Source organism: Pseudomonas putida (assembly GCF_016406145.1).
Lineage (GTDB): Bacteria > Pseudomonadota > Gammaproteobacteria > Pseudomonadales > Pseudomonadaceae > Aquipseudomonas > Aquipseudomonas putida_E.
In genome coordinates this window covers 1,654,919-1,711,661 of the sequence record NZ_CP066306.1, presented here as the reverse complement: position 1 = coordinate 1,711,661, position 56,743 = coordinate 1,654,919, and the positions used below count along the sequence as shown (strand labels likewise).

The window sequence follows — 56,743 nt, the reverse complement described above, 5'->3', positions numbered from 1 at the left end:
CAGCTTCTTGCCACGCACACGGGCCATGTCGAAGCCGACGCGGGCGATACGGCGCACTTCGCTCTCGCTATACGGGAGGGTGTCGTAGGCCTGACGCTCGCCGCCTTCGAGTTCACGCTGGCCGCGCGGGGCACCGAAGTAGATACCGCCGGTCAGCTCACGGACGATGAGGATGTCCAGGCCCGAGACGATTTCCGGCTTGAGCGACGAGGCATCGGCCAGTTGCGGGTAGAGGATGGCCGGGCGCAGGTTGGCGAACAGGCCCAGCTGCGAGCGGATTTTCAGCAGGCCGCGCTCAGGGCGGATGTCACGCTCGATCTTGTCCCACTTCGGCCCGCCCACAGCGCCCAACAGGACGGCATCGGCCTGGCGCGCGCGTTCCAGGGTCTCGTCGGCCAGCGGCACGCCGTGCTTGTCGATGGCAGCACCGCCGATCACGTCGTGCTCGAGGCTGAAGCCGAGCTGGAACTTGTCGTTGGCCAGCTCCAGCACCTTGACCGCCTCGGCCATGATTTCCGGACCAATGCCATCACCTGGGAGAATCAGAATCTGCTTGCTCATGCTTTCCTCTATCCATTCAAGCGGTGCGGCCAGCCCGGCCGCACCGTAAAAAACTCAGCGCTCTGCCCACAACACGATCACGTCGGTGCTGAACGAGCCGTCTGCTTCAATCTGGTAATACTGCCGCACTTCCTCGCCCATCGCTTGCTGCAACTGGCGAATGGCCACGCGCAGCGGATCGGGCGTGCGCATGCGTTCGACCCACGAGTTCCATTCCAGGCGCAGGCGTTGGCGGGTGTGGCTGCGGGCATGCAGGCCAGCTTCGCTGACTTGGCGCTGCCACTCGGTGGCAGAATAATCGCGTACGTGGCTGGTGTCGCGCAGCACTTCAACCGTTTGCAAATAGGTATCGAGCAACGGACTGCCCGGCGACATCACGTCAATCAGGGCTGCCACCCCGCCCGGCTTCAACACCCGCCGTACTTCGCGCAACGCCACACCCAGGTCGCTCCAGTGGTGCGCCGAATAGCGGCTGAAGACGTAGTCGAACGAGGCATCGGCGAATGGCAGGCGTTCAGCGGCACCACGCTCGGTGGTGATATTGCCCAGGCCGCGCTCGGCGGCGGCGCTGGCAACCACGTCAAGCATCGACTGCGACAGGTCGTAGGCGACCACCTCTGCCACCAGAGGCGCTACGTGGAAGCTGACATGACCGGCACCACAGCCCAGGTCCAGCACGCGAGCCGCACCCTGCCCCGCCAGCTCGGCTTGCAGCAGGGCGAATTCACTGCCCTGGGCGTGCACGGCGCTGCTGAGGTAGGCACTGGCCTGTTCGCCGAACTGGCGTTGGACCACATCGGTGTGGGTGGTGCTGGTCATGGGCGCATTCCTTTTGATTTTGGGTTGTCTCTACGGCCGCTATCGCCGGCAAGCCGGCTCCCACACCGCCCCCACAGGCCCAGAAACCTGTGCAGTTGCTGTGGGTCCCGGCTTGCCGGCGATGAGGCCAGCAAACCCGATTACATCATTCAGGCATCACGGAACAGCCAGGGCTGTGCAGCGCGGTGCTTGCCTTCGAACGCCTTGATCGCTTCGCCGTCCTGCAAGGTCAGGCCGATATCGTCCAGGCCGTTGAGCAGGCAGTGCTTGCGGAACGCATCGATCTCAAAGTGCAGCACCTTGCCGTCCGGACGGGTCACAGCCTGCGCCTGCAGGTCGATGGTCAACTGGTAGCCAGGGTTGGCTTCGACCTGCTTGAACAGTTCTTCCACTTCCTCATCGCTCAGGATGATCGGCAGCAGGCCGTTCTTGAAGCTGTTGTTGAAGAAGATGTCAGCGAAGCTCGGCGCGATCACGCTGCGGAAGCCGTATTCGTCCAGCGCCCAAGGGGCGTGCTCACGGCTCGAACCGCAACCGAAGTTCTCCCGCGCCAGCAGCACGCTGGCACCCTGGTAGCGTTCGTGGTTGAGCACGAACTCCTGGTTCAGCGGGCGCTTGCTGTTGTCCTGGTAAGGCTGGCCCACGTCCAGGTAACGCCACTCGTCGAACAGGTTGGGGCCAAAGCCGGTACGCTTGATCGACTTGAGGAACTGCTTGGGAATGATCTGATCGGTGTCGACGTTGGCACGGTCCAACGGCGCGACGAGACCGGTGTGCTGGGTAAAGGCTTTCATGCTGCGCTCCCTTGGATCAACTCGCGAACATCGATGAAGTGGCCAGTCACCGCCGCAGCGGCAGCCATGGCCGGGCTGACCAGGTGGGTACGGCCCCCAGCGCCCTGACGCCCTTCGAAGTTACGGTTGGAGGTGGACGCGCAATGCTCGCCGCTTTCCAGGCGGTCCGGGTTCATCGCCAGGCACATAGAGCAGCCTGGCTCACGCCATTCGAAACCGGCCTCGAGGAAGATCTTGTCCAGGCCTTCACGCTCGGCCTGGGCCTTTACCAGGCCCGAACCCGGCACGACGATGGCCTGCTTGACGGTGGCAGCCACCTTGCGACCTTTGGCGATTTCAGCTGCGGCTCGCAGGTCTTCGATCCGCGAGTTGGTGCAGGAGCCTATGAACACACGGTCCAGATGGATATCGGTAATCGCCTGGTTGGCGCGCAGGCCCATGTACTTGAGGGCGCGCTCGATCGAGCCGCGCTTGACCAGATCGGCCTCGGCGGCTGGGTCCGGCACACGCTGGTCGACGGCCAGGACCATCTCGGGCGACGTGCCCCAGCTGACCTGCGGCTTGATCTGCGCTGCATCGAGCTCGACCACGGTGTCGAACACCGCATCGTCATCGGATACCAGGTCTTTCCACGCCTCGACTGCACGCTCCCACTGCTCGCCTTTGGGCGCATAAGGGCGGCCTTCGACGTAAGCAATGGTGGTGGCATCGGTGGCAACCAGACCGACCCGCGCACCGGCCTCGATCGACATGTTGCAGATGGTCATGCGGCCTTCCATGGACAGCTCGCGGATGGCGCTACCAGCAAATTCCATGGCGTGGCCGTTGCCACCGGCGGTACCGATCTTGCCGATCACGGCAAGCACGATGTCTTTGGCCGTCACGCCGGCGGGCAATGTCCCCTCGACGCGCACCAACATGTTTTTCATCTTTTTGGCGACCAGGCACTGGGTGGCGAGCACGTGCTCGACCTCGGAGGTGCCGATGCCATGGGCCAAGGCACCGAAGGCGCCGTGGGTGGAAGTGTGCGAGTCACCGCAGACCACGGTCATGCCGGGCAAGGTGGCGCCCTGCTCGGGGCTGATGACGTGAACGATGCCCTGACGCACGTCATTCATCTTGAATTCGACGATGCCGTATTCGTCACAGTTCTCATCAAGGGTCTGCACCTGCAGGCGTGACACCTGGTCGACGATGGCCTCGATCCCGCCCTTGCGTTCCGGGGTGGTCGGCACGTTGTGGTCCGGGGTAGCGATGTTGGCATCGATGCGCCACGGCTTGCGGTTGGCCAGGCGCAGGCCTTCAAAGGCCTGGGGCGAGGTCACTTCGTGAATGATATGGCGGTCGATGTAGATCAAGGACGAGCCGTCATCACGGCGCTTGACCTCATGGGCTTCCCAGAGTTTGTCGTAGAGCGTTTTGCCAGCCATCAGACTGTTCCTCATCAGCGTCTTTCTATGCCAAAGACCCCTTGGCTTGTACGGACGATGCTATGGCGATAGATTGAATAACTCAAATTCATAATTTTCATGCTTTGCATAACCATCAGGAATTCGAACAATGGACCTGGCCAACCTCAGCGCCTTCATTGCCATTGCCGAGACCGGCAGCTTCTCCGGGGCCGGCGAACGCCTGCACCTGACCCAACCGGCCATCAGCAAGCGCATTGCCGGGCTGGAGCAACAGCTGGACGTGCGCCTGTTCGATCGCCTGGGCCGCGAGGTGACCTTGACCGAAGCCGGCCGCGCCCTGCTGCCGCGCGCCTATCAGATCCTCAACGTCCTCGATGATACCCGACGTGCGCTGACCAACCTGACCGGGCAGGTGAGTGGTCGCCTGACCCTCGCCACCAGCCATCACATTGGCCTGCACCGCTTGCCCCCGCTGCTGCGGGCATTCACCCGCCAGCACCCGGCCGTTGCGCTGGATATCCAGTTCCTCGATTCAGAAGCGGCCTATGACGAGGTTCTGCACGGGCGCGCCGAGATAGCGGTCATCACCCTGGCGCCAGAGCCCCATCACCTGATCAAGGCCATCCCCGTCTGGGACGACGCACTGGATTTCGTCGCCGCCCCCGAGCACCCGCTGGCCAGCAATACCCAGGTCAGCCTGGCTGACGTTGCCCGCCATCCGGCGGTATTCCCCGGTGGCAATACCTTCACCCACCACATCGTCCAGCGCCTGTTCGAAAGCCAGGGCCTGGCCCCGAACATCGCCATGAGCACCAACTACCTGGAAACCATCAAGATGATGGTCTCGATCGGCCTGGCCTGGAGCGTGCTCCCGCGCACCATGCTCGACGATCAGGTTGCACCCATCGCTTTACCCGGCATACAGCTGTCACGCCAGCTAGGCTACATATTGCATACCGAGCGAACGCTATCGAACGCCGCAAGGGCCTTCATGGCCCTGCTCGACAGTCACGCAGGGGCCGCCTGACCGGTCGTCAGGCCTGCACTTCCAACCCAGGGACGCGTCAAACGCCAAAGGTCTGGTACCCATGCCCAAATCAGCAAAACGCTTTCCGCGCCTGCCGCGCATCCCTGCGGCCAATCCTCAGGAGTCGGAACAGGCCTGGCAGAACGCCCCGCAACTGCTGGCTGCGCTCAATGGTGCACGCCTGGGCGCCTGGCTATGGGACATCGACAGTGGCAGAGTCAGCTGGTCGCGCGGCACCCAGGCACTGTTCGGCTTCGATCCGCAGCGCCCCTTGCCCAACGATATCGATTACCTCGACCTGCTGCCGGAAGAAGATCGCGCGCGCACGCGCCAACTGTTCCAGGCAGTGGTCAATGGTGAGCCGGCCGAGAAAGCCATGCGCCATCGCATCCGCTGGCCGGACGGCAGCCTGCACTGGCTGGAAATCAACGGCAGCCTGACCCACGACCGCCAAGGCCGGCCACAGATGATCGGGATAATCCGCGAGATAACCCGCCAGCGCGAACGGGAAACCGCACTGATCAACTCGGAAAAACGCTTTGCCACCCTGTTTCACCTCAGCCCTAACGCGATTCTGCTCACCCGCCGCCAAGACGGCATGATTTTCGAAGTCAACCAGCATTTCGAAGACATGTTCGGCTGGCCTGGCGAACAGGTGATCGGCAAGACCAGCTTGGAACTTGGCCTCTGGGTAACCCCCGAACAGCGTCACCAGGTACTGGATTCGACTCGCTCCAGCAGCGGCCCGACCATCATGGAGGTGCAGTTGCGTGCCAGCAGCGGCAAAATCCACGACGGCATTCTGTGCACCCAGGGCATCGAACTGGAAGGCGTGACGTTCCTGCTCAGCACCTTCGTCGACACGTCCGAGCGCAAACGTGCCGAGCAAGCGCTCAAGGATAGCCAGGAACGCCTTGATCTGGCCCTGGACTCGGCGCAACTGGGCACCTGGGATTGGCACATCCCCAGCGGCATGCTCTATGGCTCGGCCCGTGCCGCGCAACTGCACGGACTGGACCCGATACCCTTTCACGAATCGTTCGACGCATTTTTCGAAGGCGTGCCCCAGGACGAACGCGATGGCATGCGCCAGGCCTACCGCAGCCTGCGCGAAGGCCCAGAAGGCAACTACCAGATCACCTACCGCGTGCAGCTGGAAAACGGCGCTTCGCGTTACATCGAAAGCCGAGCACGCCTGTACCGCGACGAGCAGGGTAACCCGCTGCGCATGGCCGGCACCCTTCTGGACATCACCGATCAGGTCGAGCGCGAGCTGCGCCTGAGCGCATCGGAAGAGAAGTTCGCCAGCCTGTTCCAGGTCAGCCCCGATCCGATCTGCGTGACCCGCCAGGACACCGGTCAGTTCATCGAGATCAACCCGGCCTTCACCCACACCTTTGGCTGGAGCGCCGAACAGGTGATCGGCCGCACCGCCGAAAAGATCGGCCTGTGGGCCGAGTCGATCGAACGCGCGCAACGCATCGAACGGGTTATCCGCGAACAGGCCCTGAGCAACGTTGCAGTGGTGGTCAACCACCGCAACGGCTCACCACTGACCTGTGTGATTTCAAGCCGGCTGATCAGCGTCGACAACCACCCCTGCAGCGTCACCACCCTGCGCGACATCACCCAGCAGCAACGGGCCGAAGCAGCGCTCAAGTCCAGCGAGGAGAAGTTCGCCAAGGCGTTTCATTCCAGCCCGGACGCGATCACCATCACTGAGCGCCACAGCGGCCGCTATGTGGAGGTCAACGATGGGTTCTGCAGGCTGACCGGCTACAGCACCGCCGAAGTGATCGGCCACAGTGTCTACGAGCTGGGTATCTGGGCCGACGACAAGCAGCGCAGCGCTTTGCTCGTCGAGCTGAAGGAGCGTGGCCGGGTACACCACCGGGAGATGCTCGGGCGCACCAAGCGTGGCGACATCCTCACCGTGGAGGTATCGGTCGAGCCGATCAGCCTCAACGAGACCGATTGCCTGCTACTCACCGCCCGCGATGTCAGCCAACTGAAGAATGCCCAGGCGCAGATCCGCCACCTGGCCTACCACGACCCACTGACCAACCTGCCCAACCGCGCCTTGCTGATGGACCGCCTGAGCCAACAGATCGCCCTGCTGCGCCGGCACAACCTGCGCGGCGCCCTGCTGTTCCTCGACCTCGACCATTTCAAGCACATCAACGACTCCCTCGGCCACCCGGTGGGCGACACGGTGCTGAAGATCATCACCGCTCGCCTGGAAGCCAGTGTGCGCCTGGAAGATACGGTGGCACGCCTGGGTGGCGACGAATTCGTGGTACTGCTCAGTGGCCTGGAGGGCAGCCGCGAGGCAGTGGAAAACAAGGTTCGCGAGCTGGCCGATACCCTGCGCGAACTGCTGGCCGAACCTATGTCGCTGGACGGCCAGCGTCTACAGGTAACCCCGAGCATCGGCGTGGCACTGATCCCCGACCACGGCACCACCCCCGCCGACCTGCTCAAACGCGCCGACATCGCCCTGTACCGCGCCAAGGACTCAGGGCGCAACACCACCCAGTTGTTCCATACCACCATGCAGAAGGCAGCCAGCGAGCGCCTGCGCATGGAAAGCGACCTGCGCCTGGCACTGGCACGGGGCGAACTGGCCTTGCACTTTCAGCCCCAGGTGGATGCCCGCGACAACCGCATTGTCGGGGCCGAGGTACTGTTGCGCTGGCATCACCCGCAATTGGGCCAGCAACCGCCGGCTCAGTTCATCCAGGTGCTGGAGGAAAGCGGCCTGATCCTGGAAGTTGGCAGTTGGATACTCGACGAAGCCTGTGACGCTTGCTCGCGCATGCTCACAGACGGGTTGATCGATGCCGATGATTTCAGCCTGTGCGTGAACATTAGCCCCCGGCAGTTTCGCCAGAACGACTTCGTCCAACGGGTGCTGCGCAGCCTGGACGACTACCGCCTGCCACGGCACATGCTCAAGCTGGAGATTACCGAAGGCATCGTGATCCAGAACCTGGAAGACACCATCAGCAAGATGCGCGAACTCAAACGCCATGGGGTGAGCTTCGCCATGGACGATTTTGGTACGGGCTATTCCTCGCTGACCTACCTCAAGCGCTTGCCGGTGGACGCACTGAAGATCGACCAGACCTTCGTGCGCGACGCACCAGTGGATTCCAACGACGCCGAGATTGTCCGGGCAATCGTCGCCATGGCGCGCAGCCTTGACCTGGCGGTGATCGCCGAAGGCGTGGAGCTGACAGAGCAACTGGAGTTTCTGGAAAGGCTGGGGTGCCACCTGTACCAGGGTTACCTGCACAGCCGGCCGCTGCCGCTACCGGAGTTCAGGCAGATGCTGCTGGAAGCCCCCGCCGATTTCTGAGCATCGAAAAAAGGATTTGGGGCCGCCAGGCGGCCCATCGCAGGCAAGCCGGCCCCCACAAGGTAGGAGCCGGCTTGCCGGAGATGGGCTGCGTAGCAGCCCTGATAACGCCGCCAGCCTCAGTTGAGTGCTGGCTTGTCACCATTGATCGGAATGCGCTTGGCCTTGGCTTCTTCCGGCACAATGCGCAGCAGGTCAATGCTGAGCAGCCCATTGGCGAGCCCTGCTGATTTGACCTCGATATGGTCCGCCAGGCGGAACGACAGCTTGAACGCGCGCTGGGCGATGCCCTGGTGCAGATAGGTCACTTCTGCGGCGCCGTTTTCACGCTTGCCACCGATCACGGTCAGGACGCCTTTCTCCACCTGAAGGTCGAGGTCCTGCTCCTGGAAACCGGCTGCGGCAACTACGATGCGATAGTGGTCATCACCATGCTTTTCAACGTTGTAGGGAGGGTAGCTGCTACCCGCCTCGTTACGTGCCGCAGACTCGAACAGGTCGTTGAAACGGTCGAAGCCAACGGAATGGCGGAACAGAGGTGCAAGAGAGAAAGCGGTAGTCATGGTCATAAACTCCTGAGATTCAGCAAGTAAAGTCACTACGCGACCCGACTTCGGCATCGCGTACTGAATAAATAGGGCTCAGGAAATAGCTTTCAAGGGGCAAAACAAAAAAAATTGTGGTGAATTTACCGGCCCCAGGCAGAACTGATCACGCGACACACTCTTCGGATGCCTGCACCTCAACACCCAGCAACCGGCTGATCCGCTGACAGTCATCTTCCCTGCGCAGCTCGGCAAACAGCAGTACCGCCTCGGGATAACTACGCGTCAGCATCGCCAACCACTGTTTCATCCGCCCCGGTGCATAGCGCGGCGACAGCTTGGCTTGGGCCTGGCGCCAGAACTCGCGCAGCAAGGGCAACAACGCCTCCCAACTCATCGGCTGGTACTCACGCCCGTCTCGCGCAGCCGCAATCTGCAAGGCCAGGTCCGGCCGCGACACCAGCCCCCGCCCGAGCATGATGTCCTCTGCGCCGCTGACCTCGCGGCAACGCCGCCAGTCGTCTACGGTCCAGATCTCACCGTTGGCGAACACCGGCACCTTGACCACATCCTGAACCCGCGCCACCCACTCCCAGTGTGCAGGCGGCTTATAGCCCTCGACTTTGGTGCGCGCATGTACCACCAGGTGCGCCGAGCCGCCCTCAGCCAGCGCGGTAGCACAATCGAGCGCACCGTCCGGAGTGTCGAAGCCAAGACGCATCTTGGAGGTGACCGGGATGTGCGCCGGCACTGCACGCCGAACTTCACGCACGATGGCGTGCAGCAGTTCGGGCTCCTTGAGCAGCACTGCGCCGCCGCGTGACTTGTTCACGGTCTTGGCCGGGCAACCGAAATTAAGGTCAATCACCGGCGCACCCAGCTCACAGGCCAGGGCCGCGTTTTCGGCCAGGCAGACGGGATCCGAGCCCAGCAACTGCACACGCATGGGTACACCGGCAGCCGTGCGCGCACCCTTACGCAGTTCAGGCGCGAGCTTGTCGAAGGAAGAAGCAGGCAACAGGCGGTCGCACACGCGGATGAACTCGGTGACGCACCAATCGATGCCGCCCACTCGGGTCAGAACGTCGCGCAGGATGTTGTCGACCAGCCCCTCCATAGGGGCCAGGGCAATTTGCATTTCGAGGTCTCGGCGGGAAAAGCCGGCAGTCTAACAAAAAATGCCGGGGATTCAGGCGCCGATCAGCGCCGGACCATACCCGTCGATGAACTCCGCCGGCATTCGCCTGGGTTTGCCGCTGGACAATTCGATACAGGCAAAGGTGGTCTGCGCGCGCAGCAGCGTCACACCGTCACGCGGGCGCTTGAGCTGGAAGCGGCGGGTCATGCGCAGGCGCTGATCCCAGTCGATGATCCAGGTTGCCAGTTGCAACTCGTCATCTTCGTACGCAGCAGCGAGATAGTCGATTTCATGGCGCACCACCGCCATGGCCCGGTCCAGGCGCCGGTATTCGGCCAGGTCAAGCCCCAGGCGCTGGGAGTGGCGCCAGGCGCAACGCTCCAGCCACGTGACGTAGACCGCGTTGTTGGCGTGCCCGAGGCCGTCGATGTCCTCGCCGCCGACGCGCAGGTCGATGATGAATGGCGTTGCCAGGTCCCAACTCATGCCCGCTCCCAATGTCAGTGAACGGGCAGAGTGTATCGGATGTTCAAGCGCTTTGCCGGGCAGGCGCACTGACACGCGACAGTAATTCGAGCACCGCCTCGCTCACGCGCGGATCGGCGAGCACGCGCTGATGGCCGCCCTCCTCCAGCCGCAACAGGCGGCTGTCAAACCAGGCCTTGTGGATGATCTCGGCCTCACTGGCGGGCACCAAGCCATCATCGACGGCATGCACGACCAGCCCTGGCAGCTCCAACTGGTAGCCACTGACATCCAGGCGGTTGATCTGCATGCCGACGTCTTGTTCGACCTTACGGATGAACGCGGCCCTGGCTCGCGCCGGCAGGCCAAGGTGACGGGCGAAGCCTCGCAATACACCGAGCAGCTGGGCGGGGGCTGCAATACTCACCGCAGCCTCGGCCCGAAGCCCCATCTGCAGTGCTAACAAGACACTGGCACCGCCCATGGAATGGCCTATCACGGCACGCAACGGCGGCAGTTCGGCGGCAGCCTCCAGCAGCGCACGGGCAAACAGCACTACGTGCGCTTGCTGCCCAGGCGAACAGCCATGGGCAGGCCCCTCCAGAGAGACCACGGTGTGCCCGGCCTTCACCAAGGCTTCGATCAACGCGGCAAACTGGGTCGCACGCCCTTCCCAACCGTGCATCAGCAACACTGTCGGGCCTTGCCCCCAACGCAATGCCGACAGCCCAAAGCGCAGAGTGATACGCTCGGCACTCGCCAGCAATGGCAGCTCCCACTGCCTTGGCGGCAGGTTGCGCGGGGTCATGAAGGCCCGGCGCATCTTGCCGGCTACATGCTCTGGGGCCAGACGCCCCAGGGTGCCATTAACACCACGAATCCAGCTCAGGCTAGTCATCGCCTTGCTCCAGGGTCAGAAGCTTAGATAACCGCCGATTTGGCGGCACGCAGGATGCGGTCAGACAGCTCACCCGTGCCCAGGGCACGCGCCAGGGCCAGGCCACCTATCATCAGGGCCAGATCAGCCAGAGCCTTGTCGGCGTCTTCAGGGCGGTCAACCATCGCCGCAGTCATCAATTCGATGTGCTCGGCCAATACCTCGCGAAAAATATCTGGCAGGCGCTGCATCTCGCCGATCGAATTGGGCAGAGGACAGGCATGCACCTGGGCATCGCGGTGCTTGCGCGACAGGTAGAACGCGCTCACCAGTGCCCGCCGCCCTTCCCCGTCCAGGCCAGGATCAACTTGAGCCAGCAGGGCCCTGCGCTCGCTGAGCAATTGCCGAAATGCCTCCAGCATGAGCTCGTCCTTGCTGTCAAAGTGCGCATAGAAGCCTCCAACGGTAAGCCCTGCAGCCCCCATGACCTGGCTGACGCTTGGCTCGGCGGGACCGTGCTGGATCAACGCGCTTCGCGCAGCCTCAAGGATACGCTCGCGGGTTTTGGTCTTCTTGTCGCTCATGGCCGACTCACGATCAGAATATGATGATCGAAATATTATTCTCATAATATTTTTTGGCAAGCAGAATCGAGCACCGCCTGTCGGCGTACATTTTGATGGGAGGAAAAAACAAAAGGCCCATTCAATAATCGAATGAGCCTCTAAAGTCCCGCAAAACGCGGGTAAAAATGGCGTCCCCTAGGGGACTCGAACCCCTGTTACCGCCGTGAAAGGGCGGTGTCCTAGGCCACTAGACGAAGGGGACATAACCTTCGCGAAGATCCGCAAGTGCGAACCCTGGCTAAATTGGTGGAGCTAAGCGGGATCGAACCGCTGACCTCCTGCATGCCATGCAGGCGCTCTCCCAGCTGAGCTATAGCCCCGAAAACAAAAGGCTCATCCAATATGCGAATGAGCCTCTTTAAGTCCCGCAAAACGCGGGTAAAAGTGGCGTCCCCTAGGGGACTCGAACCCCTGTTACCGCCGTGAAAGGGCGGTGTCCTAGGCCACTAGACGAAGGGGACGTAACCTTCGCGAAGATTCGCTACTGCGAACCCTGGCTAAATTGGTGGAGCTAAGCGGGATCGAACCGCTGACCTCCTGCATGCCATGCAGGCGCTCTCCCAGCTGAGCTATAGCCCCGGATTTCTAGCCTCTCGGCCCAGCGACGGTTTAAACATCGCTTGTGCAAAACTGGCGTCCCCTAGGGGACTCGAACCCCTGTTACCGCCGTGAAAGGGCGGTGTCCTAGGCCACTAGACGAAGGGGACGAACCTTCTTACCTTCAAGACCCGGTTGCTGGACCCGGTCTTGCTTATCAGCCGAAGCTGTTAAGCGGAATTTGGTGGAGCTAAGCGGGATCGAACCGCTGACCTCCTGCATGCCATGCAGGCGCTCTCCCAGCTGAGCTATAGCCCCACAATGTCGCTCTGAACTGAATCACCGGCTGGGTGCCTGGCACTTCGTTTCGTTCATCGCTGTGGACGGGGCGCATATTAAGTTCGGATTGCAGGGCTGTCAAACGAAATTTTGAAATTATTCAAAAGTTTTTTCACAGATAACAACCACTTACCACCCTGCCCTGATTTGCGCACTCTGCTTTTGAGCACTTGAACCATTGCCAGCGGCATAGCCCGCTGGCAATGGCCCCGCGTCAAAGCCGCATCAGGCGATGTTGGCCAGCAGCTTTTCCCACTCTTTGTTTTCTTTCTTCGACACACCACCGAGCAGGTCCAGGGCTTGGCGCAGGCGATAGCGGGTAAGGTCAGGGCCGAGGATTTCCATGGCGTCGAGCACCGACACCGAGCTGGCCTGGCCGGTGATGGCGGCGAACATCAGCGGCATGGCGTCACGCAGCTTCAGCTCCAGCGCTTCGACCACTGCCTGGATGCAGCCGGTGATACGCTCTTTTTCCCACTGCCGAAGGCTTTCCAGTTTCCACAGGATCAACTGCATCACCTGGCGCACCTGGTCGGCGGAGAGTTTCTTGCTTTCGAACAGTTTGGCGTCGAGTTTGAGCGCGCCCTCGAAGAAGAAACCACCCAGCGGGGCGATCTGGCTGAAGGTTTCGACCCGTCCCTGTACGTGCGGGGCAATTTTCATCATGTAGTCACTGTTGAACGCCCACTTCTGCACGCGCGCAGCGAATTCTTCCACCGGCAGTTCACGCAGCCACTGGCCGTTGAGCCACGACAGCTTCTCGATGTCGAAGATCGGGCCGCCCAGAGAGATACGCGACAGGTCGAAGTGCTCGACCATTTCGGCGAGGGAGAACTTCTCGCGCTCGTCCGGCATCGACCAGCCCATGCGGCCGAGGTAGTTGAGCATGGCCTCAGGCATGAAGCCCATGCGCTCGTAGAAGGTCACCGAGGTCGGGTTCTTGCGCTTGGAGAGCTTGCTCTTGTCGGGGTTGCGCAGCAGCGGCATGTAGCACAGCTTGGGCTGCTCCCAGCCGAAGTATTCGTACAGTTTGATCAGCTTGGGTGCCGATGGCAGCCACTCTTCACCGCGCAATACGTGGGTGATGCCCATCAGGTGGTCGTCGACCACGTTGGCCAGGAAGTAGGTCGGCAGGCCGTCGTTCTTCATCAGCACCTGCATGTCCATGCGGTCCCATGGGATCTCGACATCGCCACGGAGCATGTCCGGGACCACGCAGATACCTTCGCTCGGTACCTTCATGCGGATCACATGGGGCTCGCCAGCGGCCAGGCGGCGCTGCACTTCCTCGTCGCTCAGCAGCAACGCGCGGCCATCGTAGCGCGGGGTTTCGCCACGGGCCATCTGCTCGGCGCGCATCTGCTCCAGCTCTTCGGCGGTGCAGAAGCAGTAGAACGCATGGCCGGCATCGACCAGCTGCTTGGCGTACCGGGCGTAGATCTCGCCGCGCTCGCTCTGCCGGTACGGGCCGTGCGGGCCGCCCACATCCGGGCCTTCGTTCCATTCGATGCCAAGCCAGCGCAGGGCGTCGAAGATCTGCTGCTCCGACTCGCGGGTCGAGCGCAACTGGTCGGTGTCCTCGATGCGCAGGATGAACTCACCGCCATGCTGCTTGGCGAAGCAGTAGTTGAACAGGGCGATGTAGGCGGTGCCGACATGGGGGTCGCCCGTGGGCGATGGCGCGATACGCGTGCGTACGGTGGTCATGGAGGTCTCGAACGAAAGATGAAACAAAGGCACGATGTTAGCAGGGTGCGGGCATCGCGCTCCAGCGCGGGAGGTGGGTTATTGGGCTATTGCACGCCTGGAGACCGCCAAGAACCACGCCTTCCCCCTAGGGCCGAACCAGGCTTCAACTGGTAATCAACCGCTCGCGCAGCTTGGTAATCTCGTCACGCAACTGCGCCGCCGCCTCGAATTCCAGGTCGCGGGCAAACTGCATCATTTTCTCTTCCAGTTGCTTGATGCGCTTGGTGATCTCGCCCGGCGTGCGCAGTTCGGCCTCGTAACGGGCGCTCTCCTCGGCGGCCTTGGCCATGCCCTTGCGCTTCTTGCTGCGCGACCCCGGCACGGTGGCGCCTTCCATGATATCGGTGATGTCCTTGACCACCCCCTTGGGCACGATGCCATTAGCTTGGTTGAAGGCGATCTGTTTCTCGCGGCGGCGCTCGGTTTCATCGATGGCACGCTGCATGGAGCCGGTTATCTGATCGGCATACAGAATCGCGCGGCCATTGAGGTTACGCGCGGCACGCCCGATGGTCTGGATGAGCGAGCGCTCGGAGCGCAGGAACCCTTCCTTGTCGGCGTCCAGGATCGCCACCAGTGACACCTCGGGCATGTCCAGACCCTCGCGCAGCAGGTTGATGCCCACCAATACATCAAAAGTGCCCAGGCGCAGGTCACGGATGATTTCGACCCGTTCCACGGTGTCGATGTCCGAGTGCAGGTAGCGCACCCGCACATCGTGATCGGCCAGGTAGTCGGAGAGATCCTCAGCCATGCGCTTGGTCAACGTGGTGGCCAGAACCCGCTCGCCCTGCTCCACGCGCTTGCGGATTTCCGACAGCAGGTCGTCGACCTGGGTCAGCGCCGGACGCACCTCGACCTGCGGGTCGACCAACCCGGTCGGACGCACCACCTGCTCGACCACGCGCCCGGCGTGCTCGGCCTCGTAAGGCCCGGGCGTTGCCGAGACAAAGATGGTCTGCGGGCTGACAGACTCCCACTCATCGAAGCGCATTGGCCGGTTGTCCAGGGCCGAAGGCAGGCGAAAGCCGTACTCGACCAGCGTTTCCTTGCGCGAGCGGTCGCCCTTGTACATTGCCCCGACCTGCGGAACGCTGACGTGGGATTCGTCGATCACCAGCAGCGCATCGTCCGGCAGGTAGTCGTAGAGGGTGGGCGGCGGTGCACCCGCCGGGCGTCCGGACAGGTAGCGCGAGTAGTTCTCGATGCCATTGCAGTAACCCAACTCGAGAATCATCTCCAGGTCGAAACGGGTACGCTGCTCCAGGCGCTGAGCCTCGACCAGCTTGTTGGCCTTGTGCAGGTACTCGAGGCGCTCCTTGAGTTCGTCCTTGATCCCCTCCACCGCCTCCAACAGGGTTTCCCGAGGGGTGACGTAATGGCTCTTGGGGTAGAAGGTGAAGCGCGGCAACTTGCGAAAGACTTCCCCAGTGAGCGGGTCGAACGCAGCGATGTTCTCCACCTCGTCGTCGAACAGCTCGATGCGGATGGCTTCAAGGTCCGATTCGGCCGGGAAGATATCGATGACGTCGCCACGCACGCGGAAGGTGGCGCGGGCAAAGTCCATCTCGTTGCGCGTGTACTGCAAATCGGCGAGGCGGCGTAACAGCGCGCGCTGGTCAAGCTTGTCGCCGCGATCGACGTGCAGGACCATCTTCAGGTAGGTCTCGGGGCTACCCAGGCCGTAGATGCACGAAACCGTGGTGACGATGATCGCATCGCGACGCTCCAGCAGCGCCTTGGTCGCAGACAGGCGCATCTGCTCGATATGATCGTTGATCGAAGCGTCCTTCTCGATGAAGGTGTCCGAGGAAGGCACGTAGGCTTCAGGCTGGTAATAGTCGTAATAGGAAACGAAATACTCGACGGCGTTGTTCGGAAAGAACGCCTTGAACTCGCCATACAACTGCGCGGCGAGGGTCTTGTTGGGCGCCAGCACCAGGGTCGGGCGCTGCACCTGCGCAATGACGTTGGCAATGCTGAAGGTCTTGCCCGAACCGGTTACACCCAGCAGGGTCTGGTGCGACAGGCCCGCCTCGATGCCCTCGACCATCTGGCGGATGGCCTCGGGCTGATCGCCGGCCGGCTGAAAACGGGTGACGAGCTGGAACTCGGACATGTCGGACCTCGCGGTAACGCAGCAACTGTAAATTTAGCCAGTAGTCTATACCCAAATGCGCCCGCCTGGGGCCGCATTCAAGGCAGCGGTGTGAACGCTCACTGCGGTGGACCCGGCAATTCGACCAATGGTTGAAAAAAATTTGCGCAAATAGCCGGAAAAGCTGCGCCACACTGTCGCAGTGACCGGTCGGTATCACTATACTGACTCCCCGTTTGTGCACCGCTTCAGTGCATTCGGCTGGAGCGTGTACGCCCTATCACTCTCCATTCAGAGCCAAGGTAACAATGAGCCTGTTTTCCGCTGTCGAGCTGGCACCCCGCGACCCCATTCTGGGCCTCAACGAAGCATTCAACGCCGATCCCCGTACCGACAAGGTCAACCTGGGTGTGGGTGTGTACTGCAATGAGGAAGGCCGCATTCCGCTGCTGCGCGCCGTGATCGAAGCCGAAACCCAGCGTGCCGCCCAGCATGCCTCACGCGGCTATCTGCCGATCGACGGCATCGCCACCTACGACCAGGCCGTGCAGAAACTGATCTTCGGCGCCGAGTCGCCACTGCTGGCCGCTGGCCGCGTGGTTACCGTGCAGGCAGTTGGCGGTACCGGTGCACTGAAGATCGGCGCCGACTTCCTCAAGCGCCTGTCGCCCGATGCCGTGGTCGCCATCAGCGACCCAAGCTGGGAAAACCACCGCGCCCTGTTTGAAACTGCCGGCTTCCCGGTACAGAACTACCGCTACTACGACGCCCCGAGCAACGACGTCAACCGCGCCGGCATGCTCGAAGACCTGAACAACCTGCCGCCTGGCTCGATCATCGTCCTGCACGCCTGCTGCCACAACCCGACAGGTGTCGACCTGGGCCTGGACGACTGGAAAAACGTTCTGGAAGTGGTCAAGGCCAAGGGCCACGTACCGTTCCTCGACATGGCCTACCAGGGCTTTGGCGAAGGCATCGGCGAAGACGCCTTTGCCGTGCGCCTGTTCGCCGAGTCGGGCCTGGACTTCTTCGTTTCCAGCTCGTTCTCCAAGTCGTTCTCGCTGTACGGCGAGCGCGTTGGCGCACTGTCGATCGTTACCGGCAACAAAGACGAAAGCACCCGCGTGCTGTCGCAAGTCAAACGCGTGATCCGTACCACCTACTCCAACCCGCCAACCCACGGCGCAACCATCGTCGCCACCGTGCTCAACAGTGCCGAACTGCGCCAGATGTGGGAAGCGGAGCTGGGTGAAATGCGCCAGCGCATCCACGGCATGCGCAAGCAGATGGTCGAACTGCTGGCCCAATACGGCGCCAAGCGCGACTTCAGCTTCGTCGGCCGTCAAGCGGGCATGTTCTCCTATTCGGGCCTGACCGTAGAGCAAGTGGCACGCCTGAAGAACGAGTTCGGCATCTACGCACTGGATACCGGCCGCATCGCCGTGGCCGCACTCAACCAGAGCAATATCCACGTGGTCACCAAAGCCATCGTAGAAGTGCTGTAACTGCTTGATTTGACTACCTGATTTGCTGGGGGCGGGTTGACTTGCCCCTGGCAATCGGTAAGATATGCGCAGATTCCGCGATAGCTCAGTCGGTAGAGCAAATGACTGTTAATCATTGGGTCCCTGGTTCGAGTCCAGGTCGCGGAGCCAAATACCGAAAACCTCCAGATGCGCAAGCACTGGAGGTTTTTTATTGCTACGCCGAAATATTCAGCAGTTGCGCCCGATGGGATAAAACTGCCCATGGCTCCAGACGCCCAGCCACTGCTCGCCAGCGATCTCACGAGGCACCGCCAGCTCGACCAGCTGGTAAAACACATTGCGATGGATCAACGCCTCTAGATTGCCGCGCATCAGCACATAAGGCGAAGGTTCCTGAGTGACAGGGTCAACCTCTACCCGCAGCGGATTGCCTGGCCCGGCCTCTACCTGATCCTCGACGTTGCTGGTAAAACTCAGTACCTGCTGCTCGCCTGTCCCCCGCACATCCAGCGTCACGGCAACGAACGGCGCATCGTCGACCCGAATACCCACTTTCTCCACCGGCGTGACCAGGAAGTAGGCGTCGCCATCCCGACGAATGATGGTGGAGAACAAGCGCACCATCGGCTTGCGCCCGATCGGCGTACCCAGGTAGTACCAGGTACCGTCACGGGCAATACGCATATCGATATCGCCACAGAAGTCCGGATTCCACAGATGCACCGGCGGCAGGCCCTTGTGTTTGGGTAACTGCGCCAGAAGATCATTGGCCTTGCCGGAATCTGTCATCACCCTGCCCTCACTCACTCATGCCCAGAAGGCTACGAGCGTACTCGCGCATCGGCGCTGCGAGCAAATCCTGCGGAGCATTGTCGTGGAACGTCAACAAACCGCCACGGCTTTTGATTCGCGCAGTGTCGATGAGGTAGCGGGTACTGGTTTCGATCAGCATCATCTGCACCACACCGGTGTCCCAGCCCAGGCGGTCGACAGCCTGCTCGTCATACCACTCATCGCCATTGCCGATACGGTCGTCGGTGCGGGCAAAACGGGTATACAGCACATAGTCGGCGCCGACCGAGCGGGCCTCGGCGATGGCCTCTTCGAGGCCCAGCGGGCCCTGGGCGCGCCGTACCAGCGGGAAATACTCGACGAAGCTCTTGAAGGCCTCCTCGGCAACCACGTTCTGCTTCGGTACTGGCCCTTTGCTTGGCGGCATGAAGGCGCCCTGGCCGATGAAGATGAACGAATCGGGCTGCAGGCGAATCGACAGCGTGCGGCGTGTGTCGCTGTGATCCAGCAGGCCGGCATCGCTCATGTGGTAACGGACGCCCTCGCCCATATCGCTGACATTCATGCAGCCGCCCAGCGCCATAAGCGCCAGCAGCAAGACCAGGCTACGCATCTTTCCTCCAGTGACCGGCGACGAAAAACCGGCGAATAGCCGGCGGATGCAGCTTTTGCGCCAGATCAGCCGCCGATCACCTTCATCACCATCACGTCACCGGAAAACGCCACCGCCTGTTTGTCGGCCAACGCCTTGACCAGCAACCGCTGCAGGGCTGGTAGCGCCTGATGACGAGGCTGCTCCAGCAGATCGCCGACAAAGTGACGGTTGCTCGACGACAGACATCCATGCAGCCAGCCGGTAGATGACAGGCGCAGGCGCGAACAGCTCCGGCAAAACGGTACGCTCTCGTTGGCGATCACGCCGAAATGGCCCTTGCCCGGTATCTGGTAACGCAACGCAGTGGCATCCAGCGGCGCATCGGCCCTCTCAAAGGCATGCGCGTGACCAATCAGGTCCAGCAACTGATCGAGCCCCACGAACTGCTGCAGGAATGCGTTGTGATCGCGGGCCAGATGACCCATGCGCATCAGCTCGATGAAACGCAGCTCGAAGCCTCGGGCCAGGCAGTAGTCGAGCATGGGCACAACCTGGTCCAGGTTCTGCCCACGCATGGGTACCATGTTGACCTTGATCTGCATGCCCCTGGCACTGGCCTGCTGCATGCCCGCGAGAACACTGGCCAGGTCGCCACCACGGGCGATTCGCCGAAATGCCTGGGGGTCGAGCGTATCGAGGGAGACATTCAAGCGACGGATGCCGGCCGCCTGCAACTGCGGCAACTTGCGCCCGAGCAACTGACCATTGGTAGTCAGGGTGATGTCCTGGAGCTCAAGCTTGGCCACTGCAGCCAAAAAAGCATTCAGCCTGGGGCTGACCAGTGGCTCACCGCCGGTAATACGCAAGCGCTCGATACCGGCGGCCTCGATCAGATAGGCCACCCCGCGGGCCAGCGCCTCGGCGGACAGCTCATCCTGCGCCGCAACCAGACGTTTGCCGTTGGGCACGCAGTAGCTGCAGGCATAGTTGCAGGCAGCCGTCAGGCTGACGCGCAGGTTGCGAAAACGCCTGCCTTGACGATCGACAATCATGAATGACTCCGGCATGGATGAAACGGGGCCGGCAAAACCTGACTCAAAATTCAGGTTTTTGCAAGCCCCCGTTCCACACCGAATTCAGCGAACCGGGACGGAGCGCTTCAGCTCGCGGGTTCCGGGTCACGCTTGCGCTTGTTGCCCATGCGCACGCCGATGTCCATGAGGAACTGGAAGAAACCTTCCTGGTCCTCAAGCACATTGCTCCAGAATGGCGAGTGGTAGAGCGCCACGGCACCGTGCACCAAGGCCCAGGCTGCGCAGTAATGGAAGTATGGCGGCACGTCTTCGAGCTTGCCTTCGCTGATGCGGCCCTTGATCAGCTGGGTCAGCCGATCGAAGTTGGAGGCACGGATGCTGTGCAGCTCCTCGACCATCTCCGGCACCTGGTTGCCCTTGACCACCTTTTCTTCCAGGCGATCGAACAACCGGTAACGCTGCGGGTCGCGCATGCGGAACTCGAAATAGGCGCGCGACAGCGCCTCTTTGTCGCGGTCGACATCGGCCGAATGCAACAGCGCATTCAGGTCACGCTCGTAGTCGAGCATCAGGCGCAGGTAGATCTCCGCCTTGGACTTGAAGTGCTTGTAGATCGTACCTTTGCCGATACCTACAGCGTCAGCGATCATCTCGACGGTGACACTGTCTTCACCCTGTTCGAGAAACAGCTTGAGCGCAGTATCGAGGATTTCCTGTTCGCGACGGCGAAACTCACGGACCTTACGAGGTTCTTTCTGCATGGGAAGGACTGGATGACATTGAAGCGGTTTATTATGCCTAACTTGCAGCAAATTGCACGGATCATCCAACCATGTCTATGTTTCACGATGAGTTCGACCAGGCTCCGGGGCTGCGCTACCTGAACCACGCGGCCATCGCCCCCTGGCCACGCAGGGCCAGCGAAGCCGTGTCGCGCTTTGCGCGGGAAAACGTGAACCTGGGCGCTAGTGACTACCCGGCATGGTTGGCCACCGAGCGACGCCTGCGTGAACGGCTTGCGCGCCTGCTCAACGCGCCCTCACGCGGCGATATCGCGCTGGTCAAGAACACTTCCGAGGCACTCTCGCTGGTGGCTTTCGGCCTGGACTGGCAGCCCGGCGACCAGGTGGTGATCAGCGACGAGGAGTTCCCTTCCAACCGGGTGGTCTGGGAAGCGCTGACCGATCGCGGCGTCGAGGTAGTTCAGGCAAGCCTCGCCGTAGCCGATCCGGAGGCTTCGCTACTCGGGGCCTGCAACCGGCGCACACGCCTGCTGGCTATCAGCGCCGTGCAGTTCGGCAGCGGCCTGCGCCTGGATCTGACACGCTTGGGCCAGGGGTGTCGGGCACGCAATGTACTGTTCTGCGTCGATGCCATTCAGCAGATTGGCGCCCTGCCTTTCGACGTGCAGCGCTATGAGTGTGATTTCGCCATGGCTGACGGCCACAAATGGATGCTGGGCCCTGAAGGCCTGGGGGTATTCTACTGCAGGGCCGCGTTGCGCCCGCAGCTAAGGCTCAACGCCTATGGCTGGCACATGCTGGATAATCTGGGTGACTTCGAACGCCGTCAGTGGCAGCCCGCCCGCAGCGCACGGCGGTTCGAATGCGGCAGCCCGAACATGCTGGGCGCTTGCGCGCTGGAGGCTAGCTTGTCGCTGCTCGAGGAAGTCGGCATGGACGAAGTTGCCCGACAATTGCAGCGACGCGTCGAGCAGTTGCATCAAGGGCTGGCGGGTATCGCCAGGGTCCAGTTGCATAGCCCGGATAGCCCGGAGCAACGGGCGGGAATTGTCACATTCAGTATTTCCGGCCAGAACAGCGCAGACATTCATCGCACCCTGACCGCAGAGCGGACGATCTGTGCTCTGCGAGGCCCAGGTGTGCGCTTTTCGCCGCACTTCTATACCAGTGAGCAGCTTATCGACGAAGCTGTGCAGCAAGTACGGCGCCTTGCCATGCGCTGAGGAAGGAAGCGGGCTCGGGCGTATTCCAAATCTGTTTAAAAAACGAACAATTGGCACTGGCACTGCGCCAAACCTGACCAATACTAGAAGTGTTGGCGCGGCGCATCCCCCCCAGTGGCGCGTCGATAAAGGTGCTCACGGACCGCGTACCTTTGTTTTACTCCTAATGGTCTTAACCCGGATTCCTCCCCCAGAACCCGGGTTTTTTTTGCCTGTATGACGAAGCTGGCCCGCTGGCAGCTTTGCAGCGCCGTTGAGATTGGCGCCCGACTCAGGCTACCCGGGCCAAAGGGAACAACCGCTTGAAGTTGTCGGTGGTTTGCCCGGCCAACTGCTGGTAGCTGACGCCGCGCAAGGACGCCACGTACTCGGCCACCTCTCGCACGTACTGCGGAAGGTTCGGCTTGCCACGGTAAGGAATCGGAGCCAGGTAAGGCGAATCGGTCTCCACCAGCAATCGATCGACCGGCACCTGTCGCGCCACCTCGCGCAACGCATCGGCATTGCGGAAGGTGACAATACCGGACAGCGAAATGTAGTAACCCAGGTCCAGGGCCGCCCTGGCCATCTCCCAGTCCTCGGTGAAGCAATGCAGCACACCGGCCTGCGGCAGGCTGGCCTCACGCAGCAGCGCCAAGGTGTCAGCTCTGGCTGCTCGCGTATGCACGATCACCGGTTTGCCAGTCTGGCGCGACGCCTCCAGGTGCAGGCGGAACGACGCCTGTTGCAGCTCGGCCGCCTCCGGCTCGTAGTGGTAGTCCAGCCCGGTTTCGCCAATCGCGACGACATGCGGGTGAGCCAGTTCGCGCAAGAGCCATTCCAGCGCCGGGGTCTCGCCGGGGGCCAGGTCAAGCGGGTGCACGCCCACCGAGCAGTCGACATCAGCGTACTGCTCGCTCAGCGCCTTCACTGCACCGGCATTTTCGGCACTGACACCGATGCACAGAAAATGCCCGACCCCGCGCTCGCGGGCCGCCTGCAGGGCGGCATCGAGGGAGCCCTGATGGGCACTGAGGTCAAGACGGTCGAGGTGGCAATGAGAATCTACGAGCATGGGAGACGTCACACATGAAAAATTGAAAAATCAGCGGGAGCCGGGCAACTGCACCCAATGGGCCAACAAAGCTTCCAGCAGCAGCACGCGGTTGAGGTTCGCCTTGCCCAGCACCTTCTGGCGCTGCTCGAGGATCCACGCCTGCACCTCGAGCACCTTGGCCTGCCGGCTCTTCTGCGCAAGGTACTGCACCACCTTGCGCATATCGGCCAAGCCTAGCCCCTGCTCGTCCTGGGTCAATTGATAACGCAGGATCAGGTGCGACCAGTCAAAGAACCAGTCGAACAGCAGCAACAAGGGCACACCACTCCACGCCTCGGCCAGCTGACTGGGTGATTGCTGCTGCTTGAGCAGCTTTTTCACCCCATCGGTTACCAGCGCGCGTTGCTCGCGCACACCTTGGGCGTGCAGGTTCATCGCCATCAACGGCGAGCCGGCAGCGAGGGTCAGCAGTTCGTCACGCTCGGTTTCGTCACTGCCGGCCAGCGCAGTCGCCAGCCAGGCCTGGCCCTGGGCTAGGCTCGGCTGCGGGCAACTGACCTGCTGGCAGCGGCTCTTGATGGTCGGTAACAGGCGGCTGGGCTGGTGGCTGACCAGCAGCAGCACGGTGTCGCCGGAAGGCTCTTCCAGGCTTTTGAGCAGGGCGTTGGACGCATTGACGTTCATCGCCTCGACCGGCTCGATCAGGATTACCTTGCGCCCGCCCAGTTGCGCCGTCTGCACGACGAAGGACACAAGCTCGCGCACCTGATCGACCTTGATCGGCTTATCAGCCTCTTCCGGCTCCAGCACAAAGTTGTCCGGATGGCTGCCCGCGTTGAGCAGCAAGCAGGACTTGCACTTCCCGCAGGCATCAAGCCCCTGTGGCTGCTGGCACAACAAGCGGGCCATCAGGCGCTCGGCCAAGGCGCGCTTGCCGATACCCTGCGGCCCGTGCAGCAGGTAGGCGTGGGCATGCTGCGCACGCCCTGCCAACTGCTGCCACAGCGCCTGCTGCCAAGGGTAGGCTTCAGCCACGGCAACGCTCCAGGATGCCCGGCAACAGCGCGTCAATGGCGCGCTGCACGGCTTCCAGCGGCTGCGCCGCGTCCAGCAGATCGTAGCGCTGCGGCTCGCGCCGAGCGCGCTGCAGGTAAGCCTGGCGCACGGCCTCGAAGAAGGCTTGGCCCTCCTGCTCGAAACGATCCAGCCGCCCACGGGCAGCAGCACGGGCCAACCCTACTTCCACCGGCAGGTCGAAAACCAGCGTAAGGTCGGGGCGCAGCTCGCCTTGGACAAACTGCTCCAGCGCGGCGATCCGCTCTACCGAAAGGCCGCGGCCACCGCCTTGGTAGGCGTAGGTAGCGTCCGTGAAACGATCACACAGCACCACGGCCCCGCGGGCCAGCGCCGGGCGGATCACCTGCGCCAGGTGCTGGGCGCGCGCGGCGAACACCAACAGCAGCTCGGTATCGGCGGCCATCACCTCATCACTCGGTGCCAACAGCAGTTCGCGAACTTTTTCAGCCAGCGGAGTACCGCCAGGCTCGCGGGTAAGCACCACATCCAGCCCCTGCTCTCGCAGGCGTGCAGCCAGGTAATCACGGTTGGTACTTTTGCCCGCGCCTTCGGGGCCTTCCAGGGTAATAAACAAGCCGCTCACAGGCAGTCCTTAATGTTGTTCGTCAGGCGCGGGCGCGTCGGCCGGGGCGGGGTCGCTGGCCGGTGCCGGGTCCTGCGCAGAGGGTTCGCCCGGCTCTGGCGACGCAGGGGCCGGTACGCCCTGCGCATCCGGCTGAGCCTGGGGAGCGGGGCTTGACCGGTAATCCGCACGCCGCTTGAGCTGATACTCGCGCACTGCTGAGTTGTGATCGTCCAGATCGTCGGAGAACACATGACTGCCATCACCCCGGGCGACGAAGTACAGGCTGGTGCCATCGGATGGATGGAGCGCAGCGTGGATCGCCTCTCGCCCAACCATGGCGATCGGCGTGGGCGGCAAACCAGAGATGGTATAGGTGTTGTAAGGCGTTGGCTCACGCAGGTCGGCGCGGGTGATTCTGCCGTTGTAGCGTTCGCCCATACCGTAAATGACAGTAGGGTCTGTCTGCAGCATCATGCCCAGCCGCAGGCGACGAACGAAGACCCCGGCAATCTGCCCGCGCTCCTGCGGGATGCCGGTTTCCTTCTCCACCAACGAAGCCATGATCAGCGCCTGGTACGGGTCACGATAAGGCAGATCAGTGGCGCGCTCGGCCCACTCTTTGGCCAACACTTCGTCCAGCCGCATATAGGCCTGCTGCAACAGCTCGACGTCACTCATGCCCCGCACGAAACGGTAGGTATCAGGGAAGAACCGGCCCTCCGGAAACACGCCGGTATGGCCAAGCTTGTCCATGACTTCGGAGTCGGTAAGGCCCTCGAGGGTGTGCTTGATCTTCTCGTGCCTGGCGATCGCCGAACGCACCTGGCGGAAGGTCCAACCCTCCACCAGAGTCAGGTTGTACTGCACCACATCGGCGCGGCGCCAGGCGTCGAACAAGTCTTCGACGGTCATGCCCGGCGTGATGCGATATTCGCCGGTTTTCAGGGGCGTGCCGGCCATGTTGAAGCGCCAGTACAGGCGCAACCAGAAGGCGTCATCGAGCAACCCCTCGCCTTCCATGCGGTAGAACATGCGATTGGGGTTGGTGCCATTGGGCACGTCGAGCAGTTGCTCCTGCGTCACGCGCAAGGGCTGCTCCAGCACCGAGTTGACCTTCCAGGCAGACCAGCCCAATGCCAGGCCGGCCAGGATCAAGCCCATTTCCAGCAGCAGCAGGATTTTGCGTCTCACGAATTCAGGTATCCAGTAACGTACGGGCAAAGGCCTGCAGTTTACGGGTGAGCGGGCCCGGCGACCAGTTCAGTGCAGCAAAAGCCCGCACAGGCCAGACCCCATAAACGCTGTTGCAGATAAATACCTCATCAGCCAGCGCAAGCTCGTCGAAAGACAGGTCGCGCACCTGCACCGGGATACCCTGTGCCTGCGCCTGTTCCAGCAACGCACCTCGCATCACGCCTGCAACGCCGCAACGGCTGAGTTCGGCGGTGAGCAACACGCCGCCTTGCACCAGGAAAAGATTGCTGTAAACACCTTCGACCAGCCTGCCTTGCCCATCACACATCAAGCCTTCGGCATGTTCGCTGTCCTGCCATTCGGCACGGGCCAGCACCTGCTCCAGGCGGTTGAGGTGTTTGAGGCCTGCGAGCAACGGTTGTTCCCCAAGCCGGGTCTGGCAAGGGAAAAGACGCACACCGTGTTCGGCATGTTCGCCCGGGTAGCTGGGCAGCGGGCTGCTCAGCAGGATGCGCCGCGGCGCAGCACCTGCCATCGGCGCATAGCCACGCTGGCTGTCGCCCCTGGTGAGGATCAGCTTGGCGACGCCGTCACCCAGTTGGCTGGCATAACGCAGGATTTCATCGCGCACCAACGCAACGTCGGCATTGATTGCCAGGCGCTGGCAGCCCAGGGCCAGGCGTGCCAGGTGACCGTCCAGCATGCTGGGCCGGCCACTGCGTACGGCGATGGTCTCGAACAAACCATCGCCATAGGCCAGGCCACGGTTCTGCAGGTTGACCGCAGTCGCAGGCTGGCCGTCGATCCAGCTGTGCATCAGCCGGCGAACCGGCGGAACACCAGCGAGCCGTTGGTGCCGCCAAAGCCGAACGAGTTGGACAGCACTACGTCGATCGGCATGCTGCGCGCCTGGTGGGGCACGAAGTCGAGGTCGCAGCCTTCGTCCGGCTCATCGAGGTTGATGGTTGGCGGCGCCATCTGGCTGTTGATCGCCAACACGCTGAAGATCGCCTCTACAGCGCCCGCAGCCCCCAGCAGGTGACCGGTCATCGACTTGGTCGAGCTGACAGCCAGCTTGTAGGCGTGCTCGCCGAACACACGCTTGATCGCCGCGACCTCAGCGACATCGCCAGCCGGAGTCGAGGTGCCGTGGGCGTTGATGTAACTGACCTCAGCCGGCTGAATGCCAGCATCACGCAAGGCGTTGGCCATGCAGCGCGCTGCGCCTTCGCCACTGTCGGGTGGCGAAGTCATGTGGTAAGCGTCGCCGCTCATGCCGAAACCAACCAGCTCGGCATAAATGGTCGCACCACGGGCCTGGGCGTGCTCCAGCTCTTCGAGTACCAGTGCACCGGCGCCGTCGGAGAGTACAAAACCATCACGCCCCTTGTCCCACGGGCGACTGGCACGGGCCGGCTCATCGTTACGGGTCGACAGTGCGCGAGAAGCACCAAAGCCACCCATGCCCAAGCCGCAAGCGGCCATTTCGGCGCCACCGGCGATCATCACGTCGGCTTCACCGTAGGCGATGTTGCGAGCCGCCATGCCGATACAGTGGGTGCCAGTGGTACAGGCAGTGGCAATGGCATAATTCGGGCCCTGCAACCCCAGATGGATCGACAGGAAGCCGGAGATCATGTTGATGATCGAACCTGGCACGAAGAACGGCGAAATGCGGCGCGGGCCTTGATCGTGCAAGGTGCGGCTGGTTTCTTCGATGTTGGTCAGGCCGCCGATCCCGGAGCCCATGGCCACGCCAATGCGCTCGCGGTTGGCGTCGGTGACTTCCAGGCCGGCATTGCGTACCGCCTGGAAACCGGCCGCCAGGCCGTACTGAATGAACAGGTCAAGCTTGCGAGCTTCCTTGGCCGACAGGTACTGCTCGACCTCAAAGCCCTTCACCGAGCCGCCAAAACGGGTGGAGTAGGCAGAAAGGTCCGTATGCTCGATCGGCCCGATGCCACTGCGGCCAGCCAGAATGCCCTGCCAGGTGCTCGGTACATCCGTACCCAGTGGCGACAGCATACCCATACCAGTGACCACGACGCGTCTACGCGACACAGTACTCTCCTTTTCTAATAACAGAGTCTCTTGCCATTGCATTCAAGGCAATGGAATGAAATGGCAACAGGCTCTCGAAGCCTGCGGATCATTGCAGGACCTTCGCAAAGAAAAAACCGCACGCCGGCAAAGGCAGTGCGGTTCTTCTCGACAAGAAGCGTCGACTACAGCGTCTTAACCCTGGTGGGAGTTGACGTAGTCGATGGCAGCTTGAACGGTAGTGATCTTCTCGGCTTCTTCGTCAGGGATTTCAGTCTCGAATTCCTCTTCCAGAGCCATCACCAGCTCAACGGTGTCAAGCGAATCGGCACCCAGGTCATCGACAAAGGACTTCTCGTTGGTCACTTCATCTTCCTTCACGCCCAGTTGCTCGGCGACGATTTTCTTGACGCGTTCTTCGATGGTGCTCATACCTAGTTTTCACTCCTAATGGATATATGTCAGGCAGCTGGCCGGTGACCAATTTTATAGAAAGACGTTCGCTTTTCAAGCGGAACGCACCTTCGCTTCAGTCACCCTACCCTCTGCCTGGAATCTGGTTGCAGCTTTATAACGGATTTTAGGCTGGGAGTATGACTCTTTTTTTAAGCAATCCGTCACATTGAGTTGCAGTGTTACATGTACATCCCGCCGTTCACCGGCACGGTAGCGCCGGTGACATAGGCTGCGCCGTCGGATGCCAGGAAGGAAACCACCTTGGCGATTTCTTCGGCCTGACCCAGGCGGCCCAGCGGAATCTGGGTCTGCAGGGCTTCGCGCTGCGCTTCTGGCAATTCGCGGGTCATGTCGGTATCAATGAAGCCTGGGGTCACCGAATTGACGGTGATACCGCGCGAGCCGACTTCACGCGCAAGGGCGCGGCTGAAGCCTTCCAGGCCGGCCTTGGCGGCCGCATAGTTGGCCTGGCCAGCGTTACCCATGGCACCGACGACCGAGCCGATGCTGATGATACGACCCCAACGCGCCTTGGTCATGCCACGCAGCACGCCCTTGGACAAACGGTAGAGGCTGTTCAGGTTGGTGTCGATCACGTCGAACCACTCGTCGTCCTTCATGCGCAGCATGAGGTTGTCGCGGGTGATGCCAGCGTTGTTGACAAGAATGGCCGGGGCACCGAACTGCTCGCCGATGGCGCCCAATACCGCTTCCACGGACTCGGCGCTGGTGACGTTCAGCTCCATGCCGGTACCGGTGATACCGTGCTCTTTCAGGGTCGCGGCGATGCGCTCGGCACCGGAAGCCGAAGTCGCGGTACCGATCACGGTCGCGCCCTGGCGGCCCAGCTCGAGGGCGATGGCCTGGCCGATACCCCGGCTGGCGCCGGTAACCAGTGCAACTTTACCTTGCAGGCTCATGCAAGCTTCTCCAAATTCAGGCCAATGCCGCACGGGTGGCGGCGACGGCGTCGGGGGTATTGAGGTTGTAGGTGGTCACACCGTCGGCGCAACGCTTGTTCAGGCCAGCCAGCACCTTGCCCGGGCCACACTCGACCAGGTTGACTGCGCCGTTTGCGGCGAGGGTCTGCACGCATTCAACCCAGCGAACCGGCTGATACAGCTGCGCCAGCAGATCCTGCTTGAGGGTGTCGAGGTCGGCGGCGACGGCGGCAGTAACGTTCTGCACTACCGGAATCTGCGGTGCCTTCCAGTCGATGGCATTGACGTGCTCGGCGAAACGATCGGCAGCCGGCTTCATCAGGGCGCAGTGCGACGGCACGCTGACCGGCAGCGGCAAGGCGCGCTTGGCGCCCTTGGCTTTGCACAGCTCAATGGCACGATTGACCGCCGCGACGTTGCCGGCGATGACCACCTGGCCTGGAGAGTTGAAATTGACTGCGCTGACCACTTCATCTTCGGCCGCTTCGGCGCAAATGGCCTTCACATCATCGTCGCCCAGGCCGAGGATGGCGGCCATGGCGCCATGACCGGCCGGCACGGCTTCCTGCATCAGTTCGCCACGGCGCTTGACCAGCTTGACGGCGTCTTTGAGCGACAGACTGCCAGCAGCGACCAGAGCGGAGTATTCGCCCAGGCTATGACCCGACACGAAGGCCGGCTGCGCGCCACCCTCCTCCAGCCACAGGCGCCACAGGGCGATGGAGGCAGTGAGGATGGCCGGCTGGGTCTTGTCGGTTTGATTGAGTTGCTCTTCCGGGCCTTCCTGGACCAGCTCCCACAGGTCGTAACCCAGAGCCTCGGAGGCTTCCTTGAAGGTCTCAACGATCACCGGCTTTTCAGCGCCCAGTTCTTTGAGCATGCCCAGCGACTGGGAACCTTGACCGGGGAAGACGAATGCGAGGGATGCAGACATTGAACAAGCCCTTATGATCTTGTCGTCGGATAGAGTGCGCCGAGCCAAAGACTAGACGCGGAAACTGAAAACTTGGATGGAAACGCGGACCAAGCGGTCACATTTAAGCACTTCATCGGCGAAATGCCTAAGGCAAGAGATCTTCAAGGCGCCCGTGCAGGCGCTGCGGAAGGTTTTCCTGGATCTCGATCAGCGCACGCTGGATGGCGCTTTGAAAGCCCTGCACGCCGGCCGAGCCATGGCTCTTGATGACGATACCCTGCAGGCCCAGAAAACTTGCCCCATTATGCCGCGCCGGCGCCAGGTCGGCCTGCAGACGCTTGAGCAGCGGCATCGCGACGGCCCCGGCAACACGTGATAACGGGCCACCCTTGAACAGTTTTTCGATGCGCGCAGCGATCATAGTCGCCAGGCCCTCGCTGGATTTGAGCAGGATATTACCGACAAAGCCGTCGCATACCACCACGTCCGCCTCCCCCCGATAAAGGCCATCACCCTCGACGAAGCCGACATAATTGAGGCCACGAGCGTTCTGCAACAGCGTGGCAGCCAGCTTGACCTGCTGATTGCCCTTGATGTCCTCGGTACCAATGTTCAAAAGTGCCACGCGCGGGCGCCGGACACCCAAGGCCTGCGCCGCAACCGAGCCCATTACGGCAAACTGGTAGAGGTTCTCGGCACTGCAGTCGACATTGGCACCCAGATCGAGCAACTGACAGTAACCCGCCTGAGTCGGGATAGCCGCAACCATGGCCGGCCGATCGATACCCGGCAGCGTCTTGAGCACCAAGCGCGACAGCGCCATCAGCGCACCGGTATTGCCGGCACTGACGCACGCCTGGGCCTTGCCATCACGCACCAGTTCTAGGGCGATGCGCATCGACGAGTCCGGTTTACCGCGCAACGCCTGGGATGGCCGCTCGTCCATACCGATCACCTCACTGGCAGCGACAATCTGCAGGCGCGCGCGATCCGCAGCTGCAAGGCCACTGACAAGATCTTCTAGGAGGGAAGGTTGACCGACGAGGGTCAGGTGCAGCGAGGGGGTAGCCGAAAGGCAGGCAATGCTAGCCTGGACAATGCTGCGGGGACCGAAGTCCCCGCCCATTGCGTCGATCGCGATGACCTGAGCAGACAAGGATTACTCGTCAGCGCCCTTGTCGATCACTTTACGGCCACGGTAAACGCCTTCTGGCGATACGTGGTGACGCAGGTGTACTTCACCGGTGGTTTTCTCTACCGACAGCGCGTTTTCCGACAGAGCGTCGTGCGAACGGCGCATGTCACGGGCAGAGCGGGATTTTTTGTTCTGCTGAACAGCCATAATTGATTAACTCCTAAACGTTTGGGTCACGCTTTAACTGCGCCAAAACACTGAACGGGTTGGACCGCGATACCTCGTCCTTGCTCGATTCGGGCTCGTCTGCGCCCGCCGGCTGCTGGCATTCTTCCGGATGATGAGCAGGCACGATGGGCAAGGCGAGCAGAAGCTCCTCCTCGATCAAGGCCTGCAGATCCAAAGGATCTTCGCCCAGTTCCAGCACGTCATAGCCTTTCGGCAACGACTGGGTATTCGCACCCTCCTTCACCACAGCGTAAGTGCATTCGCTGTGAATCGGCAGGGTGACCAGCTCAAGACAACGCTGGCAAACCATTTTGACTTCGACATCCAGCTCGCTGTGGATAACCACCACGTGCTGTTCATCTCGTTCAAAATCGAACTTCGCCTGCACCGTACCGACATTGTCGGAAAGCGGGTCGCAGAGTCTTTCCAAATCAGCGAGTTGCAGCGAACCGTTAAGGGTTACGCCACGATCGGCTAATTTGCGCGGGTCAACGTGAGGTGGAATCGGGTCATTCAACATAGGCGCAGCATTCTAGGGATGCCCCCTGCACCTGTCAAAGGAAATTCGGCGGCATGTTGCATGTTAGAATCGGGATCAACCGATCAGGAGTCTACCATGCTGCCTTTGTTGCTGGCTTCCAGCTCCCCTTACCGGCGCGAACTGTTCGCGCGCCTGGGCCTGCCCTTCACCTGGGCAAGCCCCGACCTGGACGAACGGCGGCTCGCTGACGAGCCCGCCACCGAGCTGGTGCGACGCCTGGCCAGACAGAAGGCCGAGGCACTGGCCGGCAGCCACCCGCAACACCTGATCATCGGCTCCGACCAGGTAGCGGTACTGGGCGAGCAGATACTGGGCAAGCCGCACAGTTTCGAGCGCGCCTGCGAGCAACTGCTGGAAGCCAGCGGGCAGCACGTCACCTTCCTGACCGGGGTGGCACTGCTCAACAGCGCCACAGGGCAATGCCAGGTCGATTGCGTGCCGTTTACCGTAACGATGCGGGAACTGGACCGTGAGCGCGTGGAGCGCTACGTGAAGGCGGAGCAGCCGCTCGATTGCGCAGGCAGCTTCAAGGCCGAAGGGCTGGGTGTGAGCTTGTTCAAGAGCACCCACGGGTGCGATGCCACCAGCCTGATCGGGCTGCCATTGATTCGGCTGGTGGATATGCTGACCACGGAAGGGGTAACAGTCCCCTGAGACCACCAGGGCAGTATTGCACCCCATCGCCCGCAAGCCTTATGCAGTAATTGCCGGAAAGCGGCTTGCTGGCAATGGGGCCGGACAGGCACTCAGCGCAAGGCAGGCCCCTGGAAGCCCATGTACATGGCCAACTTTTCCGCCACGCTGGCACCGATGCGCTTGGAGAAGCGATCGAACGGTGACTCCTCGACCGTGAAATCGACCAGGTCCTTCTCCCCCACGATCTCACGCGCCACATAGCTCGCACTGCCCAGGCCATCGACAAGCCCAAGCGCCTTGGCCTGCTCACCCGACCACACCAGGCCGCTGAACAACTCAGGATGCTCCTTGTCTTTCAAGCGATCACCCCTACCCTGCTTGACCATGGCAATGAACTGCTGATGGGTGGTATTCAGCACGCCCTGCCAGAACGCCCGCTCTTCAGGCTTTTCCGGCGAGAACGGATCCAGGAAGGCCTTGTGCTCACCGGCGGTATACGTGCGCCGTTCGACACCAAGCTTCTCCATCGACCCCACAAAACCATACCCGGCCGCCGTCACACCAATGGAACCCACCAGGCTGGCCTTGTCGGCATAGATCTCGTCCGCCGCACTGGCAATGTAATAGGCACCCGATGCACCCAGGTCAGCGATTACCGCGTACAGCTTGATGTCCGGATACTCACCGCGCAGGCGGCGGATCTCGTCATAGACATAACCTGCCTGTACCGGACTGCCTCCCGGGCTATTGATACGCATGACCACGGCCTTGGTCTTTGGATCCTTGAAGGCCTCGCGCAGACTCTTGACGAGGTTGTCGGCACTGGCAGCTTCCTGATCGGCGATCACACCACGCACCTCCACCAATGCGGTATGGCTGGCGCTGCGTGAAGCGGCCTTGTCCATATCCGTCCAAGGCAGGAACAGGGCCAATACACCGAAGAGATAGACGAAGGTCAGCAACTTGAAGAAGATCCCCCAGCGACGCGCCCTGCGCTGCTCCTGGACACCGGCCAGCAGGGTCTTCTCCAGCAGCTTCCAGCTTTTGCGTTCTACACGCTCATCCTCTTGACGGTCTTCGCGCGTAAGGCGCTCTTCTTCAGCCTCGGAACCGGGTGCTTTCCACTCATCAACCATGCTCACCTACCTTGGAATTGGATTTGCGCAGAACCTGCCAGCCACTCGCGCAACTGGGAAAAATGATCAATGCACACCTGCGGACCGAACTCGGCCAAAGCCTGCAGCGGCATGGCACCATAGCCCACGGCCGCCGAATGCATACCGGCATTATTGGCCATCAGCAGATCGAATGCCGAATCTCCGACCATCAGCGCCTGCCCGGGTTCGACACCGCAATGCCCCAGAATTTCCTCGAGCATCAGCGGGTGCGGCTTGCCACGGGTCTCATCAGCGGCACGGGTGATGTCGAAAAAACGCTCCCAGCCATTGGCCTTGAGCACCCGATCCAGACCACGACGCGCCTTGCCTGTCGCCACCGCGAGGCGATAACCCTCGACCCGGAAGGCATCCAGCGATTCGACCACGCCCTCGAACAACGGCGAAGGCTGCTGATCAAGCGCCGTATAGATGTCGGCATAGTGCTGACGGAAGGTTTCGACCTGCACAGGATCGAGGTGCGGATAGAGGGTAGAAATGGCTTCACCAAGCGCCAGACCGATGATGCCCTTGACGGCCTCCTCCGGGCTTGGCGCCTCACCGGCGCGCTCGGCGGCGGCATTCATCGCCTCAACGATCCGCCCGATCGAGTCGGCCAAGGTGCCGTCCCAGTCGAAGATCAGCAACTCGTAAGACTTTTTCATGAATCAGGACGCCCCCAGACGCTCCACGGTTTTCGCCCAAACTTCGTCCACAGGCGCCTCGAGCTTGAGCTCACCACCATCAGGCAGCGGCACCGTGAGGGCATAGGCATGCAGGAACAGGCGCTTGCCTCCCAAGTCTCGAATCTCGCGACTGAAATCTTCGTCGCCGTATTTGCTGTCACCGGCGATCATATGGCCAGCATGCAGAGTATGTACGCGAATCTGATGGGTACGCCCAGTGATAGGGCGCGCCTCGACAATGGTGGCGAACTCACCGAAACGGCGAAGCACACGGAACAGGGTCAGCGCTTCCTTGCCCTCGTCATTCACCTCGACCATACGCTCGCCCGAACGCAGGTTGCTCTTGAGCAACGGGGCATTGACCTGCTTCTTCGAGGTAGGCCAGTGGCCACGCACCAGCGCCATGTAGCGCTTGTCGACCCCATCGCCACGCAGCGCGGCATGCAGATGGCGCAGCATGCTGCGCTTCTTGGCAATCATCAGCAGGCCCGAAGTGTCGCGATCCAGGCGGTGCACAAGCTCCAGCTCCTTGGCATCCGGACGCAACTGGCGCAGCGCCTCGATCACACCAAAGCTCAGGCCACTGCCACCATGCACGGCGATACCGGCCGGCTTGTTCATCACGATCAGCGCCTTGTCTTCGTAGACGATGGCGGCTTCCAGGCGCTGCAGCAGCCCCTGGGCAACCGGGGCCGGCTCGTCACGCTCCGGGAGGCGCACAGGCGGTACACGGACGATGTCACCCGCCTGGATCTTGTACTCAGGCTTGACACGGCCCTTGTTGACCCGGACCTCGCCTTTGCGCAGGATGCGGTAGACCAGCGTCCTGGGTACACCCTTGAGCGCCGTGATGAGGAAATTGTCGATGCGTTGGCCGGCAAGCTCCGGCGCGACTTCGATCAGCTGAACGCCGGAAGTCGGAGGGGTATTGGTCGTCATCAAGGGATCATAACAATTTTTTATGGAATTGAAGCACTTAATCATTACTGCTATAGTCGCGAACGCCGCCAAAAGCGGCAGGCCAGCGGCACCAGGCCCTTAGCCGGTCCCTGACCAACGCAATTCTGCAGGACGCGAGGCCGTCCTACGGGGTTTTCGCCAGTTTACCGAATTGCCTGGAATCGCCACCAGCGCTGTGTAGAGAAGACCGAAAAAAAACGACAAGTGCGGTGTTTCACCTGCTTACCCGCTTCTTTTCGCTGCACCTCTGCCCGCCCCGACGCTTGCACGCAACGCACGGCGAATGCTTCGGAAATACCTGCCTTGGACATGAATGGCGTCAGCGCGGAAACTGCGCTGGCGAAAAATGCAACCCGTTGCGGATTCAGCGCGCGGCAGCACCCGAATTATCAGGGATACGTGCAGGGTGGAGATGCACAGCCCTCGGACCGTGTAGCACCGCGTCCGGCCACCGGCCCAGTGAATGGCCGGCGAGCGGATAAGGTCCTGAACAGATGCCCCATGGGCGTCCACGGCTGACGGTTGATTCCTCCTCCTGACTGAGTGCACGAGGCCTGCTGGGTTGATTCGGATATCGATTCGGATATCTCTGCAGATACCGCAGGGGCCTCTTGGCACCGCAGCAAACAGGACGCGTCGTCGCGACAACGGCAGGCTGGGAAACCGGCTGGTGCCGAACGTTGCTCGACACGGGGGTGGCCCGGCCACCCTTTGCGCACCTTGGCACCGACCATGAGAAGTCGTGTGTGCCGAACGCCGTTTCCGGCAGCCCGGAAACCGACGGTACAACATGAAAAGAATGCTGATTAACGCAACTCAACCCGAAGAGTTGCGTGTAGCCCTGGTGGACGGCCAACGCCTGTACGACCTGGACATCGAGTCCGGTGCGCGCGAGCAGAAAAAGGCCAACATCTACAAAGGCAAGATCACCCGGATCGAGCCCAGCCTCGAAGCCGCCTTCGTCGACTTCGGCTCCGAACGTCACGGCTTCCTGCCGCTGAAGGAAATCTCCCGCGAGTACTTCAAGAAAGCCCCTGAAGGCCGCGTCAACATCAAGGACGTCCTGAGCGAAGGCCAGGAAGTCATCGTCCAGGTCGAGAAGGAAGAGCGTGGCAACAAAGGCGCCGCCCTGACCACCTTCATCAGCCTGGCAGGCCGCTACCTGGTGCTGATGCCCAACAACCCCCGCGCTGGCGGCATCTCCCGCCGCATCGAAGGCGAAGAGCGCAACGAACTGCGTGAAGCCCTCAACGGCCTGACCGTGCCAGGCGACATGGGCCTGATCGTGCGCACCGCAGGCCTTGGCCGCAGCAGCGAAGAAATGCAGTGGGACCTCGATTACCTGCTGCAACTGTGGACCGCCATCAAGGAAGCATCGCTGGATCGCGCTGCGCCGTTCCTGATCTACCAGGAAAGCAACGTCATCATCCGCGCCATCCGCGACTACCTGCGCCAGGACATCGGCGAAGTGCTGATCGACAGCATCGATGCCCAGGAAGAAGCACTGACCTTCATCCGCCAGGTGATGCCGCAGTACGCCAGCAAGGTCAAGCTGTACGAAGACAGCGTACCGCTGTTCAACCGCTTCCAGATCGAAAGCCAGATCGAGACCGCCTTCCAGCGCGTCGTCGACCTGCCGTCGGGCGGCTCTATCGTGATCGACCCGACCGAGGCCCTGGTTTCCATCGACATCAACTCGGCGCGCGCCACCAAGGGCAGCGACATCGAGGAAACCGCCCTGCAGACCAACCTGGAAGCGGCCGAGGAAATCGCCCGCCAGCTGCGCCTGCGTGACATCGGCGGCCTGATCGTCATCGACTTCATCGACATGACGCCGGCGAAAAACCAGCGCGCCGTCGAAGAACGGGTACGCGAAGCCCTCGAGGCCGACCGCGCCCGCGTACAGGTCGGCCGCATCTCGCGCTTCGGCCTGCTGGAAATGTCCCGTCAGCGCCTGCGCCCGTCGCTGGGCGAAAGCAGCGGCATCGTCTGCCCGCGCTGCTCCGGCACCGGCATCATCCGTGATGTCGAGTCGCTGTCCCTGGCCATCCTGCGCCTGATCGAAGAAGAAGCCCTGAAGGACCGTACTGCCGAAGTACGCGCCCAGGTACCGATTCCGGTGGCCGCCTTCCTGCTCAACGAGAAGCGCAACTCGATCACCAAGATCGAACTGCGCACCCGTGCCCGCATCATCATTCTGCCGAACGACCACCTGGAAACCCCGCACTTCGAAGTCCAGCGCCTGCGCGACGACAACCCGGAAGTGCTGAACAACCAGTCCAGCTACGAAATCGCCGCCACCGAAACCGAAGAAGCGCCGCAGCCGACCGCCACGCGCACCCTGGTGCGCCAGGAAGCAGCGGTCAAGACTGCACCGGCCCGCGCCAACGCTCCGGTACCGAGCGCTGTCGAAGAACAGCAGCCTGCCGCACCGGCAGCCCCGGCACCTAGCGTTCCGGAGCCAAGCCTGTTCAAAGGCCTGGTGAAGTCGCTGGTCAGCCTGTTCGCCGGCAAGGAAGAGCCTGCCGCCGCCCCGGTGGTCACCGCCGAGAAGCCTGCCACCGAGCGCACTCAGCGTAACGAGGAGCGTCGCAACGGCCGCCAGCAGAGCCGCAACCGCAACGGCCGCCGTGACGAAGAGCGCAAACCTCGTGAAGAGCGTGCCGAGCGCACCCCGCGCGAAGAGCGCCAGCCGCGTGAAGAGCGCGCACCTCGTGAAGAACGTGCACCTCGTGAAGAGCGCGCCCCTCGCCAGCCACGCGAAGACCGCCGCGGCAACCGCGAAGAGCGCGTCCGCGAACTGCGCGAGCCTCTGGATGCAGCACCGGCCGCTCGCGAAGAGCGCCAGCCACGTGAAGAGCGTGCACCTCGCGAAGAACGTGCTCCACGTGAAGAACGCGCACCTCGCGAAGAACGTGCTCCACGTGAAGAGCGCGCGCCTCGCGAAGAACGTGCTCCACGTGAAGAGCGTGCGCCTCGTGAAGAACGCGCTCCACGTGAAGAGCGTGCACCTCGTGAAGAACGCGCACCGCGTGAAGAACGTCAGCCACGCCCTCCACGCGAAGAGCGCCAGCCACGTGAAGCTGAGCAGGCTGCAGAGCTCGCCGATGAGCAACTGCCGAACGAGGAGCTGCAACAGGACGAGCAGGAAGGTTCCGATGACGAGCGTCCGCGCCGCCGCTCTCGCGGCCAGCGTCGCCGCAGCAACCGTCGTGAGCGCCAGCGCAACGCCAATGGCGAGCTGATCGAAGGCAGCGACGAAGAAGGCAGCGACGAGCAACCGCAACAGCACCAGGCCACCGAGCTGGGTGCCGAACTGGCTGCCGGCCTGGCTGTCACCGCGGCTGTCGCCAGCAGCAACATAAGTGCTGGCGCCGAAGCGCAAGCCAACCAGCAGGCTGAACGCGCCAGCGCCGAAGCCGCCACCACCGACAACAGCGAAGTCGCTCAGCCGGCCGAGCAGGTCGAAGCCGTCGCCAAGGCCGAGGAAATCGCCATTGCACCGGTGGTCGAGCAGCCGCTCAGCGAGCCGGTCGCTGCGATCGAAGCCGGTGCCGAGCCTGTGGTTGAAGTTGCGCCTGAGCCGGTAGTCGAACAAGCCCCTGCGGTCGAGCCGGTAGTGGTTGCCGAGGCGCCTGTAGAGGCACCTGTCGAAGCGCCGGCCATCGAAGCAGGTGAAGTAGAGAAAGCCCAGGTCGCCGCTGAACAAGCGCCGGCTGCCGAGCTGCCTGCGGCTGTCGTTGAAACCCAGCCAGAAGTGGCTGCCGAGCCTGCAGCAACCGTAGTTGCAGCAGCGCCAGTGGTCGCCGAGCCTGCCCCGGTAGAAGCACCGGCAGCGGTCGAAGCCGCCACCGTCATGCTGCCTAACGGTCGCGCCCCTAACGACCCACGTGAAGTGCGTCGTCGCAAGCGTGAGGCCGAAGCGGCTGCCAAGGCTGCGCAGGAAGCGGCCGCTGCTGGCGCGCCAACGGTGGAGACCGCTGATGAGCAAAAGCCTCATCACGGTTGATAGCCACGGCTGAATGAAAAAGCCCCGCCAGTGCGAACTGGCGGGGCTTTTTCTTGGCTGTTTAGCGTGCCTGCACCGGCCTCAGTACAGGTTGGGTTCCATCTCCAGCTCAACCCCGAAGCGCGCCAGGATATCCGCCTGAATGCGCTGCGCCAGGTCATGCAACTGCGCCCCGCTCGCCTGGCCATAATTGACCAGCACCAGCGACTGCAAGCGGTGCACGCCGGCATCGCCATCCCGATAACCCTTCCAGCCGGCCTGCTCGATCAACCAGCCGGCCGCCAGCTTCACCTGCCCGTCAGCCTGGGGATAACCCACCACACCTGGATACTCGGCGCGGATCCGCGCCACCTGTTCAACGGCAACGACAGGGTTCTTGAAAAAGCTGCCGGCATTACCCAACTCCGCCGGATCGGGCAGCTTCTCGCGGCGAATGCTGCAAATAGCGTCGCTGATCGCCTGCGCCGTCGGCTCCTGCACGCCCTGCTCGGCCAGACGCTGACGCACCGGGCCGTAATCCAGATGGGCCTGCAGACGATGGCTCAGGGCAAAACGCACCCGCAGGATCAACCAACGCCCAGGGTTACGCTTGAACAGGCTGTCGCGGTAACCAAAGGCACATTCCTCAAGCCCGAAGTCACGCAGCTCACCCGTCTGCCGGTCCAGTGCCGTCAACCCGGCAAACACATCCTTGATCTCCACCCCATAGGCACCCACATTCTGCATCGGCGCAGCCCCTACCGTCCCCGGGATAAGGCTGAGGTTCTCAAGGCCACAAAGGCCTTGCTGCAACGACCATTGCACGAAGGGATGCCAGGGCTCACCCGCCTCGGCCTCCACCAGTACCCGCCCCGCTTCATCGTCAAGGACGTGACGGCCACGGCTGGCCATGTGCAGTACCAGCGCGTCGACATCACGGGTCAGCAGCACGTTGCTGCCACCACCGATAACCATCACCGCAAGCCCACGCTGGCGCGCCTGTGCCAAGGCCTCGCGCACCTCGTCATCGGTATGTACCTGAACGAAGTGCCGGGCTTTCACATCGATACCGAAGGTGTTGTAAGGCTTGAGCGAAACCTGCTCCTGCCAGTGCGCCGTCATAACCGCCCCTTGATTTCGACAACCAGCTCACGGCAAGCCGCCTCGATCAGGTCCAGCACCTGCTCGAAGCCCTCTGCGCCGCCATAGTAAGGGTCCGGCACTTCATCCACAGCCGCCTCATAGCGGCGCAGGAACAAGTCCAGCTCGCCAATCGCATTGTGCGGACGCATGGCGCGCAGGTGGCCCAGGTTGCTTTTATCCATGGCCAGAATCAGGTCGTACTCGGCAAAGTGCTCAGCCTTGACCTGCTGGGCACGCTGTTGCGACAGGTCGTACCCCCGCGCCAGCGCGGCCTTGCAGGTACGGTTGTCAGGCCCCTTGCCCACGTGCCAGTCACCGGTACCGGCTGACGCCACGTGAACCTGCCCAGCCAAACCAGCGGCCTGCAACTGATGGCGCAGCACGCCTTCGGCAGTGGGCGACCGGCAGATATTGCCCAGGCAAACGAACAGGACGCGCATCAGGCCTCCAGCAAGCGCCGAACGCGCTCGAGGTCTTGTGCAGTATCGACACCCACTGCTGGCGCCTCGATGGCATCCGCCACGTGGATACGCACGCCATGCCACAGCGCACGCAGCTGTTCAAGCGCCTCGGTCTGCTCGAGCCAGCACGGGCCCCAGCTGACGAAATCCTGAAGGAAACCAACGCGGTAGGCGTACATGCCGATATGGCGGCGGTAGGGCACGCCCTGCGGTAGTTGATTGCGGTCCTTGGCGAAGGCATCACGCGCCCACGGCAGCGGCGCACGGCTGAAGCTCAAGGCCAGCCCGTTCTTGTCGCTGACCACCTTGACCGCATTGGGGTTGAACACGGTTTCGGGGTCATGGATCGGCTCGGCCAGGGTCGCAATACCTGCCTCCGGATGCGCCGCCAGGTTGGCTGCGACCTGATCGATGATCACCGGCGGAATAAGCGGCTCATCACCCTGGACGTTGACCACGATGGCGTCGGCAGGCAGGCCAAGCTGCGCGGCCACTTCAGCCAGGCGGTCGGTACCCGACTCATGGTCGGCGCGGGTCATCAGTACTTCAGCACCAAAGGCCTGACAGGCCTCGACGATACTGGCGTCATCGGTGGCGATGACCACACGGCCGGCACCGCTCTTGCGCGCCTGCTCCCACACATGCTGAACCATCGGTTTGCCGGCGATCAGCAGCAACGGCTTACCCGGCAGACGCGTCGAGCGCAGACGGGCGGGAATGACCACGGTGAAGTCAAGGCTCATTTGTCCAGACGCTCGTCGTCGGTCAGGGTACGCGCCTCGCTTTCCAGCATCACCGGGATGCCATCGCGAATCGGGTAGGCCAGGCCGGCGCCCTTGCTGATCAGCTCGGTCTTGTCAGCGCTGAGCTTGAGCGGGCCCTTGGTGATCGGGCAGGCCAGGATATCGAGCAGTTTGGTGTCCATGGAAGCTTCCTTGAGGCCAGGTGGCCGGAAATTGAAAAACGGGCTCAGGGCGTTCGATGCCCAGGCAGCAAGCGTTGCAGCTGGCTGTCGAACCAGCCGCAGAAGGCCGGCGTAGGCAGGGCCTCCACGGCCAGGTACCACCAGTCATCGGCAGCGAAGGCCCGGCACTTCACCGCATCCTTCTCGGTCATCACCAACGGCAGCGACGGGCTGAAAGCCAGGCTTTGAGCGCTGAACTGGGCGTGGTCGGCGAACGGATGCGGCACCGGCTGCCAGTTTAGCCCCAGCAGGGTATTGAAGAAACGTTGCGGGTTGCCGATACCGGCCACCGCATGCAGGCGCTGGCCCGCAGGGAAGAAGTCGAGCGCACGGCGCTCGCCAGTGCGCAGGTTGACCAGCGCACTGGGTTGCAGATGAAAGGCGAAACCCTCCGGGCGGTCGGCACTGGCGCCGTTGAACAGCACTGCATCAACCTCTTGCAGGCGCTCGGCAGGCTCGCGCAGGGGCCCGGCCGGCAAGCAGCGGCCATTGCCCAGGCCACGCGCAGCGTCGATCAGCACCAGTTCCAGGTCGCGTGCCAGGCGGTAGTGTTGCATACCGTCGTCACACAGGATCAGGTCCAACGGCTCGCTGGCCAGCAATGCCTGCACGGCGCGGGAGCGGTCGGGGTCGATCATCAGCGGCACGCCCGTACGCTGAACGATCAGCAAAGGTTCATCGCCGGCCTGCTCGGCACTCTGGATGGCTTCGACACGCCAGGGCAACCGAGGCGGTTCTGCACCGTAGCCGCGGCTGACCACCCCCACCTTCAGCCCCTGGCGCCGGCAATGCTCGATCAACCAGAGGATCATAGGCGTCTTGCCGGTGCCACCAATGGTGATGTTGCCCACCACGATGACCGGTACCGGGGCGCGGTAGCTGGCGCTTTCGCCACTGAGAAAACGCGCGCGCTTACGCGTCACCACGCGCCGGTAAAGCGCCTCGAGCGGGCGCAGCAGGGCAAGGGCCGGATGCCCGGCGTACCAGGCGGCTAGCAGACGGTCGGCGAGCGCCATCAAGGTGTCCCCTGGGCGGCCTCGACGGTGGTCATGCGCAGTTGGCTGAAACCGAGCTTGCCGGCGGCATCCATCGCAGTGATCACGGCCTGGTGCGGGGTCTTGCCATCAGCACTGATGGCCAGCGGCAGCGTGTTGTCACCGCCCGATTCGCGCTGGATCGCCTCGGTCAGGGTGGCCAGGTCGCTCTTGGGCAACAGGTGATTGTTCACCGAATACACGCCATCTGCACTGATAGTGACTTCCACCAGCTTTTCCGGGTCTGCGACAGGCTGTTCGGCACTGACGGCCTCGGGCAGCTCCACACGCAGCTGGGTCTCACGGGTAAAGGTGGTGGTGACCACGAAGAACAGCAGCAGGACAAACACCACGTCGATCAACGACGCCAGGTTGATGTCGACGTTCTCCCGCTGGCGATTGCGCCGGAACTTCACGCCTTGCCTCCGGCCACTTCGACTTCGCGGTCGCCTTGGATGACCTCCACCAGCTTGATCGCCTCTTGCTCCATGCCCACCACCAGTTCGTCGATGCGCCGCAGCAGGAAGCGGTGGAAGAACACCGCCGGGATGCCGACCATCAGGCCGGCCGCCGTAGTGACAAGAGCCTTGGAGATACCACTGGCCAGCACTGCGGCATTGGCGGTCATCTGCGACCCCATGAAGGCGCTGAAGATATCGATCATGCCCAGCACAGTACCCAGCAGCCCGAGCAGCGGGGCCATCGCAGCGATGGTACCGAGGGTGCTGATATAGCGTTCCAGTTCATGGATGACCCGCGAGGCAGACTCCTCGATGCACTCTTTCATGATTTCACGGCCATGGCGCGAGTTGGCCAGGCCCGCAGCCAGAATCTCACCCAGGGGCGAATCGGCGCGCAGAGCCTTGAGCTTGTCACTGGTGAGCTGCTTGTCCTTGATCCACATCCACACCTGGCCCAGCAGGTGCGGCGGGGTAACGCGGCTGGCGCGCAGGGTCCACAGGCGCTCGGCGACGATAGCCATGGCAGCGATGGAGCTCAGAATGATTGGCAGCATCATCCAACCACCGGACTTGACCAATTCCCACACAGTAAACGCCCCCTCGGAAAAAGGCCGCCACTCTAACATAGGCGCGCGAGGGGCTCATCTGCCGGAGGTCAGGGAATTGAGCAGGTATACACGTGGCACGCTCATCAACCATCACGGCACACTGCCCCGCCAAAAGCGTTTCTGCCCCCGCACCCCCTCCACCTCGCCATGGTTGCCCAGCACCAACCGCAACGCCCCCTCTACCGCCGTATCGTGAATGGCCACCCCATGCCGCCGATACCGCTCGATCACCTGCACATGCGGATGCCCAAAACCGTTGTTACGCCCCCGCGAAATCAGCACGCCGCGCGGCGCCGTGGCGCGGATGAATGCCTCGGTCGAGGAACTACGGCTGCCATGGTGCGGTGACTGCAGCCAATCGATACGAGGCGTCGCGTGGGCCGCCAACCATGCGCGCTCGGCCCCCGCCTCCATATCGCCTGCCAATAGCAGCCGCTCCCCCTGTGCCTCGACCAGCAGCACGCAAGAGCGATCGTTGCTGCTCTGCCCCTGGGCCCAATGCCACAGCGAAAAGCGCACGCCATCCCATTCCCACTGCTCATCACTGGCACAAGGCTGCAGTGCAAGGTCCTCCAACACTTCGCCGCCCAGCACACGGACCACCGGCAACCCACGGTAGACGGCCGGCGCGCCACCCGCATGGTCGGCATGGGCATGACTGATAAGCATGATGTCCAAGCGCTTTACGCCCAACTTGTGCAGGGTCGGCAACACCACCCGCTCACCCAGATCACTATCACCCCGCGCCGGGCCGGCGTCGTAAAGCAGACTGTGATTTTGCGTGCGCAGCAATACCGCCAAGCCCTGCCCGACATCCAACTGCCAGACCTCCACCTGCCCCTGCGGCACAGCCTCCCTGGGCACCCACAATGCCAGCAGCATGGCCCCGCCCAGGCTGCGTAGAGGTACACCGGACGGCAGCAGCACCAGCAACGCGCCCAGGCAGACCATCAGCCAGGCCCAGACCGGCAAAGCAGGCGGTAGCCATGCCGGGCGCCAATGCGCTACCCAAGCCAGCAACCGGAACAAGACATCCAGCAGCCCGCCCGCCAACCACAACAGACCTTCACCTACCCCTGCCAACGGCAGCAGCAACGTTCCAAGCAGCGCCAAGGGCAATACCGCGAGGCTGATCCACGGCACTGCCAGCAAGTTGGCCAGTGGCGCACTCAGACTGACCGGCAGACCGGTCGCAATCAGTACCGGCAGCAGGCCGATGGCGATCACCCACTGGGCGCGGGTCCACCCTTGCCAGGGCCGCCATCGGCCCAGACGTGAACTGAAGCAGTAGACCAGGGTCGCCACCGCCGCAAACGACAGCCAGAACCCTGGCAGCAGCGGCGCCAGGGGCTCGGCGACCAGCACCCCGATAAGTGCCAGCAGCAAAGGAAACAGCGCCCCAAGATGGCGAAAGCGCAGGCGCCAGAGCAGAACCACCGCCAGCATCAGGCAGGCGCGCTGCACCGGCACCCCCGCACCGGCCAGCCAGCCATAGGCCAGCGCCGCACCCAGTGCCAGGCCACACGCACACGGCAACCAAGGTAGAGCCTGAGGCCACAGGCCCCAGCGCGCCAGGCCCGCGACCAAGGCGTAAAGCAGGCCGGCGACCAGGCCGATGTGCTGCCCCGAGATCACCAACAGGTGTACCGTGCCCGTGGCCTGCAGCGCTTGCCAGTCCTCACGGGCCAGGCCGGCGCCATCGCCGAGCACCAATGCGACAAGGGCCGCTTCCCGGCCATGCGCGGCGACGCTCAACAAGCGCTGGCGCAGTGCGTCACGCCACCCCGGCTGCCCGGTATCCAGCACATGGCCGGCCTTGACCGTGCCAGTGGCGCCGATGCGCTTGGCCAACAACTGTGCCTCCCGGTCCGGACCATGAGGGTTGAGCAGCCCGGCCGGGCGCTGCAAGGTAGCAGCCAGGCGCCAGCGCTCGCCAGCACGCACCGGCGGGCCATCGAACCAATGCAATTGCAGGCGCTTGGGCAACGCAGCGCGGCGCGAGCGAGGCTGTTCCAGCTCAAAGCGCACACCACTCAGCGTGTTGGTCGGCAAGCCGACCACCCTGCCCTCCAGCCACAGCGTGCGGCCATCCAGGCTTGGGGCCAGGCGATCATCCAGTGCCTGCTGCGCCGACCAGCAAGCCCAGCACATACCCAGCACGCAGCAGCCCAGCGGCCACAGGCGTGTGCACAGGCAAAACAGCCCCCCGCAGAGCAGCAGCCACAGCCACCCGACCGATGGCAATTCAGGAAGGACACCCAGGCACAACAGCCCGAGCGCCAGCGCAAACATCCCTGTGCGCATGAGTTAGAGCTCCGGAAACGTAATTACCCCCTCAGGCATAGACGAAATGACGCGGAGGCTCGCTCAACAATTGTCACAAACTCTGAACGAGGCTGAGATGGAATCAAGGCATACTTCCCTGATGACCGCTCGGGGAGCCTACATGCCGCGCCGCCTTTTCAAACGCTACATGCCGGACCCGACCAGCATTCGGGAACACAAGTCCTTACGCTTTTTCGGCAAGTTGCTGCACGACCCGAATCTTTGGCACCTGAACCGCCACTCGGTGGCGCGGGCCATGGGCGTGGGCCTGTTCGCGGCGTTGATTCCCGTCCCCATGCAGATGCTGCTGGCGGCAGCGCTGGCGATCCCGGTGCGTGGCAACCTGCCGATCGCCGTCAGCCTGGTATGGCTGACCAACCCGCTGACCATGCCGCCCGTGTTCTTCGTCACCTACATGACCGGCGCCTGGTTGCTAGGCACGCCGCCGCGCAGCTTGCCCGAAGACCTCACCTTCGAATGGATCACCGACCAGCTGGCAACGCTATGGCAGCCGTTCCTGCTGGGCTCGGTAGTGTGCGGTGTGGTGCTGGGCATCGTCGCCTGGTTCACCACCCTTTTGTACTGGCGCTGGTGGATTGGCCGGCAATGGCGCCGGCGCAAGCACAGGGCCTCAGGCGCGCATGCCGCGGCCACTGACCAGCAGGCGGACGCACAGCGCGTAGAGCACTGCGGTGGCGACCAGCATGAAAGTGATCGCCGTTCCAATGCTGATATCCGACACCCCTAGGATGCCGTAGCGGAACGAGTTGACCATGTGCAGCACCGGGTTGGCCAGCGACACGGTCTGCCAGAACGGCGGCAGCAGGTTGATCGAATAGAACACCCCGCCCAGATAGGTCAGCGGCGTCAGCACGAACGTCGGGATGATCGAGATATCGTCAAAGTTGCGAGCGAACACGGCGTTGACGAAGCCCAGCAGCGAAAAAATGGTCGCCGTCAGCAGCACCACGACCACCGTCACGCCCAGGTGATGGACCTGCAGGTGAGTGAAGAACAGCGACAGGATGGTCACGATCACTCCCACCGCCAGGCCTCGCAGCACCCCGCCCAGCACGTAGCCGACCAGAATGATGTGCGGCGATACCGGCGATACCATCAACTCTTCGATCGAGCGTTGGAACTTGCTGCCGAAAAAGCTCGACACCACGTTGCCGTAAGAGTTGGTGATCACCGACATCATGATCAGCCCGGGGACGATGTACTCCATGTAGGTGAAGCCGCCCATGTCGCCGATCTGCCGGCCGATCAGGTTACCGAAGATGACGAAGTACAGGACCATGGTGATGGCCGGCGGCAGCAAGGTCTGCGGCCAGATACGCAGGAAGCGCCGCACTTCGCGGTAGACGATGGTGTTCAGGGCGACCCAGTTGGTGCGCAGTTCCACACTCATACGGCCACCTTCGACAGGTTCTTTTCAACCAGGGACACGAACAGCTCCTCGAGACGGTTGGTCTTGTTGCGCAGGCTCTGCACTTCGATGTTCTGCAGGGCCAACTGGCCGAACAGCGCGGTAATGCCGATGTCCTTGTCCACCTGCACCTCAAGGGTGTGGGGTGTCAGCAGGCGGCATGGGTAGCCCTGCAGCGTGGGCGCCTGGGCCAGGTCCTGCCTGAGGTCGAGGACGAAGGTCTCGACATGCAGCTTGCCCAGCAGCTTGCGCATGCTGGTGTTCTCGACAATCGTGCCGTGGTCGATGATGCCGATGTTGCGGCACAACTGCTCGGCCTCCTCCAGGTAATGCGTGGTCAGGATGATGGTGATGCCCTTCTGGTTGAGCTCGGTGAGAAAGCTCCACATCGAACGGCGCAGCTCGATGTCCACCCCTGCGGTAGGCTCATCGAGGATCAGCAGGCGCGGTTCGTGGATCAGCGCCCGGGCGATCATCAAGCGGCGCTTCATGCCACCGGAAAGCGAACGCGACTGCACGTCCCGCTTGTCCCACAGCCCCAACTGGGTCAGGTATTGCTCGGCGCGCTCCTTGGCCAGTTTCGGCGGGATGCCGTAATAGCCGGCTTGGGTCACGACGATGTCGAAGGTTTTCTCGAACTGGTTGAAGTTGAACTCCTGGGGCACCACGCCCAGGCAGCGCTTGAGCGCGGCAGGCTCGCGGTCCAGGTCATGGCCGAACACATTCACCGTGCCGCTGGTCTTGTTGACCAGGGTCGAGAGGATGCCGATGGTGGTGGATTTGCCGGCGCCATTGGGGCCCAGCAGGGCGAAGAAGTCACCTTCGGCGACGTCCAGATCTATGCCTTTGAGGGCCTGGAAGCCGTTGCCGTAGGTTTTGGTCAGCTGTCGGATGGACAGAGCAGAACTCATAGCGGGTCACGTACCGAGTGAAAAGGTCAGGACACGCCAGGGCAAATCACTGGCGCAGTGAGTGCAGCCATGGTGCAAGGCCTGGCAGCACAAGTACAGTCAAGTGTATTGATAGTGACTATCGAAGCAGGTTCAGGTCAGTGCCGTCATAACCGCCGCCTGGTAAGCAGGGCGTTGCTTCAGCCGCTCGTACCAGGCTTGCAGGTGAGGCATGGCCGGGCGCTCGATGGGCATTTCGAACCAGGCGTACACGAAACTCCCCAGTGGGATGTCGCCCATGCCGATCTGGTCACCGGAAAGGTACGGTTGGTGCGCCAGGGTTTCATCGGCGATCGACAGCAGCTGCGCGCACTGCTTGTGTGCGGCGTTGATTGCTACCCAGTCGCGCTGGTCTTCGGGCGTGCGCAGCAGGCCCCAGAACAGCGGCCGGAACGCCCCTGCAAAGGACGACGTGGTCCAGTCCATCCACTTGTCCGCCAAAGCGCGCTGGCGCGGGTTGTCCAGGTACCAGCCCTGCCCGGCGCCATATTCGGCACACAGGTAGCGCACGATGGTATTGGACTCCCACAGGGTCAGGTCGGCGTCTTCGAGCATGGGCACCAGGCCGTTGGGGTTACGGGCGCGGTATTGCGGCTCGTTGACCACGCCGAACGCGCCGCCGGCGTCGATGGATTCGAAATCCAGGCCCAACTCGTGGGCGATCCACAGTGCCTTGCGCACATTGCTCGAATTCTTGCGGCCCCAGATCTTCAGCATGGCAACGTCCTTATGAAATGCGGTGGGGGTGCAGTCTACTCCAGACATTCGCCGCCTGTACCGGCCTCTTCGCGGATAAACCCGCGAAGAGGCCGGTACAGGAAAACAATGCACTGAAACTCCCACCGCCACACCCTGTCACTGTTCTGACCCTGCCGTTTACAGCGTTGCGTCTAAGCTGTCTGGGACGGCTCAAGCCCCCTGGTTCCAAGGAGGACCGATTATGTTGCTGTTGTGGTTGGTAGTGCTGGTGATTGGCGCGGCGTACCTCACGCACCGGCGCCTGGCGCCCTTGCAGATTCTCGGCATCATGGCGGCCTATGTGCTGCTGATGGGCATTTTCAGCAGTGCGCCCGGCTGGCTGCTGGCTGTGATCTGGATCGTACTGGCCTTGAAGATCGCCCTGGTTGCGCTCCCGGAGTGGCGCCGGAAGGTCTTCACCGGGCCGGTGTTCAGCTGGTTCCAGCGCACCCTGCCGCCCATGTCGCAAACCGAGCGCGAAGCGATCGATGCAGGCACCGTATGGTGGGATGGCGAACTGTTCAGCGGCCGTCCCGACTGGCGCACCTTGCTGGCCTACCCGGCACCGAAATTGAGCGAAGAAGAACAGGCATTCATCGACGGCCCCACTGAAGACCTGTGTGCCATGGTCAGCGACTGGCAGATCGGCCAAGACCTGGACCTGCCGCCCGAAGCCTGGGATCACATCAAGCAGCATGGCTTCTTCGCGCTGATCATCCCCAAGGAATACGGGGGCAAAGGCTTCTCTGCCTACGCGCACTCGCAGGTGGCGATGAAACTGGCCACACGCAGCGGCGACCTGGCCTCCACAGTAATGGTGCCCAACTCCCTCGGCCCAGCCGAACTGCTGCTGCACTACGGTACCGATGAACAGCGCAACCACTACCTGCCACGTCTGGCCCGCGGCGACGAGATTCCCTGCTTCGCCCTGACCGGCCCGCTGGCCGGCTCCGATGCCGGCGCCATGCCCGACACCGGCATCATCTGCAAAGGCCAGTGGAATGGCGAAGAAGTACTGGGCCTGCGCCTGAACTGGGAAAAGCGCTACATCACTCTGGGCCCGGTCGCCACCCTGCTCGGCCTGGCCTTCAAGGCCTACGACCCTGATCACCTGCTGGGCGAAGAGGAAGCACTGGGCATCAGCCTGGCGCTGATCCCCACCGACACCCCCGGTGTCGAAATCGGCAAACGCCACCTGCCGCTGGGCGCCGCCTTCATGAACGGCCCCAACAGCGGCAAGGACGTGTTCGTGCCGCTAGACTTCCTCATCGGCGGGCAGGCCATGCTTGGCAAAGGCTGGATGATGCTGATGAACTGCCTGTCGGTGGGCCGTTCGATTTCCCTGCCTGCGGTAGGCACCGGTGCGGCCAAGTACACAAGCCTGGTGACCGGCCAGTACGCGAATATCCGCGAGCAGTTCAACGTGCCGCTGGCGGCCTTCGAGGGCATCCAGGAATCGCTTGCACGCATCGGCGGCAACGCCTGGCTGATGGATAGTGCCCGCCTGCTGACCGCAAAGGCCGTGGACCTTGGCGAAAAGCCTTCGGTACTGTCGGCAATTCTCAAGTACCACCTGACCGAGCGGGGTCGCGAGTGCATCCAGCACGCCATGGATGTGCACGGCGGCAAGGGCATCATCATGGGGCCCAACAATTATCTGGGTCGCAACTGGCAAGGGGCGCCGATTTTCATCACGGTCGAAGGCGCCAACATCCTTTCGCGCAACCTGATGATCTTCGGCCAGGGCGCCATCCGCTGCCACCCGTTCGTGCTCAAGGAAATGGCCCTGGCCGGGCGTGAGGACCGTGACCAGGCGCTGAAGGAATTCGACGACCTGCTGATGAAACACATCATGTTCGCGGCCGGCAACGCCGCCAGCACGCTGGTCTTCAACCTGGGCTTTGGGCGCTTCGAGCCAGTACCCGGTGATGCCTTGAGCCAAGGTTACTTCCGCGCCCTCAATCGCCAGGCGGCAGCCTTCGCCCTGCTGGCCGACCTGTCGATGATGCTGCTGGGTGGCGCGCTTAAGCGCCGCGAGCGCCTGAGTGCGCGCCTGGGCGATGTGCTCAGCTACCTGTACCTGTCAAGCGCCGCACTCAAGCGCTACCACGACCTGGGGTCACCCGAGCACATGCAGCCTCTACTGCGCTGGGCCATGGAAGAAAGCCTGGGCCAGGCAGAAAAGGCGCTGGATCGGTTGCTCGACAACTTCCCCAACCGGTTTGTCGGTTGCGCACTGCGCGTACTGGTATTCCCCTTCGGCCGCCGCCATACCGGGCCGAGCGATGAGCTGGATGCCGAAGTGGCGGCGCTGATCGGCCGCAGCAAAGGCGATCCGGCGTTGGAGGAATTGCTTGCCGGGTGCTTCAGGCCACAAGCCGAGGGCGACCCGGTGGCGGCACTGCAACGGGCCTGTGATCTTCTGCACGAGGCTGCGCCACTGCAAAAAGTGCTGCATCAGGCGATCAAGGAGGGCAAGGTACAGCCAGCACCTGGGCAGTCGGCCATCGATGCGGCCGTCGAAAGCGGGTCACTGCAAGCTGGCGAGGGGCAACGGTTGCATGCGGCGGAACAGGCACGCCGGGCCGTGATTGATGTGGATGCGTTCGACAAGGCGCAACTGCTGCCGGAACAGGGCAAGGTGCGATGAAACCGGGGCCGTTTTGCGGCCCCTTCCCCAACCGGCGTATACTCCGCCCCCGTTTCAACCACCCCGAGGACCACCCCATGGCCAACCCCCACCTGGAATACCACCTGCAACTGCTGCACCACCTGCGCACCATCCTGGTGGCCCTGGGTGAAGCCGAGCAGGTACCGGAGGAAAGCCACGCCCTGTTTCTCGAACGCTTCGACGAACTGCTGGCCCTGTTGCCGCAAAACCCGCTGGAAAGCCAGTACCTGGGCCAGGACCTGATCTGCCAGGTCATCCAGCGCTACCCGCAGGTCGCCCACCTGGTACCCCGCGACCTGCTGTGGTTCTTTGGCGGTGACTGCCTGCACTACATGCCTGACGAAGAACTGGCCCTCTACCAGCAACTGGAAGAACGCCGCTACGAGGCCGAGCAGAATGATGAGCCTTTTGACTGGCACGCCGAAAAGCAGTTGCTGAACCCGGCCGGCTCGACGCTGCGTCACTGACGCGAACAGGCACCTGGCCTTCAGCTGGCCGGGTGCCCGTCGAAATTTCCACCCTCCTGAAGCACCTCGACCTACATACTCCCCGCCCTCCCGTCCATACGCTATGCGGCGTTCCAAGTGATGCCTTGGCAATTTGGAGCACTCGTGCCTTGCACGCAGCTAGCCAACATTTAAACGTATGGATTGAATAAATGAAAAAGACTTTGATGGTGCTTGCCCTTGGCCTGGCAAGCAACACCGCTTTTGCAGTTGAACGAGGCCAGATCCTCTTCAAAGGCAACATCAACGGCGGTACTACCTGCCCGATCGAAATTGTCACACCAGGCGGTGGGTCGATCAGTGCGGTTGACCTCGAAAACCACCCGGTGAAGTACTTCGAAACAAACGCTGCCACCCCCGAAATCCCATTCGCGCTGCGGGTTGATGCAGATGATCCCTCCTGCGACATCCCTCCAGGCTACAAAGCCAAAGTCACCTTTGACTCGCTCAACGGCGATGCAGGCGCAAACAAGGAGTTCTATGCCATCCGCGATGACAAACGCGGCCTCGCAGTGGAACTCAAGGATGAAGATCACGAATCTATCCCTCCGCGTACCGAGTCCAAAGAGTATTCCGTGGCCTCCACTGGAGTAACGGATCTGAAGTTTTATGGTTCCTATGTAAGAACCGGCGCAGCAGGCACGGTGACCGCAGGTTCTGCCAACGCAGACGTGAACTTCAGCGTCACGCTGCCTTGATGCCCCGTCCAGGTGCCTTCGCGTACCTGGATCCCTCTGCCTCTTTCACTGGTCATTTTTCATGCTCCCCGTCACCCGCACCTCGACGTTGCTGGGCGGTTGCCTGCTGCTTCTGGTTTGCCTGCTGAACAGCGCTCACGCCGCCCTTACCATCAGCAGTACGCGCATCATCTACGAAAGCACCCAGCGCAGTGCCTCGGTCGTGATCGCCAACCCCAGCCAACGCCCCTTCGCCGCCCAGACCTGGGTCAATACCCAGGCAGACGACACCAGCACGCCAGTGCCGTTCATGACGTCACCGGCCCTGTTCAGGCTTGCTGCCGGCAAGGACCAGTCGGTACAGATCAGCGGCCTGCCAAACGATCTGCCACAAGACCGCGAATCGCTGTTCTTTTTCAACCTGCAGGAAATTCCCCAGGCAACCAGCGATGCTCAAAACCAGCTCAACATTGCCCTGCGTACCCGTATCAAGCTGCTTTACCGACCGGCACAGGTTCAAGGCAACCCGGAAAAGCGGCTGAAGGAGTTGCACCTCACCAAGGGCGTGCGCAACGGCCGCCCGTACCTGACCCTGCGTAACCCGACGCCCTACCACTACACCTTCAATCGCCTGGACCTGGCGAACGGCAAGCAGCAAAAAAACCTACCGGGCATCGACATGGTGGCGCCGATGTCCCAGCTCGAGGTTGCACTGCCAAACGGCTTCGAAGGTGCCGGCCTACAGGCCATCCTGACCGTGATCAATGACTATGGCGGCACCAGCAAGCCGCTGACCCTGGCTGTGCACGACACCCCCTGACCTGACTTCAAGGCCACCGCCAAAGGAACCTCAATGATCCTGCAACCCCCTGGGTGCAGGCGTTTTCGCCTGCGCCTCGTTTGCCCGCTGGCCATCTGCCTGTCGACTGGCACGGCGCTGGCAACCCCTGCCCCTGCGCTGGGCCCAGAGTTCGAGGCCAGCTTTCTGTACCTGTCCCCCGGGCAGCCAAGAGCGAACGTTACCCGCGCCCTGCATGCGCTGTCCGACCAGAAGGAACTGCCACCCGGGCGCTATCCTGTGCAACTGCTGGTCAACCTTGGCCCGGCAGGTGTACGCAAGTTGCAGTTCGAGCTGAGCCCGGACGGCCGGCAATTGGTGCCTTGCCTGGCCCCCAGCCTGATGGCCGAACTGGGCCTGCGCCTGGATGCCATCGCCGACCCCACTGCACTCGACCACGCCTGCCTGGACCTGCCACGCTTGGTACCAGGGGCACTTGTCGACTTCGATGCAAGCCAACTGCGGCTGGCCATTTCCATTCCGCAAATTGCCCTGCGCCGCGACATGGCAGGCCAAGTGGACCCGGCGCGTTGGGAGAATGGCATATCGGCCGCCTTCGTCAGCTACCAGGCCTCCTTGCAACAAAGCGACAGCCGCGGGCGCGGCAGCCAGAACACCCAGGACCTGTACCTGAACAGCGGTATCAACCTGGCCGGCTGGCGGTTGCGCAGCAACCAGTCCTGGCGCCGTGATGGCGAGGGCCGGCAAACCTGGAGCCGTGCGTACACCTATGCCCAGCACGATTTGCCGGGCACCTGGGGCAACATCACCCTGGGCGAAACATTCACCAGCAGCGATGTATTCCGCAGCGTGCCGGTTACCGGCCTACGCCTGGCCTCTGATTTCGACATGTTGCCCGATGCGATGCGCAGTTATGCCCCTACCTTGCGCGGCGTGGCACAGACACGTGCAAAACTGGAAGTGTGGCAGAACGGCTACCCGATCTACTCAACCTACGTCAGCCCTGGCCCCTACGCGATCGACGACCTGAACGTGGGCGCCACTGGCGAACTGGAGGTGGTACTCACCGAAGCCGATGGCCAGGTACGACGCTTCATCCAGCCCTATGCCAGCATCACCAACCTGCTACGCCCCGGGGTATGGCGCTACAGCACCACGCTGGGCCGCTACAACCCGGCCAACAGCAGTGAAACCCCACTGCTTTGGCAAGGGACAGTGGCCAAGGGCATGCCCTGGAATGCCACCCTTTATGGCGGCCTTATGGCCAGCCAGGGCTACACCGCCGTAGCCACGGGGATCGCCCGGGACCTGGGAGCAATCGGGGCGCTTTCCTTCGATATCACCCATGCACGCAGCGATATTACCCCAGTGGAGCAACGCACCCTGCAGGGCATGAGCTACAGCGCCAGGTACAGCAAAGCCTTCAACAGCGGTACCCATTTGCGCTTTGCCGGGTACCGTTACTCGACCCAAGGCTACCGGGATTTCGACGAATGGATCAGCCAGCGCAGTAACGACCGCTTGTTCCTTGGCAGCCGGCGAAGTCGGGTGGAAGGCTCGATCAACCAGCGTGTTGGCGAACGCAGCACGCTCAGCCTTACCCTGTCCCAACAGGATTACTGGCAACGCCGCGATAGCCAACGCCAGTTTCAACTTAATTTCAGCACCTCGCACAACGGCGTCAGCTACAGCCTGTATGGGTCGCAATCGCTGACGCAAAACGCTGCGGGCAGTGACCGCCAGTTCGGCCTGACCGTCTCGGTCCCGCTGGAATTCGGCCGCAGCAGCAGCTTGAGCCTGGACCTGCAGCACGCAGCCCACGGCACCGCGCAGCGAGCAAGCTTGCACAGCCAGGTCGACCGCCTGAGCTACAACGCCACGCTCGCATCCAACGAGCAGCAGCAACAAAGCGCTGGCCTGTCCATGGCCTACCAGGCACCACAGGCAACCTTCGGCGCCGGCCTCTCGGCAGCGGACGACTACCGCAGCCTATCGCTGAACATGAGCGGCGCAGCGTTGCTGCACGCCGACGGTATGGAACTGGGGCCTTACCTGGGTGAAACCATTGGCCTGGTACATGTCCCCGACACCGCTAACGTGGGGTTAAAGAACCACGGCGCCATTCGCACCAACGCGAAAGGCTACGCCCTGGTTCCCTACTTGCGCCCGTACCGGCTCAACCAGCTGGTGCTGGACACCGACCAA

At 62.4% G+C, this 56,743-nt stretch carries 53 protein-coding genes and 7 tRNA genes (2 of these 60 cut by a window edge); 13 read left to right on the top strand and 47 right to left on the bottom strand.

Features of this window, described 5'->3' with window-relative positions; genetic code table 11:
• From leuB to leuC, 4 genes are all read right to left on the bottom strand, one after another.
• Positions 1-561: the 5' portion of a 3-isopropylmalate dehydrogenase gene (gene leuB, locus JET17_RS07900; RefSeq protein WP_012313459.1), read on the bottom strand. It extends 522 nt beyond the left edge of the window; 561 of the gene's 1,083 nt are visible here — the first part of the coding sequence; it begins with the start codon at positions 559-561; the stop codon falls past the left edge of the window.
• Between the two features lie 54 nt (positions 562-615).
• Positions 616-1,380, bottom strand: coding sequence for a class I SAM-dependent methyltransferase (locus JET17_RS07895; protein WP_012313458.1), 765 nt, complete (start codon positions 1,378-1,380; stop codon positions 616-618).
• Positions 1,381-1,529: 149 nt separating this feature from the next.
• A complete protein-coding gene (gene leuD / locus JET17_RS07890) occupies positions 1,530-2,174 on the bottom strand; it encodes a 3-isopropylmalate dehydratase small subunit (RefSeq protein WP_012313457.1) in 645 nt (214 codons plus the stop codon).
• Positions 2,171-3,604: a 3-isopropylmalate dehydratase large subunit gene (gene leuC, locus JET17_RS07885; RefSeq protein WP_012313456.1), complete on the bottom strand. Its 1,434-nt coding sequence runs from the start codon at positions 3,602-3,604 to the stop codon at positions 2,171-2,173. Before leuC ends, leuD begins: the two co-directional genes overlap by 4 nt.
• Before the next feature lie 130 nt (positions 3,605-3,734).
• Here leuC and JET17_RS07880 point away from each other — a divergent pair, with 130 nt between their 5' ends.
• Together JET17_RS07880 and JET17_RS07875 are read left to right on the top strand one after the other, a co-directional pair.
• On the top strand, positions 3,735-4,613 hold the full coding sequence (locus JET17_RS07880; RefSeq protein WP_012313455.1) for a LysR family transcriptional regulator: 879 nt from the start codon (positions 3,735-3,737) through the stop codon (positions 4,611-4,613).
• Between the two features lie 61 nt (positions 4,614-4,674).
• Positions 4,675-7,971: a PAS domain S-box protein gene (locus JET17_RS07875; protein ID WP_012313454.1), complete on the top strand. Its 3,297-nt coding sequence runs from the start codon at positions 4,675-4,677 to the stop codon at positions 7,969-7,971.
• Between the two features lie 119 nt (positions 7,972-8,090).
• On the opposite strand, the gene JET17_RS07870 is transcribed toward JET17_RS07875, so the two are convergent.
• The 13 genes from JET17_RS07870 to uvrB form a co-directional block, all read right to left on the bottom strand.
• A complete protein-coding gene (locus tag JET17_RS07870) occupies positions 8,091-8,534 on the bottom strand; it encodes an Hsp20 family protein (RefSeq protein WP_012313453.1) in 444 nt (147 codons plus the stop codon).
• A 148-nt stretch (positions 8,535-8,682) separates the two neighbouring features.
• Entirely contained in the window at positions 8,683-9,654 is a 972-nt protein-coding gene (locus tag JET17_RS07865; protein WP_012313452.1) for a tRNA dihydrouridine synthase, read from the bottom strand.
• 51 nt (positions 9,655-9,705) lie between these two features.
• Entirely contained in the window at positions 9,706-10,140 is a 435-nt protein-coding gene (locus JET17_RS07860) for an acyl-CoA thioesterase (protein WP_012313451.1), read from the bottom strand.
• A gap of 43 nt (positions 10,141-10,183) precedes the next feature.
• Complete coding sequence (locus JET17_RS07855; protein ID WP_012313450.1) at positions 10,184-11,017, bottom strand: alpha/beta fold hydrolase; 834 nt, start codon at positions 11,015-11,017, stop codon at positions 10,184-10,186.
• A gap of 23 nt (positions 11,018-11,040) precedes the next feature.
• On the bottom strand, positions 11,041-11,580 hold the full coding sequence (locus tag JET17_RS07850; protein WP_012313449.1) for a TetR/AcrR family transcriptional regulator: 540 nt from the start codon (positions 11,578-11,580) through the stop codon (positions 11,041-11,043).
• Positions 11,581-11,748: 168 nt separating this feature from the next.
• Positions 11,749-11,824: transfer RNA gene (locus JET17_RS07845), tRNA-Glu, on the bottom strand.
• A gap of 42 nt (positions 11,825-11,866) precedes the next feature.
• Positions 11,867-11,942, bottom strand: a tRNA-Ala gene (locus JET17_RS07840).
• Between the two features lie 65 nt (positions 11,943-12,007).
• A tRNA-Glu gene (locus tag JET17_RS07835) sits at positions 12,008-12,083 on the bottom strand.
• A 42-nt stretch (positions 12,084-12,125) separates the two neighbouring features.
• Positions 12,126-12,201, bottom strand: a tRNA-Ala gene (locus tag JET17_RS07830).
• Positions 12,202-12,253: 52 nt separating this feature from the next.
• Positions 12,254-12,329: transfer RNA gene (locus tag JET17_RS07825), tRNA-Glu, on the bottom strand.
• A gap of 72 nt (positions 12,330-12,401) precedes the next feature.
• Positions 12,402-12,477, bottom strand: a tRNA-Ala gene (locus JET17_RS07820).
• 246 nt (positions 12,478-12,723) lie between these two features.
• Positions 12,724-14,205, bottom strand: a complete 1,482-nt coding sequence (gene gltX / locus JET17_RS07815) for a glutamate--tRNA ligase (protein ID WP_012313448.1) — start codon at positions 14,203-14,205, stop codon at positions 12,724-12,726.
• Positions 14,206-14,350: 145 nt separating this feature from the next.
• Positions 14,351-16,366 carry an excinuclease ABC subunit UvrB gene (gene uvrB / locus JET17_RS07810; RefSeq protein ID WP_012313447.1) on the bottom strand — a complete coding sequence of 672 codons (2,016 nt, stop codon included), beginning with the start codon at positions 16,364-16,366 and terminating at the stop codon, positions 14,351-14,353.
• Between the two features lie 287 nt (positions 16,367-16,653).
• On the opposite strand from uvrB, the gene JET17_RS07805 reads away from it, so the two are divergent.
• On the top strand, positions 16,654-17,850 hold the full coding sequence (locus JET17_RS07805) for an amino acid aminotransferase (protein ID WP_012313446.1): 1,197 nt from the start codon (positions 16,654-16,656) through the stop codon (positions 17,848-17,850).
• Between the two features lie 74 nt (positions 17,851-17,924).
• Positions 17,925-18,000, top strand: a tRNA-Asn gene (locus JET17_RS07800).
• A 60-nt stretch (positions 18,001-18,060) separates the two neighbouring features.
• On the opposite strand, the gene JET17_RS07795 is transcribed toward JET17_RS07800, so the two are convergent.
• The 4 genes from JET17_RS07795 to JET17_RS07780 form a co-directional block, all read right to left on the bottom strand.
• Positions 18,061-18,621: a DUF1285 domain-containing protein gene (locus tag JET17_RS07795; protein WP_012313445.1), complete on the bottom strand. Its 561-nt coding sequence runs from the start codon at positions 18,619-18,621 to the stop codon at positions 18,061-18,063.
• A 10-nt stretch (positions 18,622-18,631) separates the two neighbouring features.
• Positions 18,632-19,237 (bottom strand): DUF4823 domain-containing protein, encoded by a 606-nt coding sequence (locus JET17_RS07790; RefSeq protein WP_012313444.1) that lies wholly within the window; start codon positions 19,235-19,237, stop codon positions 18,632-18,634.
• 65 nt (positions 19,238-19,302) lie between these two features.
• Entirely contained in the window at positions 19,303-20,271 is a 969-nt protein-coding gene (locus tag JET17_RS07785) for a GTP 3',8-cyclase MoaA (RefSeq protein WP_012313443.1), read from the bottom strand.
• 107 nt (positions 20,272-20,378) lie between these two features.
• Positions 20,379-21,014, bottom strand: coding sequence for a TetR/AcrR family transcriptional regulator (locus tag JET17_RS07780; protein ID WP_012313442.1), 636 nt, complete (start codon positions 21,012-21,014; stop codon positions 20,379-20,381).
• Positions 21,015-21,085: 71 nt separating this feature from the next.
• On the opposite strand from JET17_RS07780, the gene JET17_RS07775 reads away from it, so the two are divergent.
• Positions 21,086-22,219, top strand: a complete 1,134-nt coding sequence (locus JET17_RS07775; protein ID WP_012313441.1) for an aminotransferase class V-fold PLP-dependent enzyme — start codon at positions 21,086-21,088, stop codon at positions 22,217-22,219.
• A gap of 271 nt (positions 22,220-22,490) precedes the next feature.
• Here the strand turns inward: JET17_RS07775 and JET17_RS07770 are convergent, their stop codons facing one another.
• From JET17_RS07770 to JET17_RS07715, 12 genes are all read right to left on the bottom strand, one after another.
• Positions 22,491-23,273 (bottom strand): TatD family hydrolase, encoded by a 783-nt coding sequence (locus tag JET17_RS07770; RefSeq protein ID WP_012313440.1) that lies wholly within the window; start codon positions 23,271-23,273, stop codon positions 22,491-22,493.
• Between the two features lie 30 nt (positions 23,274-23,303).
• Positions 23,304-24,290, bottom strand: coding sequence for a DNA polymerase III subunit delta' (locus JET17_RS07765; protein ID WP_012313439.1), 987 nt, complete (start codon positions 24,288-24,290; stop codon positions 23,304-23,306).
• On the bottom strand, positions 24,283-24,915 hold the full coding sequence (gene tmk / locus JET17_RS07760) for a dTMP kinase (protein WP_042111273.1): 633 nt from the start codon (positions 24,913-24,915) through the stop codon (positions 24,283-24,285). The genes JET17_RS07765 and tmk overlap by 8 nt, the downstream gene beginning before the upstream one ends.
• Before the next feature lie 9 nt (positions 24,916-24,924).
• Positions 24,925-26,088, bottom strand: a complete 1,164-nt coding sequence (mltG, locus tag JET17_RS07755; RefSeq protein WP_012313437.1) for an endolytic transglycosylase MltG — start codon at positions 26,086-26,088, stop codon at positions 24,925-24,927.
• 4 nt (positions 26,089-26,092) lie between these two features.
• On the bottom strand, positions 26,093-26,908 hold the full coding sequence (gene pabC / locus JET17_RS07750; protein WP_012313436.1) for an aminodeoxychorismate lyase: 816 nt from the start codon (positions 26,906-26,908) through the stop codon (positions 26,093-26,095).
• Complete coding sequence (gene fabF, locus JET17_RS07745; protein WP_012313435.1) at positions 26,908-28,152, bottom strand: beta-ketoacyl-ACP synthase II; 1,245 nt, start codon at positions 28,150-28,152, stop codon at positions 26,908-26,910. Before fabF ends, pabC begins: the two co-directional genes overlap by 1 nt.
• A gap of 174 nt (positions 28,153-28,326) precedes the next feature.
• Positions 28,327-28,563, bottom strand: coding sequence for an acyl carrier protein (gene acpP / locus JET17_RS07740; RefSeq protein WP_012313434.1), 237 nt, complete (start codon positions 28,561-28,563; stop codon positions 28,327-28,329).
• A gap of 203 nt (positions 28,564-28,766) precedes the next feature.
• Positions 28,767-29,507: a 3-oxoacyl-ACP reductase FabG gene (fabG, locus tag JET17_RS07735; RefSeq protein ID WP_008096412.1), complete on the bottom strand. Its 741-nt coding sequence runs from the start codon at positions 29,505-29,507 to the stop codon at positions 28,767-28,769.
• Between the two features lie 16 nt (positions 29,508-29,523).
• Positions 29,524-30,462 carry an ACP S-malonyltransferase gene (gene fabD / locus JET17_RS07730; protein ID WP_012313433.1) on the bottom strand — a complete coding sequence of 313 codons (939 nt, stop codon included), beginning with the start codon at positions 30,460-30,462 and terminating at the stop codon, positions 29,524-29,526.
• Between the two features lie 127 nt (positions 30,463-30,589).
• Positions 30,590-31,600 (bottom strand): phosphate acyltransferase PlsX, encoded by a 1,011-nt coding sequence (plsX, locus tag JET17_RS07725; protein WP_080516464.1) that lies wholly within the window; start codon positions 31,598-31,600, stop codon positions 30,590-30,592.
• 3 nt (positions 31,601-31,603) lie between these two features.
• Complete coding sequence (gene rpmF, locus JET17_RS07720; protein ID WP_010223221.1) at positions 31,604-31,786, bottom strand: 50S ribosomal protein L32; 183 nt, start codon at positions 31,784-31,786, stop codon at positions 31,604-31,606.
• 13 nt (positions 31,787-31,799) lie between these two features.
• On the bottom strand, positions 31,800-32,327 hold the full coding sequence (locus tag JET17_RS07715; protein WP_012313431.1) for a YceD family protein: 528 nt from the start codon (positions 32,325-32,327) through the stop codon (positions 31,800-31,802).
• Positions 32,328-32,423: 96 nt separating this feature from the next.
• Here JET17_RS07715 and JET17_RS07710 point away from each other — a divergent pair, with 96 nt between their 5' ends.
• Entirely contained in the window at positions 32,424-33,002 is a 579-nt protein-coding gene (locus JET17_RS07710; protein ID WP_012313430.1) for a Maf family protein, read from the top strand.
• 92 nt (positions 33,003-33,094) lie between these two features.
• On the opposite strand, the gene JET17_RS07705 is transcribed toward JET17_RS07710, so the two are convergent.
• From JET17_RS07705 to rluC, 3 genes are read right to left on the bottom strand one after another with little or no spacing between them, the layout of a single operon-like run.
• Positions 33,095-34,120, bottom strand: coding sequence for a S49 family peptidase (locus tag JET17_RS07705; RefSeq protein WP_012313429.1), 1,026 nt, complete (start codon positions 34,118-34,120; stop codon positions 33,095-33,097).
• A 2-nt stretch (positions 34,121-34,122) separates the two neighbouring features.
• A complete protein-coding gene (locus JET17_RS07700) occupies positions 34,123-34,803 on the bottom strand; it encodes an HAD family hydrolase (RefSeq protein ID WP_012313428.1) in 681 nt (226 codons plus the stop codon).
• Positions 34,804-34,806: 3 nt separating this feature from the next.
• Positions 34,807-35,763 (bottom strand): 23S rRNA pseudouridine(955/2504/2580) synthase RluC, encoded by a 957-nt coding sequence (gene rluC, locus JET17_RS07695; RefSeq protein ID WP_042111265.1) that lies wholly within the window; start codon positions 35,761-35,763, stop codon positions 34,807-34,809.
• 811 nt (positions 35,764-36,574) lie between these two features.
• On the opposite strand from rluC, the gene rne reads away from it, so the two are divergent.
• Positions 36,575-39,793, top strand: a complete 3,219-nt coding sequence (gene rne, locus JET17_RS07690; RefSeq protein WP_012313426.1) for a ribonuclease E — start codon at positions 36,575-36,577, stop codon at positions 39,791-39,793.
• Between the two features lie 81 nt (positions 39,794-39,874).
• On the opposite strand, the gene murB is transcribed toward rne, so the two are convergent.
• From murB to JET17_RS07650, 8 genes are all read right to left on the bottom strand, one after another.
• Positions 39,875-40,894: a UDP-N-acetylmuramate dehydrogenase gene (murB, locus tag JET17_RS07685; RefSeq protein WP_012313425.1), complete on the bottom strand. Its 1,020-nt coding sequence runs from the start codon at positions 40,892-40,894 to the stop codon at positions 39,875-39,877.
• Complete coding sequence (locus tag JET17_RS07680; RefSeq protein ID WP_012313424.1) at positions 40,891-41,355, bottom strand: low molecular weight protein-tyrosine-phosphatase; 465 nt, start codon at positions 41,353-41,355, stop codon at positions 40,891-40,893. Before JET17_RS07680 ends, murB begins: the two co-directional genes overlap by 4 nt.
• On the bottom strand, positions 41,355-42,119 hold the full coding sequence (kdsB, locus tag JET17_RS07675; RefSeq protein WP_012313423.1) for a 3-deoxy-manno-octulosonate cytidylyltransferase: 765 nt from the start codon (positions 42,117-42,119) through the stop codon (positions 41,355-41,357). The genes JET17_RS07680 and kdsB overlap by 1 nt, the downstream gene beginning before the upstream one ends.
• Positions 42,116-42,301 (bottom strand): Trm112 family protein, encoded by a 186-nt coding sequence (locus JET17_RS07670; protein WP_003247142.1) that lies wholly within the window; start codon positions 42,299-42,301, stop codon positions 42,116-42,118. The genes kdsB and JET17_RS07670 overlap by 4 nt, the downstream gene beginning before the upstream one ends.
• 44 nt (positions 42,302-42,345) lie before the next feature.
• Entirely contained in the window at positions 42,346-43,356 is a 1,011-nt protein-coding gene (gene lpxK / locus JET17_RS07665; protein ID WP_012313422.1) for a tetraacyldisaccharide 4'-kinase, read from the bottom strand.
• Positions 43,356-43,790, bottom strand: a complete 435-nt coding sequence (locus tag JET17_RS07660; RefSeq protein ID WP_012313421.1) for an ExbD/TolR family protein — start codon at positions 43,788-43,790, stop codon at positions 43,356-43,358. Before JET17_RS07660 ends, lpxK begins: the two co-directional genes overlap by 1 nt.
• Positions 43,787-44,422 carry a MotA/TolQ/ExbB proton channel family protein gene (locus JET17_RS07655; protein WP_012313420.1) on the bottom strand — a complete coding sequence of 212 codons (636 nt, stop codon included), beginning with the start codon at positions 44,420-44,422 and terminating at the stop codon, positions 43,787-43,789. The genes JET17_RS07660 and JET17_RS07655 overlap by 4 nt, the downstream gene beginning before the upstream one ends.
• Positions 44,423-44,533: 111 nt before the next feature.
• Positions 44,534-46,747 carry a DNA internalization-related competence protein ComEC/Rec2 gene (locus JET17_RS07650; RefSeq protein ID WP_012313419.1) on the bottom strand — a complete coding sequence of 738 codons (2,214 nt, stop codon included), beginning with the start codon at positions 46,745-46,747 and terminating at the stop codon, positions 44,534-44,536.
• 142 nt (positions 46,748-46,889) lie between these two features.
• Here JET17_RS07650 and JET17_RS07645 point away from each other — a divergent pair, with 142 nt between their 5' ends.
• Positions 46,890-47,516, top strand: coding sequence for a DUF2062 domain-containing protein (locus tag JET17_RS07645; protein WP_012313418.1), 627 nt, complete (start codon positions 46,890-46,892; stop codon positions 47,514-47,516).
• On the opposite strand, the gene JET17_RS07640 is transcribed toward JET17_RS07645, so the two are convergent.
• The 3 genes from JET17_RS07640 to JET17_RS07630 form a co-directional block, all read right to left on the bottom strand.
• Entirely contained in the window at positions 47,400-48,179 is a 780-nt protein-coding gene (locus JET17_RS07640; RefSeq protein WP_012313417.1) for an ABC transporter permease, read from the bottom strand. The genes JET17_RS07645 and JET17_RS07640 overlap by 117 nt on opposite strands.
• Positions 48,176-49,108, bottom strand: a complete 933-nt coding sequence (locus JET17_RS07635; protein ID WP_012313416.1) for an ABC transporter ATP-binding protein — start codon at positions 49,106-49,108, stop codon at positions 48,176-48,178. Before JET17_RS07635 ends, JET17_RS07640 begins: the two co-directional genes overlap by 4 nt.
• Before the next feature lie 132 nt (positions 49,109-49,240).
• The gene (locus JET17_RS07630) at positions 49,241-49,864 is read right to left on the bottom strand and encodes a glutathione S-transferase (protein WP_012313415.1); all 624 of its coding nucleotides are present in this window, start codon (positions 49,862-49,864) and stop codon (positions 49,241-49,243) included.
• Between the two features lie 223 nt (positions 49,865-50,087).
• On the opposite strand from JET17_RS07630, the gene JET17_RS07625 reads away from it, so the two are divergent.
• From JET17_RS07625 to JET17_RS07605, 5 genes are all read left to right on the top strand, one after another.
• On the top strand, positions 50,088-52,535 hold the full coding sequence (locus JET17_RS07625; RefSeq protein WP_012313414.1) for an acyl-CoA dehydrogenase: 2,448 nt from the start codon (positions 50,088-50,090) through the stop codon (positions 52,533-52,535).
• 77 nt (positions 52,536-52,612) lie between these two features.
• On the top strand, positions 52,613-53,023 hold the full coding sequence (locus tag JET17_RS07620; RefSeq protein ID WP_042111257.1) for a PA2817 family protein: 411 nt from the start codon (positions 52,613-52,615) through the stop codon (positions 53,021-53,023).
• A 191-nt stretch (positions 53,024-53,214) separates the two neighbouring features.
• Positions 53,215-53,760 (top strand): fimbrial protein, encoded by a 546-nt coding sequence (locus JET17_RS07615; RefSeq protein ID WP_012313412.1) that lies wholly within the window; start codon positions 53,215-53,217, stop codon positions 53,758-53,760.
• A 61-nt stretch (positions 53,761-53,821) separates the two neighbouring features.
• On the top strand, positions 53,822-54,559 hold the full coding sequence (locus JET17_RS07610) for a molecular chaperone (protein ID WP_012313411.1): 738 nt from the start codon (positions 53,822-53,824) through the stop codon (positions 54,557-54,559).
• A gap of 33 nt (positions 54,560-54,592) precedes the next feature.
• Positions 54,593-56,743: the 5' portion of a fimbria/pilus outer membrane usher protein gene (locus tag JET17_RS07605; RefSeq protein WP_012313410.1), read on the top strand. 348 nt of this gene lie beyond the right edge of the window; only the first 2,151 of its 2,499 coding nucleotides appear in the window; the start codon lies at positions 54,593-54,595; its stop codon lies beyond the right edge, outside the window.

Excerpts from the sequence above, each read along its gene's own strand:
- JET17_RS07790 (WP_012313444.1), bottom strand. The coding sequence starts at position 19,237 with ATGCGTAGCCTGGTCTTGCTGCTGGCGCTTATGGCGCTGGGCGGCTGC.
- rluC (WP_042111265.1), bottom strand. The coding sequence starts at position 35,763 with ATGACGACCAATACCCCTCCGACTTCCGGCGTTCAGCTGATCGAAGTC.
- JET17_RS07855 (WP_012313450.1), bottom strand. The coding sequence starts at position 11,017 with ATGACTAGCCTGAGCTGGATTCGTGGTGTTAATGGCACCCTGGGGCGT.
- murB (WP_012313425.1), bottom strand. The coding sequence starts at position 40,894 with ATGACGGCGCACTGGCAGGAGCAGGTTTCGCTCAAGCCTTACAACACC.
- kdsB (WP_012313423.1), bottom strand. The coding sequence starts at position 42,119 with ATGAGCCTTGACTTCACCGTGGTCATTCCCGCCCGTCTGCGCTCGACG.
- JET17_RS07625 (WP_012313414.1), top strand. The coding sequence starts at position 50,088 with ATGTTGCTGTTGTGGTTGGTAGTGCTGGTGATTGGCGCGGCGTACCTC.
- JET17_RS07895 (WP_012313458.1), bottom strand. The coding sequence starts at position 1,380 with ATGACCAGCACCACCCACACCGATGTGGTCCAACGCCAGTTCGGCGAA.
- JET17_RS07645 (WP_012313418.1), top strand. The coding sequence starts at position 46,890 with ATGCCGCGCCGCCTTTTCAAACGCTACATGCCGGACCCGACCAGCATT.
- JET17_RS07630 (WP_012313415.1), bottom strand. The coding sequence starts at position 49,864 with ATGCTGAAGATCTGGGGCCGCAAGAATTCGAGCAATGTGCGCAAGGCA.
- JET17_RS07770 (WP_012313440.1), bottom strand. The coding sequence starts at position 23,273 with ATGCTCGTAGATTCTCATTGCCACCTCGACCGTCTTGACCTCAGTGCC.
- JET17_RS07870 (WP_012313453.1), bottom strand. The coding sequence starts at position 8,534 with ATGACTACCGCTTTCTCTCTTGCACCTCTGTTCCGCCATTCCGTTGGC.
- JET17_RS07635 (WP_012313416.1), bottom strand. The coding sequence starts at position 49,108 with ATGAGTTCTGCTCTGTCCATCCGACAGCTGACCAAAACCTACGGCAAC.
- JET17_RS07620 (WP_042111257.1), top strand. The coding sequence starts at position 52,613 with ATGGCCAACCCCCACCTGGAATACCACCTGCAACTGCTGCACCACCTG.
- JET17_RS07795 (WP_012313445.1), bottom strand. The coding sequence starts at position 18,621 with ATGACAGATTCCGGCAAGGCCAATGATCTTCTGGCGCAGTTACCCAAA.
- JET17_RS07850 (WP_012313449.1), bottom strand. The coding sequence starts at position 11,580 with ATGAGCGACAAGAAGACCAAAACCCGCGAGCGTATCCTTGAGGCTGCG.
- JET17_RS07860 (WP_012313451.1), bottom strand. The coding sequence starts at position 10,140 with ATGAGTTGGGACCTGGCAACGCCATTCATCATCGACCTGCGCGTCGGC.
- JET17_RS07670 (WP_003247142.1), bottom strand. The coding sequence starts at position 42,301 with ATGGACACCAAACTGCTCGATATCCTGGCCTGCCCGATCACCAAGGGC.
- JET17_RS07880 (WP_012313455.1), top strand. The coding sequence starts at position 3,735 with ATGGACCTGGCCAACCTCAGCGCCTTCATTGCCATTGCCGAGACCGGC.
- JET17_RS07700 (WP_012313428.1), bottom strand. The coding sequence starts at position 34,803 with ATGAAAAAGTCTTACGAGTTGCTGATCTTCGACTGGGACGGCACCTTG.
- JET17_RS07775 (WP_012313441.1), top strand. The coding sequence starts at position 21,086 with ATGTCTATGTTTCACGATGAGTTCGACCAGGCTCCGGGGCTGCGCTAC.
- lpxK (WP_012313422.1), bottom strand. The coding sequence starts at position 43,356 with ATGGCGCTCGCCGACCGTCTGCTAGCCGCCTGGTACGCCGGGCATCCG.
- gltX (WP_012313448.1), bottom strand. The coding sequence starts at position 14,205 with ATGACCACCGTACGCACGCGTATCGCGCCATCGCCCACGGGCGACCCC.
- JET17_RS07875 (WP_012313454.1), top strand. The coding sequence starts at position 4,675 with ATGCCCAAATCAGCAAAACGCTTTCCGCGCCTGCCGCGCATCCCTGCG.
- JET17_RS07715 (WP_012313431.1), bottom strand. The coding sequence starts at position 32,327 with ATGTTGAATGACCCGATTCCACCTCACGTTGACCCGCGCAAATTAGCC.
- fabD (WP_012313433.1), bottom strand. The coding sequence starts at position 30,462 with ATGTCTGCATCCCTCGCATTCGTCTTCCCCGGTCAAGGTTCCCAGTCG.
- JET17_RS07650 (WP_012313419.1), bottom strand. The coding sequence starts at position 46,747 with ATGCGCACAGGGATGTTTGCGCTGGCGCTCGGGCTGTTGTGCCTGGGT.
- rne (WP_012313426.1), top strand. The coding sequence starts at position 36,575 with ATGAAAAGAATGCTGATTAACGCAACTCAACCCGAAGAGTTGCGTGTA.
- leuC (WP_012313456.1), bottom strand. The coding sequence starts at position 3,604 with ATGGCTGGCAAAACGCTCTACGACAAACTCTGGGAAGCCCATGAGGTC.
- JET17_RS07610 (WP_012313411.1), top strand. The coding sequence starts at position 53,822 with ATGCTCCCCGTCACCCGCACCTCGACGTTGCTGGGCGGTTGCCTGCTG.
- JET17_RS07805 (WP_012313446.1), top strand. The coding sequence starts at position 16,654 with ATGAGCCTGTTTTCCGCTGTCGAGCTGGCACCCCGCGACCCCATTCTG.
- acpP (WP_012313434.1), bottom strand. The coding sequence starts at position 28,563 with ATGAGCACCATCGAAGAACGCGTCAAGAAAATCGTCGCCGAGCAACTG.
- JET17_RS07785 (WP_012313443.1), bottom strand. The coding sequence starts at position 20,271 with ATGATTGTCGATCGTCAAGGCAGGCGTTTTCGCAACCTGCGCGTCAGC.
- JET17_RS07615 (WP_012313412.1), top strand. The coding sequence starts at position 53,215 with ATGAAAAAGACTTTGATGGTGCTTGCCCTTGGCCTGGCAAGCAACACC.
- JET17_RS07680 (WP_012313424.1), bottom strand. The coding sequence starts at position 41,355 with ATGCGCGTCCTGTTCGTTTGCCTGGGCAATATCTGCCGGTCGCCCACT.
- JET17_RS07705 (WP_012313429.1), bottom strand. The coding sequence starts at position 34,120 with ATGGTTGATGAGTGGAAAGCACCCGGTTCCGAGGCTGAAGAAGAGCGC.
- JET17_RS07865 (WP_012313452.1), bottom strand. The coding sequence starts at position 9,654 with ATGCAAATTGCCCTGGCCCCTATGGAGGGGCTGGTCGACAACATCCTG.
- JET17_RS07780 (WP_012313442.1), bottom strand. The coding sequence starts at position 21,014 with ATGCAGAAAGAACCTCGTAAGGTCCGTGAGTTTCGCCGTCGCGAACAG.
- rpmF (WP_010223221.1), bottom strand. The coding sequence starts at position 31,786 with ATGGCTGTTCAGCAGAACAAAAAATCCCGCTCTGCCCGTGACATGCGC.
- JET17_RS07640 (WP_012313417.1), bottom strand. The coding sequence starts at position 48,179 with ATGAGTGTGGAACTGCGCACCAACTGGGTCGCCCTGAACACCATCGTC.
- fabG (WP_008096412.1), bottom strand. The coding sequence starts at position 29,507 with ATGAGCCTGCAAGGTAAAGTTGCACTGGTTACCGGCGCCAGCCGGGGT.
- leuD (WP_012313457.1), bottom strand. The coding sequence starts at position 2,174 with ATGAAAGCCTTTACCCAGCACACCGGTCTCGTCGCGCCGTTGGACCGT.
- uvrB (WP_012313447.1), bottom strand. The coding sequence starts at position 16,366 with ATGTCCGAGTTCCAGCTCGTCACCCGTTTTCAGCCGGCCGGCGATCAG.
- pabC (WP_012313436.1), bottom strand. The coding sequence starts at position 26,908 with ATGCACAGCTGGATCGACGGCCAGCCTGCGACTGCGGTCAACCTGCAG.
- JET17_RS07710 (WP_012313430.1), top strand. The coding sequence starts at position 32,424 with ATGCTGCCTTTGTTGCTGGCTTCCAGCTCCCCTTACCGGCGCGAACTG.